The 57,671-nt window shown below is 70.4% G+C and carries 44 protein-coding genes and 1 pseudogene; 24 read left to right on the forward strand and 21 right to left on the reverse strand.

Annotated elements, in window-relative coordinates:
- Positions 1 to 274: 274 nt before the first annotated feature.
- Together ACLQ27_RS25495 and ACLQ27_RS25500 are read right to left on the reverse strand one after the other, a co-directional pair.
- Positions 275 to 619 carry a hypothetical protein gene (locus ACLQ27_RS25495; RefSeq protein ID WP_234581800.1) on the reverse strand — a complete coding sequence of 115 codons (345 nt, stop codon included), beginning with the start codon at positions 617 to 619 and terminating at the stop codon, positions 275 to 277.
- 98 nt (positions 620 to 717) lie between these two features.
- Positions 718 to 1,590: an alpha/beta hydrolase gene (locus ACLQ27_RS25500; RefSeq protein WP_425869013.1), complete on the reverse strand. Its 873-nt coding sequence runs from the start codon at positions 1,588 to 1,590 to the stop codon at positions 718 to 720.
- A 185-nt stretch (positions 1,591 to 1,775) separates the two neighbouring features.
- Between ACLQ27_RS25500 and ACLQ27_RS25505 the strand changes: the two genes are divergently transcribed.
- On the forward strand, positions 1,776 to 2,384 hold the full coding sequence (locus ACLQ27_RS25505) for a TetR/AcrR family transcriptional regulator (protein ID WP_234581802.1): 609 nt from the start codon (positions 1,776 to 1,778) through the stop codon (positions 2,382 to 2,384).
- A gap of 135 nt (positions 2,385 to 2,519) precedes the next feature.
- On the opposite strand, the gene ACLQ27_RS25510 is transcribed toward ACLQ27_RS25505, so the two are convergent.
- From ACLQ27_RS25510 to ACLQ27_RS25525, 4 genes are all read right to left on the reverse strand, one after another.
- The gene (locus ACLQ27_RS25510; protein ID WP_425869015.1) at positions 2,520 to 3,959 is read right to left on the reverse strand and encodes a dihydrolipoyl dehydrogenase family protein; all 1,440 of its coding nucleotides are present in this window, start codon (positions 3,957 to 3,959) and stop codon (positions 2,520 to 2,522) included.
- Position 3,960: 1 nt separating this feature from the next.
- Entirely contained in the window at positions 3,961 to 4,518 is a 558-nt protein-coding gene (locus ACLQ27_RS25515) for a hypothetical protein (protein ID WP_234581804.1), read from the reverse strand.
- 75 nt (positions 4,519 to 4,593) lie between these two features.
- On the reverse strand, positions 4,594 to 4,893 hold the full coding sequence (locus ACLQ27_RS25520) for a hypothetical protein (protein WP_425869017.1): 300 nt from the start codon (positions 4,891 to 4,893) through the stop codon (positions 4,594 to 4,596).
- 248 nt (positions 4,894 to 5,141) lie between these two features.
- On the reverse strand, positions 5,142 to 6,377 hold the full coding sequence (locus ACLQ27_RS25525) for a low temperature requirement protein A (RefSeq protein WP_425869019.1): 1,236 nt from the start codon (positions 6,375 to 6,377) through the stop codon (positions 5,142 to 5,144).
- Positions 6,378 to 6,607: 230 nt separating this feature from the next.
- Here ACLQ27_RS25525 and ACLQ27_RS25530 point away from each other — a divergent pair, with 230 nt between their 5' ends.
- Positions 6,608 to 8,779, forward strand: a complete 2,172-nt coding sequence (locus tag ACLQ27_RS25530; RefSeq protein ID WP_425869021.1) for a HelD family protein — start codon at positions 6,608 to 6,610, stop codon at positions 8,777 to 8,779.
- A gap of 52 nt (positions 8,780 to 8,831) precedes the next feature.
- Here ACLQ27_RS25530 and ACLQ27_RS25535 read toward each other — a convergent pair whose 3' ends face one another.
- Entirely contained in the window at positions 8,832 to 9,017 is a 186-nt protein-coding gene (locus ACLQ27_RS25535; protein WP_357490581.1) for a hypothetical protein, read from the reverse strand.
- A gap of 180 nt (positions 9,018 to 9,197) precedes the next feature.
- Here ACLQ27_RS25535 and ACLQ27_RS25540 point away from each other — a divergent pair, with 180 nt between their 5' ends.
- Genes ACLQ27_RS25540 through ACLQ27_RS25550 form a run of 3 tightly spaced genes read left to right on the forward strand, consistent with a single transcriptional unit; the run spans position 9,198 to position 10,626 of the window.
- Positions 9,198 to 9,572 (forward strand): ArsR/SmtB family transcription factor, encoded by a 375-nt coding sequence (locus ACLQ27_RS25540; protein ID WP_234581809.1) that lies wholly within the window; start codon positions 9,198 to 9,200, stop codon positions 9,570 to 9,572.
- Positions 9,569 to 10,075: an SRPBCC family protein gene (locus ACLQ27_RS25545; protein ID WP_425869023.1), complete on the forward strand. Its 507-nt coding sequence runs from the start codon at positions 9,569 to 9,571 to the stop codon at positions 10,073 to 10,075. Before ACLQ27_RS25540 ends, ACLQ27_RS25545 begins: the two co-directional genes overlap by 4 nt.
- The gene (locus ACLQ27_RS25550; RefSeq protein ID WP_357489492.1) at positions 10,063 to 10,626 is read left to right on the forward strand and encodes a dihydrofolate reductase family protein; all 564 of its coding nucleotides are present in this window, start codon (positions 10,063 to 10,065) and stop codon (positions 10,624 to 10,626) included. The genes ACLQ27_RS25545 and ACLQ27_RS25550 overlap by 13 nt, the downstream gene beginning before the upstream one ends.
- Before the next feature lie 51 nt (positions 10,627 to 10,677).
- Here ACLQ27_RS25550 and ACLQ27_RS25555 read toward each other — a convergent pair whose 3' ends face one another.
- Positions 10,678 to 12,633, reverse strand: a complete 1,956-nt coding sequence (locus tag ACLQ27_RS25555) for a GTP-binding protein (protein ID WP_425869026.1) — start codon at positions 12,631 to 12,633, stop codon at positions 10,678 to 10,680.
- 338 nt (positions 12,634 to 12,971) lie between these two features.
- On the opposite strand from ACLQ27_RS25555, the gene ACLQ27_RS25560 reads away from it, so the two are divergent.
- Together ACLQ27_RS25560 and ACLQ27_RS25565 are read left to right on the forward strand one after the other, a co-directional pair.
- Complete coding sequence (locus tag ACLQ27_RS25560) at positions 12,972 to 14,153, forward strand: histidine kinase (RefSeq protein WP_425869028.1); 1,182 nt, start codon at positions 12,972 to 12,974, stop codon at positions 14,151 to 14,153.
- Entirely contained in the window at positions 14,141 to 14,800 is a 660-nt protein-coding gene (locus tag ACLQ27_RS25565; protein ID WP_234581814.1) for a response regulator, read from the forward strand. Before ACLQ27_RS25560 ends, ACLQ27_RS25565 begins: the two co-directional genes overlap by 13 nt.
- 22 nt (positions 14,801 to 14,822) lie before the next feature.
- Here ACLQ27_RS25565 and ACLQ27_RS25570 read toward each other — a convergent pair whose 3' ends face one another.
- Together ACLQ27_RS25570 and ACLQ27_RS25575 are read right to left on the reverse strand one after the other, a co-directional pair.
- Complete coding sequence (locus ACLQ27_RS25570) at positions 14,823 to 17,426, reverse strand: ABC transporter permease (protein ID WP_425869029.1); 2,604 nt, start codon at positions 17,424 to 17,426, stop codon at positions 14,823 to 14,825.
- A complete protein-coding gene (locus ACLQ27_RS25575; protein ID WP_425869031.1) occupies positions 17,426 to 18,253 on the reverse strand; it encodes an ABC transporter ATP-binding protein in 828 nt (275 codons plus the stop codon). The genes ACLQ27_RS25570 and ACLQ27_RS25575 overlap by 1 nt, the downstream gene beginning before the upstream one ends.
- A gap of 283 nt (positions 18,254 to 18,536) precedes the next feature.
- On the opposite strand from ACLQ27_RS25575, the gene ACLQ27_RS25580 reads away from it, so the two are divergent.
- Positions 18,537 to 19,109: a hypothetical protein gene (locus tag ACLQ27_RS25580; protein WP_425869032.1), complete on the forward strand. Its 573-nt coding sequence runs from the start codon at positions 18,537 to 18,539 to the stop codon at positions 19,107 to 19,109.
- A gap of 59 nt (positions 19,110 to 19,168) precedes the next feature.
- Here the strand turns inward: ACLQ27_RS25580 and ACLQ27_RS25585 are convergent, their stop codons facing one another.
- Entirely contained in the window at positions 19,169 to 20,245 is a 1,077-nt protein-coding gene (locus tag ACLQ27_RS25585; protein WP_425869034.1) for a GNAT family N-acetyltransferase, read from the reverse strand.
- Between the two features lie 31 nt (positions 20,246 to 20,276).
- On the opposite strand from ACLQ27_RS25585, the gene ACLQ27_RS25590 reads away from it, so the two are divergent.
- Complete coding sequence (locus tag ACLQ27_RS25590) at positions 20,277 to 20,759, forward strand: MarR family winged helix-turn-helix transcriptional regulator (RefSeq protein WP_357489476.1); 483 nt, start codon at positions 20,277 to 20,279, stop codon at positions 20,757 to 20,759.
- 101 nt (positions 20,760 to 20,860) lie between these two features.
- On the opposite strand, the gene ACLQ27_RS25595 is transcribed toward ACLQ27_RS25590, so the two are convergent.
- A complete protein-coding gene (locus ACLQ27_RS25595; protein ID WP_425869036.1) occupies positions 20,861 to 22,219 on the reverse strand; it encodes a hypothetical protein in 1,359 nt (452 codons plus the stop codon).
- A gap of 364 nt (positions 22,220 to 22,583) precedes the next feature.
- Between ACLQ27_RS25595 and ACLQ27_RS25600 the strand changes: the two genes are divergently transcribed.
- The 9 genes from ACLQ27_RS25600 (at position 22,584) to ACLQ27_RS25640 (ending at position 32,738) form a co-directional block, all read left to right on the forward strand.
- Positions 22,584 to 23,630 carry a LacI family DNA-binding transcriptional regulator gene (locus ACLQ27_RS25600; protein WP_425869037.1) on the forward strand — a complete coding sequence of 349 codons (1,047 nt, stop codon included), beginning with the start codon at positions 22,584 to 22,586 and terminating at the stop codon, positions 23,628 to 23,630.
- A 40-nt stretch (positions 23,631 to 23,670) separates the two neighbouring features.
- Positions 23,671 to 25,266 carry an FAD-dependent oxidoreductase gene (locus ACLQ27_RS25605; protein WP_357574802.1) on the forward strand — a complete coding sequence of 532 codons (1,596 nt, stop codon included), beginning with the start codon at positions 23,671 to 23,673 and terminating at the stop codon, positions 25,264 to 25,266.
- Between the two features lie 25 nt (positions 25,267 to 25,291).
- Positions 25,292 to 26,575, forward strand: coding sequence for an ABC transporter substrate-binding protein (locus ACLQ27_RS25610; RefSeq protein ID WP_234581822.1), 1,284 nt, complete (start codon positions 25,292 to 25,294; stop codon positions 26,573 to 26,575).
- Between the two features lie 11 nt (positions 26,576 to 26,586).
- Positions 26,587 to 27,534: a carbohydrate ABC transporter permease gene (locus ACLQ27_RS25615; protein WP_357489468.1), complete on the forward strand. Its 948-nt coding sequence runs from the start codon at positions 26,587 to 26,589 to the stop codon at positions 27,532 to 27,534.
- Positions 27,524 to 28,366: a carbohydrate ABC transporter permease gene (locus ACLQ27_RS25620; protein ID WP_234581824.1), complete on the forward strand. Its 843-nt coding sequence runs from the start codon at positions 27,524 to 27,526 to the stop codon at positions 28,364 to 28,366. Before ACLQ27_RS25615 ends, ACLQ27_RS25620 begins: the two co-directional genes overlap by 11 nt.
- Positions 28,363 to 29,277, forward strand: a complete 915-nt coding sequence (locus tag ACLQ27_RS25625) for an ROK family protein (protein WP_425869040.1) — start codon at positions 28,363 to 28,365, stop codon at positions 29,275 to 29,277. Before ACLQ27_RS25620 ends, ACLQ27_RS25625 begins: the two co-directional genes overlap by 4 nt.
- A complete protein-coding gene (locus tag ACLQ27_RS25630; protein ID WP_357574800.1) occupies positions 29,274 to 29,987 on the forward strand; it encodes an N-acetylmannosamine-6-phosphate 2-epimerase in 714 nt (237 codons plus the stop codon). The genes ACLQ27_RS25625 and ACLQ27_RS25630 overlap by 4 nt, the downstream gene beginning before the upstream one ends.
- Positions 29,984 to 31,639, forward strand: a complete 1,656-nt coding sequence (locus ACLQ27_RS25635) for a DUF4127 family protein (protein WP_234581827.1) — start codon at positions 29,984 to 29,986, stop codon at positions 31,637 to 31,639. The genes ACLQ27_RS25630 and ACLQ27_RS25635 overlap by 4 nt, the downstream gene beginning before the upstream one ends.
- A gap of 82 nt (positions 31,640 to 31,721) precedes the next feature.
- Positions 31,722 to 32,738 carry a hypothetical protein gene (locus ACLQ27_RS25640; RefSeq protein ID WP_425869042.1) on the forward strand — a complete coding sequence of 339 codons (1,017 nt, stop codon included), beginning with the start codon at positions 31,722 to 31,724 and terminating at the stop codon, positions 32,736 to 32,738.
- Here the strand turns inward: ACLQ27_RS25640 and ACLQ27_RS25645 are convergent.
- Positions 32,728 to 33,699, reverse strand: a complete 972-nt coding sequence (locus ACLQ27_RS25645) for an NmrA family NAD(P)-binding protein (protein ID WP_425869044.1) — start codon at positions 33,697 to 33,699, stop codon at positions 32,728 to 32,730. The two genes, ACLQ27_RS25640 and ACLQ27_RS25645, sit on opposite strands and share 11 nt — an antisense overlap.
- Before the next feature lie 27 nt (positions 33,700 to 33,726).
- On the opposite strand from ACLQ27_RS25645, the gene ACLQ27_RS25650 reads away from it, so the two are divergent.
- Positions 33,727 to 34,335 (forward strand): TetR family transcriptional regulator, encoded by a 609-nt coding sequence (locus ACLQ27_RS25650; protein WP_357489455.1) that lies wholly within the window; start codon positions 33,727 to 33,729, stop codon positions 34,333 to 34,335.
- A 65-nt stretch (positions 34,336 to 34,400) separates the two neighbouring features.
- On the opposite strand, the gene ACLQ27_RS25655 is transcribed toward ACLQ27_RS25650, so the two are convergent.
- A complete protein-coding gene (locus ACLQ27_RS25655) occupies positions 34,401 to 35,186 on the reverse strand; it encodes a helix-turn-helix transcriptional regulator (protein ID WP_425869046.1) in 786 nt (261 codons plus the stop codon).
- An 84-nt stretch (positions 35,187 to 35,270) separates the two neighbouring features.
- On the opposite strand from ACLQ27_RS25655, the gene ACLQ27_RS25660 reads away from it, so the two are divergent.
- Entirely contained in the window at positions 35,271 to 36,323 is a 1,053-nt protein-coding gene (locus ACLQ27_RS25660; protein WP_425869048.1) for a zinc-binding dehydrogenase, read from the forward strand.
- 69 nt (positions 36,324 to 36,392) lie between these two features.
- Here ACLQ27_RS25660 and ACLQ27_RS25665 read toward each other — a convergent pair whose 3' ends face one another.
- The 3 genes from ACLQ27_RS25665 to ACLQ27_RS25675 all read right to left on the reverse strand — a co-directional run bounded on the left by ACLQ27_RS25665 (position 36,393) and on the right by ACLQ27_RS25675 (position 39,089).
- Entirely contained in the window at positions 36,393 to 37,529 is a 1,137-nt protein-coding gene (locus ACLQ27_RS25665; RefSeq protein WP_425869050.1) for a hypothetical protein, read from the reverse strand.
- Positions 37,530 to 37,716: 187 nt separating this feature from the next.
- Positions 37,717 to 38,637 (reverse strand): hypothetical protein, encoded by a 921-nt coding sequence (locus ACLQ27_RS25670; RefSeq protein ID WP_425869052.1) that lies wholly within the window; start codon positions 38,635 to 38,637, stop codon positions 37,717 to 37,719.
- 23 nt (positions 38,638 to 38,660) lie between these two features.
- Positions 38,661 to 39,089 (reverse strand): hypothetical protein, encoded by a 429-nt coding sequence (locus tag ACLQ27_RS25675; RefSeq protein ID WP_425869053.1) that lies wholly within the window; start codon positions 39,087 to 39,089, stop codon positions 38,661 to 38,663.
- A 229-nt stretch (positions 39,090 to 39,318) separates the two neighbouring features.
- On the opposite strand from ACLQ27_RS25675, the gene ACLQ27_RS25680 reads away from it, so the two are divergent.
- From ACLQ27_RS25680 to ACLQ27_RS25690, 3 genes and pseudogenes are all read left to right on the forward strand, one after another.
- Entirely contained in the window at positions 39,319 to 41,826 is a 2,508-nt protein-coding gene (locus ACLQ27_RS25680) for a CHAT domain-containing protein (protein WP_425869055.1), read from the forward strand.
- Complete coding sequence (locus ACLQ27_RS25685) at positions 41,823 to 51,077, forward strand: hypothetical protein (protein WP_425869057.1); 9,255 nt, start codon at positions 41,823 to 41,825, stop codon at positions 51,075 to 51,077. The genes ACLQ27_RS25680 and ACLQ27_RS25685 overlap by 4 nt, the downstream gene beginning before the upstream one ends.
- Before the next feature lie 181 nt (positions 51,078 to 51,258).
- Positions 51,259 to 51,873: pseudogene (locus ACLQ27_RS25690) on the forward strand (integrase core domain-containing protein); the annotation flags it as partial.
- Positions 51,874 to 52,283: 410 nt separating this feature from the next.
- On the opposite strand, the gene ACLQ27_RS25695 reads toward ACLQ27_RS25690, so the two are convergent.
- The 3 genes from ACLQ27_RS25695 to ACLQ27_RS25705 all read right to left on the reverse strand — a co-directional run bounded on the left by ACLQ27_RS25695 (position 52,284) and on the right by ACLQ27_RS25705 (position 55,234).
- On the reverse strand, positions 52,284 to 53,732 hold the full coding sequence (locus ACLQ27_RS25695; protein WP_357574792.1) for a hypothetical protein: 1,449 nt from the start codon (positions 53,730 to 53,732) through the stop codon (positions 52,284 to 52,286).
- Between the two features lie 834 nt (positions 53,733 to 54,566).
- Positions 54,567 to 55,103 carry a hypothetical protein gene (locus tag ACLQ27_RS25700; protein ID WP_425869059.1) on the reverse strand — a complete coding sequence of 179 codons (537 nt, stop codon included), beginning with the start codon at positions 55,101 to 55,103 and terminating at the stop codon, positions 54,567 to 54,569.
- Complete coding sequence (locus ACLQ27_RS25705) at positions 55,097 to 55,234, reverse strand: hypothetical protein (protein ID WP_357489439.1); 138 nt, start codon at positions 55,232 to 55,234, stop codon at positions 55,097 to 55,099. Before ACLQ27_RS25705 ends, ACLQ27_RS25700 begins: the two co-directional genes overlap by 7 nt.
- 663 nt (positions 55,235 to 55,897) lie before the next feature.
- Between ACLQ27_RS25705 and ACLQ27_RS25710 the strand changes: the two genes are divergently transcribed.
- Positions 55,898 to 56,491, forward strand: a complete 594-nt coding sequence (locus tag ACLQ27_RS25710; RefSeq protein ID WP_425869061.1) for a hypothetical protein — start codon at positions 55,898 to 55,900, stop codon at positions 56,489 to 56,491.
- Positions 56,492 to 56,580: 89 nt separating this feature from the next.
- Here the strand turns inward: ACLQ27_RS25710 and ACLQ27_RS25715 are convergent, their stop codons facing one another.
- Positions 56,581 to 57,297 (reverse strand): hypothetical protein, encoded by a 717-nt coding sequence (locus ACLQ27_RS25715; RefSeq protein WP_425869063.1) that lies wholly within the window; start codon positions 57,295 to 57,297, stop codon positions 56,581 to 56,583.
- Between the last annotated feature and the right edge of the window lie 374 nt (positions 57,298 to 57,671).

The following is a 57,671-nucleotide window of genomic DNA, read 5'->3' on the forward strand; positions in this document are numbered from 1 at the left end:
GCACGCCACGCATCCGGGCGCCGCTGAGATCCACCTCGCGGAAGGTTGCGCTGGCCATTGACAGGTCGATGAACTCCAACCCTCGTAGTCGGGCTGCTCCACGAATCGCGTCATCGGCGCATCGTAGGGACCCGGTACGACAAGACCAGCAAATCAAGATCCCAGCATTGGGCTGCCTGGAGGTTTCCGGACAGGGGTTCCATTCGGGACCATTGACCGGAAGCGGAGGAGATAGTAGTGGCACGAGTGAAGAGGAGAAATACCGGTCAACGATCTAGACCGCGCTGTCCTTCACCTCGCCGAGCATCACGTCGATGTCCCCAGATCGGATCATCTCTGCCAAGGCCGCCACCATCGCCTCGACACCGGGCCTTGGAATGATGACCAGATCGGAGCACCAGAAGTATCGGCCGCCACCAACCTCCCCGGTCCCAGCCCACCGTTGCAGGAGACGGCCGATCTCATCCGTCGTCATGAACGTGGCGTAACGACGGGTGCCATCAGCGAGGCACAGGTGCGCATCGATGTTGTCGGCAGTCTCCGGTTCGTCGTCCTGGCCGGCCATGAAACAAACACGAACGCCCTCGACCACGCGGTCCCATTCCGCTGTCTGACTCACCGGAGCATCATGGCAGCTTCGGACGCTCGACTTGGGCTCCGCTCTGCTCGGCGCTCTCGGTGGTGGAATGAACCGGACCGCCGCGTCGGCAAGCCTGGTCAACCCTGACGACTCTTGGACATCTGCATCGAGCGCGCGGTGGCGCGGGCGGCGGTGTCGATGAGGTCTGCGACCGGGCCGGGCTGCGAAACCGCCACCGCGTGGGACGCGGCGACCTCCACTGCCGTGGACCCCGCCCTGTCGGCCAGAAAGCGCTGCAGGTCCGGCGGGATGCCCAGGTCCTGAGTGGTGATCAGGGTCCAGGAGGGGATCGTCTTCCAGGCGGCCTTGGTCACGCCCTCCTCCTGGGCGCTCGCCGAAGCGGGCCGCTGCGTCGCCGCCATGATCTCGGCGGTGCCCGGGTCGACGTCGGCGGCGAAAACCTCGGGGAACTTGTCCTGCAGGATGTACTGATCCATGGTCATGCCGCCGTCGTCGGAGGGGATCGGCACCATGTTGATGCTGGTGGCGAGCTGACTTCCGGGGTACATGCCGAGCAGACCGATCACGCTCTCGCCCACGTCCGGGCTCACGCTGGCGACGTACACCAGTGCCTTGACGTTGGAGGCGCCGGCCGCGGCCTCGGTCATGACCAGCCCGCCGTAGGAATGGGCGGCCATCACGACAGGTCCGGACAAGCTGTCCAGAAGAGCCCGAACGTAAGCGGCGTCCTTCTGTACACCCCGCAGCGGGTTGGCGACGGCGATGACCGGATAACCCCGACCCCTGAGGTTGGCGATCACACCATTCCAACTGGACGAGCCGGCGAATGCCCCGTGCACCAGCACAACTGTCGGCATTCCTGCTTCCTGGGCCGACATGTCAGGAGTAGCGCTCATTCGGAGTCCTTTCGAGATGCCGCACCGCCCACTGCTCGCGGTGTGCAGAACGGACGACGAGGACGGCCCACCGAACATCTCTCCCAGCGGCACGCATCGGTCCGCTGTCCCCGGCTCAGGTGGGTTGCAGCATCCAGAGTTCAGCATTTTCGAGGCTACCGTCGGCCAGATGGAAAATTGCGTGGATCATCAAATTTTGTGCGGCACCCCGTCGCGGGTGCCGCACCCCATACCGTGGAAACAGACCAGACCGAACGTTCTGTCGCTAGGATGGGAGGATGACGCGCGACGAACCCGACGCCCGGCCTTCCGAGGCACGACTCAGGCTTCTCCGCACGGCGACCAGGATCTTCTACACGGAGGGCATCCACTCCGTCGGCGTCGACCGCATCATCGCCGAGGCGAAGGTGACCAGGGCCACCTTCTACCGGCACTTCCCCAGCAAGGACGACCTGATCCTGGCCTACCTGCGTGAGGTGCATCAGCTGGAGCGCGGCATGGTCGACGAGGCTCTGGCCACCAACCGATCGCCGGTCGACCCACTCCTGGCCATCGCCGGTTCCATCGCCCAGAACATCCAGTCCCCCGGTTTCCGCGGGTGCGCGTTCCTGAACGCCGCAGCGGAATACCCTGACACGAACCATCCCGTGCACCAGGAACTCCTGGCCCACCGGCAGTGGTTCCTGGACACCATCACCATGCTCATGGCACAGGTCCACGAGGAAACTGCCGATCCTGCCGCGCGTCACTTCGTCATGCTCCGGGACGGCGCCATGGCCGCCGGATGTCTCACCGACCCCACGTTGGTGTCCGAGACCTTCCTGCGCGGGGTCGAAGGACTCCTGCGGATCAACTCGGAACGTCAGTCGGCAGAGTCGGCCCGCTAGTTTCTCGCCCGACCGCCGCCCGCACAATCTCGAGCTGGGCCACCCCCAGGCGGGGATGACCCAGCTCCTTCGGTGTTTCCACTACGGCCGAGCCGCGCCGCAGCGGCGACAGCGCGCACGGCCGAGTGGCTCAGGTCAGCGGCCGTACGCCTCGAGCAGGCGCAGCCAGACCTCGCTGACGGTCGGGTACGCGGGCACGGCGTGCCACAGCCGCTCCAGGGGGACCTCACCGACGATGGCGATCGTCGCGGCCTGGAGCAGTTCCGCCACGTCCGGGCCGACGAGGGTGAAGCCGACGATGACCCGCCGGTCCTCGTCCACGACCATCCGGGCATGCCCCTGGTAGCCGTCGGCGTGCAGCGCTGCCCCAGCGACGGCCCCCAGGTCGTAGTCGACGACCCGGATGCGCAGCCCGGCGCCCTCGGCGGCGGCTGCGGTCAGCCCCACCGACGCGACCTCCGGGTCGGTGAAGACGACCTGCGGCACGGCGCGCGCGTCGGCGGTGGCGACGTGCCGACCCCACGGGCGGTCGTCTGCCGCTTCCCCCCTGGCCCGCGCGGCGATCACGTCGCCCGCCGCGCGAGCCTGGTACTTGCCCTGGTGGGTCAGGAGCACCCGCCGGTTGACGTCCCCGGCGGCGTACAGCCATCCATCGCCGATCAACGCGCCGGAACCGTCGACCACCCGCAGGGTCTCGTCGACAGTGAGCCAGGCACCGGGCTTCAGGCCGATCCGGTCGAGGCCGACGTCCTGTGTGTTCGGCGTACGGCCGATCGCGACGAGGATTTCGTCCGCGTCGACCTGTCCGCCGTCGGTGAGCGTGATGTGCAGCGTGCCGTCGCCGTCGCGGCGCACCGACGTGGCCTCGACACCGAGGTGGACGGACACGCCAGCATCCCGCAGGGACTGCGTGACCCGCTCGCCGACGAACGGCTCCGCCTTCGTGAGCACCCCGTCCCGAGCGAGTACCGTCACCGTCGATCCGAGACCGGCGTACGCCGTCGCCATCTCCGCGGCCACCACGCCACCGCCGATGATGGCGAGCCGGCCGGGAACCTCGCTCGCGGCGGCGGCCGCACGGCTGGTCCACGGTGCCGCCTCGCGCAGACCGGCGATGTCCGGCACCAGTGCGCTGCTTCCGGTCGCGATGACGACCGCGTGTCGGGCGGTGAGCGAGGTGGTGGCGCCGTCCGCGCCGGTCACCTCGACGACGCGGTCGGAGCTGATCCGCCCCTGGCCGCGATGCAGCGCGATCCCCGCCGAGTTCAGCCAGGACACCTGCCCGTCGTCCGTCCAGTTCGACACGAAGGAGTCCCGGCGGCGCAGCACTGCCGCCGCGTCCAACTCGCCGGTCACCGCCTCGCGCGCTCCAGGCAGTTGACGAGCCGCCCGGAGCGCTGACTGGCTGCGCAGCAACGCCTTGGTCGGCATGCAGGCCCAGTACGAGCACTCACCGCCAACCAGTTCCCGCTCGACGATTGCGGCGGTCAGGCCGCCCCGCACGACGCGGTCGGCGACGTTCTCCCCCACCGGCCCCGCGCCGATGACTACGACGTCGTACGTGGCGTTCTGCACGTCAGTTCCCCTTCGCGGCGCGGCCGAGGCGGATGGCCGCGATGAGGAAGAAGATAGCGCCGGGGATGGCGTAGCCGATCGCGTTGGTCAGCGCCGGGTTGTCCGCGGAGGCAGCCGCGATGAACGATCCACCGGCGAGTACGGAGATGCCACCGCTGATGATCATCGGCCACTGGCCGCCCATCCGGCGGCGGGTGACGCCCACGATCAGCTGCACCAGCCCGGCCACGACCGCCCAGGCGCCCCAGACGCGCAGGACCGCGGGGATGCCGGACGCGCCGGCGATGCCCAGGCCCACCGCGGCGAGGAGGCTGATCGCGACGTTCACGTACAGCAGGGTGGGCGATCCGGTGGCCCGCGACGCACGGACATCGACGATGGCGGCGGCCACGTCGAACAGCGGGTAGAGCACGAGCAGCGCGGCGGTGAGGGGGTTCAGGTGCTTGGCGAGTGGGAACGTCACGGCGGCCCAGACGATTGCGAAGGCGAAGCGACCGAAGTAGAGCCGCCGCAAGGCAGCGGCCGTCGTCGAGATGCCGGGAACGGCAAGGGTGGTCATGGTCATCCTCTCGGTGATGCCGGAGCGAAGGGGCGCCCGGCGGGGTGCGGCCACCGCCGGGACGGGACGACGGTGCTACTCGATGTCCGAGAACAGCCCCGTGATCTCCACCTGAGCGCCCTGGAGCCCACCGAAGACGGCGCCGGCAGCGGGCGTCGCGACTGCGGCGGAGGCGTCCTCGTAGCTGGCGAAGTACAGGTCGAGCGTCCGGTAGGCGGGAGTGGGCGTGCCGTCTTCCTTCGGCCACACCTTGGCCGACTCGACCCGCTGGAGCTTCGGGAACGTCTCCGCGGCCCGGCGCACGTCGGCGTAGACCTTCTCGAACTCGGCGGGGTCGGCGGGATTGCCGATGATGAGGGTGATCGTGGTAGGCATGGCGCTCTCCTCCAGAGACAGCCGCGCACCCGGCGGACACCAGATAGAACGAACGTTCTGTCTGTGAGGACCGTACCCGTCCGACGGCCCCGCCGTCAAGACCGACCGTTCTATCTGGCCTTGCTCCTGCGGATGTCGCTCGTCACCAGCTGCGACAGCAGTGCCGGTGCGACGTCAACGCGCGACGCGGGAGGCGCCGGGCGGGTACGCGGCGACACGGGTCACTGCGACGATCGACGACAGCCGCGTCACGCCTCGGAGTCGCGATCTCCGGACGCCTCCCGTCCGATCGGCGAGGCGGAGAACTCCAGCGACCGGCCCCGCCCTCGCAGCGCGCCGAGGAGCACGACCAAGGCCAGCACAACGGCCACCACGCTCAGGCCGGCCATCGGCGCCCAGCGGGTCAGCACCGGCGTGACCAGCAACAGGGCGACCACGCCGATGATCTGGGGTCGGGAGGCCTGGCCGAAAATCTCGTACTCCAGCCGCATCCGGGCAACGAGGAAGAGTGTCGGACCGCCCACCACGAACAGCAGCCAACCGGGCCGCGGCTGCCCGTACGGATGATCGATCACCAACTCGTAACCGACAGCCGTGACGAGGACGCTGAGCACGATCACCAGGTGCGTCCATCCCGACACCGCGCCCAGCTGACCCGGCATACCCGCCCGGCCGAACGTCTCCGTCAACAGCAGACCGGCGCGATAGAAGTAGATCCGCCAGAGCAGCGCGCTGGTGACGAACGCTATCGAGAAGGCGGCTGCCCGCCCGGCGGAATAGTCCGCGCCGCCGAAGACCGTGCCGACAACCAGAATCGACTCACCGAGAGCGATGAGCACCATCTGCTGATAACGGTCCGCGAGATGGGTCCCGTCGATCTGCCACCGGCCCACTCTCGAAACCCCGAGCCACGGCAGCGGCCAGCCCAATGCCCACGCAAGGTAGTCGACAGCGAGGGCGGCAACCCACAGCGGCAGGCGGAGGTGATCCGGTCCCAACGCGCCGGCCAACCACAACGGCGTGCTCACCAGAGCCCAGACGACAAGCCGGAACGGCACCAGCCGTCGCGGATGGCCACGCAGCGCGACGGCGACCACCAGCGGCCGCACCACCATCACCATCAGGTACGCGACCGTGAACGGCAGCGCTCGCTCCTCCAGGGCGCGGGGCAGCGTCACCGCCATGACCAGTCCGGCGAACATGGTGCCGACGACGACGGCTTGAATGATCGACCGCTCCGGTTCGTACCGACTGGTGATCCAGACGGTGTGCGACCAGATCAACCAGAGCGCCAGAAAGAGCAGCAGGGTACGCCCGAACCCCGTGCCGAGCGCCCAACCCGTGTCGTCGCGCAACTCGGCGAATCGCTGCGAGACCCGGGTGAGGGCCACAACGAAGGCCAGGTCGAAGAACAGCTCCAGGAACGTCGCTCGACCCGAACTCCGTGGAGGGCGCAGCAGTTCGGCACCCCGCCCCGCCGCCATCGTCCGCCTCCGTCCGCCGCCCTGGTCACCAACGAGCCGGCCGCCGAAGGAGTTGCGTAATGGAAATGGAGATTGAGCGGGGCCACAAGCGATCCGAAACTGCAAGGTATTGAGAGTCCCATCTCTGCCGGCGAACTTCCTGGGCGACGAGGGAAACGCAACCCTATGCTTGCCGCCGACCGCACTGCGGCTCATCCGGGCCCGACGGATACCCAGACAAGGACTTGCGAATGCGCCGGAAGTCTGCTCTGAACAACGGCACTGCTGGTGTCGAGGAATCACCGGCAACTCCCGCAGAGGACCTCGCGCGCCGATCCGCGATCGCCGAGGAACAGGCGTTTCTCGACGTGGCCACGGCCCGGCGCGACACGCTGGCCGACCAGCTACGGGTCGAGCTGTCGGCAGCGGCCGCCGACGCGTTGGCGCAGGCCCGCCAGCGCATGCTCCGCCAGCAGTACGACGAGCTCCAGCGAGCAGGGGAAGGGCTGGTCTTCGGCCGCCTCGACGGTCTCGATGGCACCGTTCGCCACGTCGGCCGTGTCGGTCTGCGCGACGAGGGTGCGGACAGTGAGCCACTGCTGGTGGACTGGCGCGCTCCCGCGGCCCGGCCGTTCTACACCGCGACGGCTGTCGACCCCCAGGGTCAGGCGCGGCGCCGGCACATACGCACCACGGGGTCGACTGTCGCCGGCGTGGACGACGAGCCTCTGGACGGCACCGCGACTGCCGAACTCGTCGGCGAAGGCGCGCTGCTGGCCGCCCTCGACCAGCGGCGCACCGGTCGCATGTCGACGGCGATCGCCACCCTGCAACGCGAACAGGACGACATCATCCGGGCGGAGGCGACCGGCCCGCTGATCGTTCAGGGCGGTCCCGGCACCGGCAAGACGGTTGTTGCGCTGCACCGCGTCGCGTACCTGCTGTTCACCCACCGGAAGATGGCCGACCAGGCGGTCCTGGTTCTGGGCCCTTCGCCGCGGTTCCTCCAGTACATCGCCCAGGTGCTGCCCGCCCTCGGTGAGACCGCCGTCGTCTCGGCGACCTGCGACACCCTGCTGGCCGACGTTCAGGTGGGCCGCGACGAGAGCCGGCTTCTCGCCGAGGTCAAGGGCCGCGCCCTCTGGCAGTCCGCGCTCGAAAACCACGTCACGTCGCTGCTCCCCCGGCCCCGCGAGCTGAAGCTGCGCTGGGAGGGCGAGTTCTTCGTCATCCCCGCCCCGACGGTGGCGCACGCGCTCGCCTCGGCGGTGCAGGGCCGCCCGTACCACCGCGCCCGCGCGGCGTTCGCCGAGCAGCTGCACCACCTTCTCGCCGATGTCGTCGCCGAGCAACGCGAGGCGCTGATGGACGAGATGGAGGAGGGCTTCGAGGACATCCTCGCCCGCGTCGACAAGGGAATGGGCCACGACCCCCGCTCCCCCCGGACGCCCACCGGCAGCGACATCGACGGGTTGCTCTCCGAGGAGGAGATCGAACAGTTGCGGTGCCGTATCGCCGAGAACGCCACCATCGCCCGGTTCGTCGAGGCGTGGTGGCCCACCCTCGACCCCGAAACCCTGCTGCGTGATCTCCTGACCGACCGCGCCCTGCTGGCGCGGTTCGCCCCGCAGCTGTCCCCCGAGGAGATCACCGCCGTCGCGGCCGAGCCCGCCGGGTGGGCACCAAGCGACATTCCCCTGCTCGACGCCCTTGCCGACCTGCTCGGTGAGGTCGACGCCCCGCAACCACCTGGCGAGTTCGTCGCCGACCGCGCTCGCCGGCAGCGCGGCTGGGTGTACGGCCACGTCGTCATCGACGAGGCGCAGGAGCTGTCCGAGATGCAGTGGCAGATGGTTCTCCGCCGCTGCCCCAGTCGCTCCATCACCGCCGTCGGCGACATCGACCAGGCCGAGGCGGCCCACCGGCACACCAGCTGGGCGCAAGCGGTGCGGGCCGCTTTCGGAGACCGGTGGACCGCCGCGGAACTCACCATCTGCTACCGGACCCCGCGCGAGGTCATGGCCCTCACCGAACCGGTCTTGAAGAAGGCGGGCAGCCACAACGTGCCACCCCGGGCGGTGCGCTCCTCCGGCATCGCCCCCTGGCAGCGCACTGTCGCACCCACCGAGCTTGCTGGTGCTGCCGCCGAAGCGGTGCGGGAGCTGCGGCACCGGTGGCACGGGGGCACGGTCGGCGTCATCGCCCCCGCCGACCGCGTCGCCGAACTCGTGGCCGTGCTGAGTGATGTGCCGGTGCTCACCGCCACCCAGTCCAAGGGGCTGGAATGGGACGCGACGCTCCTCATTGACCCCCAGGGCGTCGCCGCCGAGCCGCGCGGCTGGAACGGCCTCTACGTCGCGCTCACCCGATGCACCCAGGAACTCGGACAACTGATCCTCACGCAGCAGTCGCCGCACCCGTGAGACAGGTACCCGGACATCCGGCCAGGGCGCGGTCGGGGTTGCCGCTTCGGACTCAGACGTTGCTTTCCCGTTCGTCCAGTGACAGGCCCCAGCCACGTGCCAGGGCGGCGAACTCCTCGTGGAACTGCGGGAAGGTCTTGTCGACGCAGGACGGTTCGTCGAACTCGATCCCCGGCGTACGCAGGCCGGTCACGCTCATGCTCATCGCGATGCGGTGATCTGAACGGGTCTGCACCAGTGCTCCGGTCGGCTTGGCCGGCCGGGCGTCCCCAGACTAACCAGCCGTGCCGGTGCCTCGCGTCCCGCCCGAGGGCGCCGATCCGCAGTCGCCGCCCGTGTCAGCGAACGAATCCCGTTGACACCATCATCGACACCTCAATACGCTTAACATGTTCGTTAAGTGAAGGGAGGGGTTCGGATGGCTGGCACCGATCAGCTCAGCGCGGTGTTCTCGGCGCTCGCCGACCCGACTCGACGGGCGATCCTCGCCGAGCTGGCCGAACGCGACGCCACGGTCACCGACCTCACCGCTTCCTTCTCCATCTCGATGCCAGCGGTGTCACGGCACCTGAAGGTGCTCGAACGCGCCGCGCTCATCTCGCGGTCGCGATCGGGCAAGTGGCGCGAGAGCCGCCTCGAGGCCGCCCCGCTCCGCGAGGCAGCCGACTGGATCGAGCACTACCGGCGGTTCTGGGACTCGTCCCTCACCCGCCTCGATGCCCACCTTGCCGCGGTGCAGGCCGCCGGACAGGCAACCGATCAGATGGCCGACGACACCCGGGAGCCCGAATGAACGCCGACACTCCGCAACTCGTCATCTCCCGGCTGTTCGACGCGCCACGGGAGCTCGTCTACCGAGCCTTCACCGACCCCGACCACCTGGCGGCGTGGTGGGGCCCGACCGGCAACTCACTGCCGCGCGACGAGATCGAGTTCGACGTACGCCCCGGCGGCTTCCAGCGGTGGACGGAGGTCAACGAAGCCAGCCCCGACCTTCGCGTGCACGTCCACGTCGCCCTCACCGACGTCACCGACGGCGAACTGCTCGAAGGCCTCATGCACGTCGGCGGCCGGCTGCAGGAGGGCATCGAGCCGTTCCGGACGAGGTTGCGGGTCGAGTTCCACGACGCGGCCGAGGGGCGGACGCGCCTGGAGATCCGCCAGTGGCTGCCGGAGCACCTCACACATCCCAGCGAGGAGGGTTGGCGCCAGGCGTTCACCAAGCTGGACGCCGCGTTGGCGAACCCCCGGATCCTCGCCGCTGATCACCGAAAGGCAGACGCATGGCAAAGCTGATCTACGTGACCAACATGTCGCTCGACGGATACATCGAGGACGACCGCGGCGTCTTCGCGTGGTTGCCGATGGACGATGAGGTGTTCGTGCTCTGCACCGACCTCCTGCGGTCCGCGGACACGTTCCTCTACGGCCGGCGCCTGTACGAATCGATGGCCCACTGGGAGACCAATCCGGCCCTGGCCGCGCAGTCTGACCTCACGGCCGAATTCGCGCGCACCTGGAAGGCGGCGAAAAAGGTCGTCTACTCCACGACCCTCACCTCGGTGTCAACCGCCGACACCCGGCTCGAACGCCGTTTCGACCCCGCCGCGGTACGCGAACTGAAGGCGACGGCCAGCAGCGATATCACCGTGGGAGGTGCCAACCTCGCGGCACAGGCCTTCGAGGCCGGACTGGTCGACGAATGCCATCTGTTCATCTGGCCCGTTGTCGTCGGCGGGGGCAAACCCGGGATGCCGACCGGTACGCGCACCGACCTCGAACTCCTCGACGAGCGCCGATTCCGAAACGGCGTCCTGCACCTCCACTACCGCTCTCTCGGGCAGTGAGCGACGACCCGGTGTGCGCGGGAGGGGTCAACCGCCGAATCGGGCCGGCGACTACCGCGGCACGGCCCGGAACCACGCCTCCCGGTCGTCCGGGTCCGGTCCGCGCCGGGGCAGGGTCGGCGGGTCCTCCCTGGTGACCGGGGCGTAGTGGTCGAAGGTGGTGGTCAGGACAGCCTCCCCGCCGGTGAGGTCGGGAAGGGCGGCGACGACCTGCGGCACCCGGGAGGACGGCAGGGTGCCGCTCACCTCGAGGTAGCCGCCGGCGACGGCGGTCTCGTGGACCACCCCTGCACGCCTACCGAGCAGCGCCAGCACCGTCTCCACCGTGCGCTGGGGAAGGTTGACGTCGAACCGTTCGATCGGCTGGCACACCCGGGTACCGGCTCGACGCAGCGCCGCGGCGACCACGACCGGGGCGAGGTGGCGGAAGTCCGCCGCCACTGTCGAGATGGACTTGTCGAACTTCTGATGCGGCCTGCTCTGTCGCGGGAGATACCGGGAAGCCGTCATGGTCACCACACAGTCGGTGACCGGCCAACCGTGCCGGCCCTGCCGCAGCGCGGCCCGTACGCCCTCCTCGGTGGCGGCGACGAATGCCGGTGGCAGCCGGCCGGGTTCGACGCCGGGACGGAACTCGATGCCGTGCCCGACCGGGGCGGCCTCGATCCGTAACCCGAGCCCGGCCAGGTACGGGTTGCCGCGCTCGTTCACCCGATCCTCGGCGGCTCCCGTGCCGACGACCCGCTCGATGCAGGCCGTCAGCGTGCCGGAGAAGCGCACCCGGACGCCGTACCGGTCCTCGAGGAGAGCGGCGAGCACCTCCTTCTGGACCTCCCCGTGCAGACGGATCACCGCCTCCGCCTGCTGCTCGTCGAGCCGCAGGTCCACCAGCGGGTCCTCGTCGGCCAGTTCGGCCAGACCGGCGAACATCGCCAGCCGCTGCTCCGGCTGCACCGGTTCGACGACCGCCTGCCGGGTGGGCGGCGGAAAGCGGTAGCCGTGCCGCCGGGGCGGGTCCCCGATGTGCTGGCCGATCCGGGCCGAGACGCCACGCACCGCGGCGATCTGACCGGCGGACACCGACTGGCGCACCAGCACGCCGTCGGGCTCGATGACGGCGATCTGGGTCACCGTCTGCGCGCGGGTTCCGGCCAGCTGCACCCGATCGCGCACCCGCAGACGCCCGGACCACAATCGCACCCAGGCCCGCCGGCCGTGGCCGTCCCGATCGACGGCGAACACCGTGCCCGCCAGCGGACCGTCCCGCTGCTCGCCACGCGGCAGCAGGTCGGCGAGGAGGTGGCACAGCTGCCGTACGCCTGCTCCGGTGATCGCCGAGCCGCACGCCACCGGGGTGAGCTCGGCGCGGCGCACCGCGTTCCGGATCGCACGCCGGACGTCGCGGACGCGTACCGGCTCGTCTGTCAGCCACCGCGCCGCCACCGCGTCGTCGACCTCCGCGACCGCCTCCAGCACCGGTTCGGCGTCGAGGCCGACGGCCCGCACCCGGACGTCGCGCCCGCCCTGGCCGGTGACCGTGGTGAGCGGGACCGGACGCGCCCCGAGCCGCTGGCGTACCTGGGTCAGCACCCGCTCGACGTCGGCGCCGCGGCGGTCCACCTTGTTCAGGAAGAAGACCGTCGGTACGCCGATGCGACGCAGCGCCCGCCAGATGGCGACGGTCTGCGGCTGGACCCCCTCGACGCTCGACACCACGAGTACGGCGGCGTCGAGAACGGCCAGCGACCGCTCGACCTCGGCGATGAAATCCGGATGGCCGGGGGTGTCCAGCAGGTTGATGGTCAGATCACCGATGGCGATCGACGTGACGGCCGCTCGGATGGTGATGCCGCGTCGGCGCTCCAGCTCCATCGAGTCGGTCCGTGTCGTGCCGGCGTCGACGCTGCCCAACTGGGATACGGCGCCTGCCTCGTAGAGCAGGCGCTCGGTCAGGCTGGTCTTTCCAGCGTCAACATGGGCGACGATTCCAAGGTTCAACAAGGCCACAGCAGAACTCCACGGTAGGACGGTAAAGGGTCCGGAGCGTGGAAGCTGCTCGCATTGTCACTCCTCGTCATGGTCACTGTGGTCGATGCCCTCCACCAGGTGCGGCGGTGGGGCGCCCTGAGGCTCGCACGCCCGCTGCGACCGCCGCCACCGAATTCGCTCGCAGAGGGGCACGGCCTCGCGCCGCCCTGCTGCGGCCTGCGCGTCCGGCACTCGGGTGGACGGCCACCCCGTACCATCGGCTGTCAGGAATGACGCGGGCGGCGACAATCAGGGCAGGGTACGACGCCGTGCCGGCGGTGCGAGCTTCCCGGGGCACCGAGGAAGGACGTCGTGTCATGCCGGGGGAACGGTGGGTGCAGGTGCGGCGGGGCGGTGTCTACCTGCTCGGTTCGTTGCTGCTGGGGGTCGCCACAGTGCTCGCACTGCCACTGCTGTGCGTCCCACGGCTCGCGCGGCTCTGGGCGGACTGGCACCGTGACCGCGCCGCCCGGCTGCTCGGTAGGCCGTTGGCATCGCGTCCGGCCCAGGGCGCGTCGAGACGCCGAGCGGCCGCGAGCGGCACCTCCCACGCCCTGCTCTGGCTGCCGGTGAACGCCGTCACCGGAGTGGCGTTCGGGCTGCCCGCCCTGCTGTGCGTGGGCAACATCCTGGTCGCCGCGATCGCGACACCCCTGTGGTGGGCTTTCGCACCGGAGGCCAGGCCACGGTTGTTCGTCGACGTCCCGGTGACCGGCTGGACGACCGCCCTCACTCTTGGCCCACTCCAGATCCTCCTGCTCACCGCGCTGGCCTACCTGGGCTTCCCGCCGTTCGCTCGCGCGCACGCCCGGATCTGCCTGGTGGTGCTGTCGCACTCGACGAACGAGCAGCTCGCCGAGCGGGTTGCCGTGTTGACCCGCACCCGCGCGGACGTGCTCGACGCACACGGCGCGGAGCTGCGCCGCATCGAACGCGACCTGCACGACGGCACCCAGGCCCGGCTGGTGGCCATCGCGATGCGGCTGGCCGTGGCCCGCCAGGCTCTCTCCGACAATCCGCGCGACGAGCGGTTCCTGGAGGACCTTCTTCGGGACGCACACGAAGGAACCGAGGAGGCGATGACCGAGCTGCGCGACGTGATCCGAAGCGTCTATCCGCCGATCCTCGCGGACCGCGGGCTCGACGGTGCCCTGACGGCCCTGACCACCCGCTGCGCTGTGCCGACCCGGTTGGACATCGGCGACCTCGAACGGGTGCCGCCCGCGGTGGAGGCCGTCGTCTACTTCGCCGTCGCCGAGGCGCTGACCAACGTCACCAGACACAGCCACGCGACCACGGCCGGCGTACGGGTCAGCCGCGCGGCGGACAATCTGTCGGTGGTGATCACCGACAACGGCACCGGCGGCGCCGACGATCGGCGGGGCACCGGCATTGCCGGGATCCGGCGCCGGGTGCTCGCGCTCGACGGCACTGTCGACATCGACAGCCCGGCCGGCGGGCCGACGACCATGACCGTGGAGCTGCCGTGCGGGTGGTGATCGCCGAAGACAACGTGCTGCTGTCCACCGGACTGGAACTGCTGCTGGGTCGCGCGGGCTTCCAGATCGCCGCCGTCGCCGAGGATGCGGCCGGCTTCCTGACGGCCGTGCGGGAGCACCGGCCCGACGTCACGGTCGTCGACGTCCGGCTGCCGCCGTCCTTCCGCGACGAGGGAATCCGTGCCGCACTGCAGGCCCGGCGGGAGTATCCCGGCCTTCCGGTCCTGGTGCTGTCGCAGTACGTCGAGCAGCAGTACGCCGCCGAACTGCTGGCCACCGCCGGCGGCGGCGTCGGCTACCTTCTCAAGGACCGCGTCAGTCGGGTGGACGAGTTCGTCGACGCGCTGCGCCGCGTCGCCGCCGGTGGCACCGCGATGGACCCCGAGGTGATCGCGCAACTCGTCCAACGCGCCGGTGACCCGGTCGCCGCCCTCACCCCCCGCGAGCGCGAGGTACTCGCGTTGATGGCGCAGGGGCACGACAACAACGCCATCGCTGAACGGCTCGTCGTCACCGACAACGCCGTGCACAAGCACATCGGCAACATCTTCGCCAAGCTCGGTCTCGCCGTGGCCGACAGCGGCCACCGCCGCGTCCTCGCCGTTCTCGCCTACCTCAACGCCGGGGGCCAGGTGGGCGATCGCTGATCCGGCCCGGCTGAACCCCTCGTCACTCCCGCCCGCCGATCGCGTCGATCAACGCCTGTCGCATCGCGTACCGGGTGGCCATCCTGATCGCTCCCCAGGAGAGCGCGATGGTGAGCGCCACGATCGCGATGAGCCCGGTGAGCGAGATGCGGGGAACGGGCGACCTCGTCAGGCCCAGGCTGATGCCGATCAGCGGTGGGACCGTCGCCAGCAGACCGAACAGCAGCGCCGCGAAAACCACGATCCTGGCCTCGCCGTTCATCATCGCGCGGATCTGGTCCCGGCTGGCGCCGATGAGTCGCAGGCTCGCGAACTCGCGAACCCGCGCCGCCGTCGCCATCACCAGGGTGTTCACCACGGCGATCGCGATGTAGCCCAGCAGCACCGTCTGGAACAGCAGGTTCAGCGCCCAGTCACCGGAGCCACCGGACCCCGACGTGGCCAGGAACGCCTCTCGGTCGCCGACCTGGACCGTCGGGTAGCGCTCGACGGCGCCCCGCAGCGCACCGGTGAGCGCCGTCGGGTCGGTCCCGTCCACCGACCTGATCAGCACGGCCGAGGCCACCCGCGAGGTGGTGTGGGCGACGACCAGGTCGTGGGGCAGGGTAACGTCCCCGAAGCCCAGGCCGTTCTCGTAGATCGCGACCACCCGCGGCGTGACCACCGTGCCGTCGCCGAGCCGCAGCTCGACCGTTCCGCCGACCTTCGCCCGGACGGTCTCCGCGACGATTCGGCTCAGCGCCACCGCATCGCCCCGCAGTTCCGCGATGTCCCCCTCGTTCACCCCGAGATCCATGGTTTCGGAGAGCCGTTCGGGCGTCACACCCTGGGCGGCGAAGACCTTGGTCGCGGTGCTGTCCTCGGACGGGAAGGTCACCAGCACCCGCATCCGGGCCACCGGCGTGGCCACGGCGACACCGGCCACGCCCCGCACCGCGTCCACGACCTCCGGGGACACCCCGGCACCGGACGGCGCGGTCACCACGTGGTCGGCCCGCAGGCCCTCCTCGATCTGGTGCTGCGCCCCCGCCATCGTCGTGGAGGCGCCGAACACCTGCACGGCCGCCAGGGTCACGCCCATGGCCAGCGGTGTGGTGGCCGTACTGAGCCGCCGCCAGTTGGCCCGCGCGTTCGTTTGCGCGAGGAAGCCGCTGGCCGTGGACTGCCGGTTCAGGCCCGAGCCGAACAACGCGAGGGCGCCCCGGAGCAGCAGGGGTCCCAGACAGCCGAGCGCCACGACGAACAACAGGACCGCGCTCCCGGCGGTGTCGGCGGCCGAGTCGCCCGGCGCCGCGACATTGCCCCAGGTCAGCAGCAGCCCGAGCGGGATGAGCAGGACGCCGACGGCCACCCGCACCCGACCGAACTTCTTCGGCTCGATCGCGGCGTCCCCGAGCGCCTCGACCGGGCTGACCCTGGCCAACCGGCGGGCCACCAGCCAACCAGCGAGCCGGGCACTGAGCACGCAGAGGACCAGCGACGCCAGGACGGGCAACAACCCCACCCGCATCTGGAAGTCCGGGGGCATCACTCCCGCGAGGACGAACACACCGCGCATCACGAACGCGAGCAGCACGCCGGGAATCGCGCCGACCACGGCGCCCACCGACGACACCACTGTCATCTCGGCGCCGATCATCCGGTGGATCTGCTGCGGCGTCGCGCCGATGGCCCGCAGCAGAGCCAGTTCCCGCCTGCGCTGCCGCACCGACAGCGCGAGGGTGCTCGCCACCACGAACACCACGATCAGGACCATGGTGCCGCCGAACGACGCCGCCGTCTCGACCACCAGGCTGCGGGCGTCACCGACGTCCAGGAACTCCACATCGCCGCGTCCCGCGCCGGTGTGCGCCACCACGCCCGGCACGGCCGCCGTGATGCGCTCGGCCAACTGCTCCGGGACGACACCGGGCGCGGCGAGCACGCCGATGGCGTCCACCCGGTCCGGACGCCCGGACAACGTGCTCGCCTGGCCGTCGGTGACGAACACGGCGGACTGCCGGTCCAACCCGTCCCCCGGCGCGACGGCGAGGCCCACCACACGGTACGAGGACGGGAGCGAGCCGACCACGAGCTGCACCGTCGCGCCGAGCGACACGTCGCCGCGCGCGGCGAGGTCGACGTCGAGCACCACCTCGTCGGACGCGGAGGGCGCGTGGCCGTCGCGCAGCCGGAACGGGCCCAGCGCCGCAGCGGACCAGCCGTGCCCGAGCACCGGGAAACCGTTCGGGCCGGCCACCGTGTGGCCGTCCGGGGCCAGCAGGCTCACCTCGACGTTGACGTCTCCGATGGCCGCCCGCACACCGGGCACCGCGGCGACGGCGGCCACCTTGTCGGCGGGCAGCGTGACCCGCTCGCTGTAGCGGACCTCGGCGGACTCGTCGAGCCAGAACGACTGCGCACCGCCGAGGAGCACCGCCGCGCCCGAGTACCGCTCGGGGGTCACGCCGGTGCCGAGCCCGGACACCAGCAGCATCCCGCAGGCGGTGATCACCGCCGAGCCCGCGACGATCGCGATGAAGGAGCCGACGAAACCGCCCCTGCGCCCCTTGATCGTGCTCCACGCCAGCGACAGGTCCCTGGGAAACGGCACCACGGCACGGACCAGCCGCCGCAAGCGGCGCATCACCACTCGCCCAGGTGCGTCATGCGCGACGCGATCTGCTCCGGAGTCGGTCGGTTCAGCTCGCCCGCGAGCCTGCCGTCGGCCAGAAACAGCACCGAGTCGGCGTAGGACGCGGCGACCGGGTCATGGGTGACCATCAGCACCGTCTGCCCCATCGCGTCCACGACGTCCCGCAGCAGCTCCAGAACCCGTTTGCTGGAACGGGTGTCCAGCGCGCCGGTCGGCTCGTCCGCGACCACCACGTCCGGACGGGTGATCAGCGCGCGGGCGACAGCGACCCGCTGCTGCTGACCGCCGGACAGTTCGCTGGGGCGCCGCCTGTCGTACCCGCTGAGGCCCACCGCGGCCAGCACCTGGCCCAGCCACGTCTTGTCGGTCTTCCGGTCCGCCAGCCGCAACGGCAGCGTGACGTTCTCCTCCACGGTCAGCGCGCCCAGCAGGTTGTACGCCTGGAACACGAAGCCGATCCGATCGCGCCGCAGCTCGGTCAGCTCGGTCTCCGACTGCTCGGACACGTCCGTGTCACCCAGCAGGACCCGGCCCGACGTCGGCCGGTCCAGACCGGCCGCACAGTTCAGAAACGTGCTCTTGCCGGACCCGGAGGGGCCCATGACTGCGGTGAACGTGCCGCGCGCGAAGGCGGCGGTCACCGCGTCGAGTGCGCGTACCGCGGTCTTCCCCGACCCGTACTCCTTCGTCACCGCATCCAGGCGCACCGCGTACGGCCATGTCCTGGAGGTCGGTGTCGCCGCAGTGGCCGGCGAGCCGCTCCCACCGGTCTCGGCCGGCGCGACGTGCCGTCTCGACAGGCCCCTCGTTGATCTCATGCCGTCCGACGTTAGGTTTCCCGGCGGCCTGGATCGATACCCCGTACTCCCGGACGTGAGGTACAGCTGGCTGTAGTGCCGTGCAGGGTAAGGCTCCGAACCACCCGACACGTTCGCATCTGCAGGATGTCACCGCTGCGCCCCGGCGTCCAGGGACCACGGTGGAGGTGAGCAGGGACAGACGACTGCTGATCAGGCAGGGGCCGGCGGAGTACGAGTACCTAGGGAAAGCTGGGTATTCCCGCCCATCCATCGGTCGCGGGCGACGCAAAGGATGGTTCGCATGCGAAGGACACTGATTGTGGTGACTACCGTGATTCTGGGGCTGGTGTCGGCAGGCGTGCCGGCGGCGGCGCAGCAGCGGCCACGAGGGATTCCGGACAGGGTCATGTTGCAGCCTGACGATCTCGGCGGGGCCGCGCCCGGGCCGGTGGAGGACGGTCTGGTGTGGTCGCTGCTACCCCAACCATGCTCGGACTCGCCGGTGCCGCAGCCGTTCATGAGTCGCTCTCAGGCGGCCGATCTCGGTACCCGTTTCCGAATCTACGAGAACGTCGCCCGGTACCGCGGCGATGGGGCACACAGGTACATCACGGAACTGAAGGCTCAGCTCGCCCGGTGCGGGGTGGGCGGCGACGAGGAGGGCTTCGACCCGGTCGCCGAGGACCACCTTGGGCCGGACACGCTGCTGTTCCTCGGCACCTACGACGAGGGCGACCGCTACGTCGGCTATGTCGCCGCCGCGGTCGGCCACTACGTCGTGGTGGTCATGATGTCGGATCCGTACCTGGGCGCGGCCGACCTGACCACGCTGAACGGGCTGGCCAGTGCCGCGATAAGCCGAGCAGCGGGGTGAGGCGGGGAGGCGCGGGCCTCTGGCCGCAACCACGGAACGTCCCCTGGCAACCGTCAGCGTCACCGCTGACTGGCGGATATCCCCTTGATGAGGCAGGTGGTTCCGTCCGGGCGGGTGAGTGGTGCCGACTGGTATCCCTCGCTCTGGTAGAGCGCGATGTTCCGCAGGCTCTTCGCGCCGGTGAACAGCACGATGCGACGGCAGTCCGGTCGGGCGCCGGTCTCGGCGATGCGGAGCAGCCACCGACCCAGCCCACGCCCCCGCAGGTCGGGCACGACAGCGAGCCGGCCCACCTGCAAGTCTGTGCCCTCGCGACGGGCCCGCACCATGCCCAGCAGTCGGCCGTCCAGCCAGATGCCCGTGGTGTGCCAGGTATCCAGCCAGCCGCGCACCTCCTCCAGCGACTCGTGCAGAGCCGGTACGGCCATCGTGTCATTGGCGACGGCTTCGTCGACCCAGCAGCACCGCTGCAGCACAGTGACCTCGGGCGCGTCGTCGGGGGTCAACCGCCTCGCGTACGACCCCGGCAATGGTCCGGACAGTGTCCCGGCCCGTCCGCGTTCACGCAGTGGCCGCAGGGCGTGGGCGACCCGGACCAGTTCGTCCACCAGCCCGACACCCGCCGTGTCGCGGACCGGGTCGGGAAGCAGCCGTCCACTTTCCACCGCGTCACCGATGCGAATCGCGACGGTGGCGCCCAGGGGAACCAGGCGGAGCGTGGTCACCACCTGCTTGGCATGCTGAACCGACCGGGTGCCCGCCGACGTGTTGCCGTAACTGACGAAGCCGATCGGCTTCCATGCCCATTCGCGGCCGAGGTAGTCCAGCGCGTTCTTCAGCGTCGCCGGCATCCCGTAGTTGTACTCCGGGGTGACTGCGATGAACCCGTCCGCTGCGTCGACGATCGCGCTCCACCGACGTGTGTGCTCATGCTGGTAGACACCCGACGACGGATGCTCCTCCTCATCGAGGAACGGCAGGTTCAGTTCGCCGAGGGCCACCGGCACAAGCTCGACGCCGAGTGCGGCGGCACGGGGTGTGGCCGCTTCGATCAACCACTGCGCCACCAGGGGGCCGAGGGCACCCGGGCGGGTGCTGCAGATCAGTACGAGGACACGCGCCGGTTTCGTTGACATGGAAACGAAGGGTAGATGCTAGGTTGATTACATGTCAACGAGTGTGCCGGCCGGGGCCGTAGGTTGGTTGAACGCCGACGAGGAACGGGCGTGGCGGGCGTTCCTGCGGGTAGTGGTCGCCGTCCAGAGCGGCACGACCCGCGACCTGGCCGCGGTCGGGCTCTCCGAACCGGACTACGAGGTGCTGAGCACCCTCTCGGAGCGGCCGGGCCACACCAGCACCCTGGGGGAACAGGCCGACAAGATGGGCTGGTCGCGCAGCCGGCTGTCCCGGCACGCCACCAGAATGGAGGGACGCGGCCTCTTGCGGCGCACACCTGACCCGGCCGACGGCAGAGGCTGTTTCCTTGTCCTCACCGAGCAGGGTCTGGACGCACTCGAAAACGCCGCACCGGCCCACGTTCAGTCGGTACGACGTCACTTCATCGACCGGCTCACCCCAGACGACCTCGCCGCCATCGAACAGATTGCCCGGAGGCTGGAAGAACCCCCAACTGGCGGTCAGGGGCGCTGACCGGTCATCGGCGGGACAGGTATCCCCTGTCCCGCCTCCGCCACCAGCACGGCAGCGGACCCGCCGCACGTCGTGGCGACCTGTCCATTCGGGACGATCCGCTAGCTGCCGGCCCGGTCGTGTGGGACGGTGACGGTGACGGTGCAGCCGACCGGCCGCCCGATCTCGTCGTGGCCGGCATACGTGAGGTGGTACACCCGGTCCCCGCCGTTTCCGGCACGTTCGGCCCGTAGCGCGCCGCTCATGTCCGGCCCGCCGACGGCGAAGCCACTGACGTCCGTGGCGTCGCCCCCGGTCACGCCGGTCAGGGTGAACGCGTTCGGGCCGAGCACACCGTCGCGCAGGTCCACGGTGACGTTGACGTCGACCATCTTGTGGTTCGGCGGCCACAGGACCGGTCGGTCCGCCGCACAGTCGAGCTGCCGTACCGGCAAGGGCTCCGCCAGGGTGGCGGTGGCGTGCCCGATGGTCGCGGTGAGCCGACCCCCGGCCTCGTAGTACATGTGCGCGGTGCGCCCGTCGAAATAGAACGTCGGCGCGGCCGAGCGGCCGAGGTCGGGCGCGGCGGTCATCGAGTCGTGCACGACGCCGAGGTGCGTCTCCTGGTCGAAGTCCTGCCCGACGTCCACCGCGTGCATGTTGCCGTCGGCGGCGTGGTAGATCACCAGGTTGCGATCCTTCCAGCGTAGGAAGAACGGCCCCGAGGCGTTCGGGCCCTCGATGCCCTGCGGGGTCACGAGCGGTTCGGGCTGGATGGTCCAGGTCCGCGCGTCGGTGGAGACCGCCCAGCGGATCCGTCGCGACACCGGTCCGGTAGGTCCGGGCAGCGCGGCGGTCGGGTTGTCCATGAAGACCATCAGGTAGCGGGTGCCCAGACGGGGCACGGACTGCTCGAACACCCGGGCGTAGGAGGTCTCGCCACCGGTGGAGTCGTTGCGGCTGACCGCCGTTCCGCCGTAGTCGAAGTGGATGCCGTCGTCGGAGGTCGCGTACCGGGTGATCGAGTTCTCGCCGTGGAAATAGAGGAAGAGCTTGCCCTCGCCCTCGATCCACACCGCGTGGGGTGAGGAGATGTGGCTGACCGTCGGGTAGTACGGCAGCCAGGTGTTGCCGATCAGGGGGTTGGCGTCGTACTCCGTCCACGGGCCGTTGATCGAGTCGGAGTAGGCGAGGGCGATCCCGCCGGGACGCTCGTGCGGCGCGTAGTACAGGTAGTAGGTCCCGAGCGGGTTGGGAAAGTAGTCGGCGGCCCGGATGACGCTCGGGAAGATGAACTCGTTGGTCGGGTTGTAGGCGAGGGCGCCCTTGTCGAACGCGGTGCCCTGGTAGGTGAACTGGGGGAAGTCGAGCGGGGGTTCGGCGGCTGCCGGCCGGACGCCGGTCACGGCGGCGACGATCAGGCCAGCACTGGCGGCCGCCAGGACAGCGCGTCGGGACGACGGGGTGGATGGTCTCGTCATGCGGCTTCCTCTTCGGTCGGTGGGATCGTCGGCGGCACGAACGATGTGTGTGACGCTCAGTGAGGGCAGGGGGTATCGATCGACGGACACCCACTGAAGCCGTCGAGCTAATACGTATTAGCATCTATGTTTTTTCGATGTTGCGCGCTCGGCGGCGCCTCTGTCAAGAGGTGGCTCGGGGTTCGCCGACCCACCCCGGCCGGACGGTGACCCGGCGGCAGCCTCGGCAGCTAATGCGCATTACTCCAGCCAGTTCATGACGACGAAACCTTTCGTTCACCTCTTGACAGCTGCCGGACCACCGGCCAAGCTCCTTCCCAACGCCGATCGCTAATACGCATTAGCACCGCCGAAGGGACCTGACGTGACTCCTCCCCCCAGACGTGTCACTCAACGTGACATTGCGCGGATGGCTGGCGTCAGTCAGGCGACGGTGTCGCTGGTGCTCAACAATCGGACCGACGCCGACGTCCGCATCGCCCAGGAGACCCGGGACCGGGTGCTGCGGGTGATCGCCGAGACCGGGTACGCGGCTGACCCCGTGGCCCGCCGCCTCGCCGCACGGTTCAACCGGATCATCGGCGTCTTCACGTACGAGCCCGCCTTCCCCAGCGGCAGCCGAGACTTCTTCCACCCGTTCCTGCTGGGCATCGAGGAGTACGCCGAGCGGGTCGGCTGCGACCTGCTGCTGTTCACCAGCGCACCGGTCGTGGACGGCCGGCGACGCATCTTCCACCAGGACAACCGGCTCCGTCTGGCCGACGGGTGCATCCTGCTCGGGCGCGAGATCGCCGGCGCGGAGCTGGACCGACTCAACCGCGACGGATATCCGTACGTCGCCGTCGGGCGCCGGGACGACGCCGGCGGCCCGGTCCCCTACGTCGGCGCCGCCTACGCCTCGGCGGTGTCCCAGCTCGTCGAGATCGCGCTGCGGCACGGTCACCGCCGGCTGACGTACGTGAGCACGGGCACCACCGCGGAATCCTCCGAAGACCGACGCCGCGGGTTTCATGCCGCCGCGGCGACCGCCCGGAGCGCCGGGCAGATGTCGGCGCTGGCCACCGAGGCCGACACCACCATCGACGCCCTGCTGGCCGACGGGACCACAGTCGTCTTCGTGGAGGACTTCGCCACGGCGGTCGCGCTGGAGTCGGCTACCCGCCGGCGCGGCCTGACCGTGCCCGGCGACCTGTCGATCGTGACCCTCGGCGACCCGACGGTCCCTGTCCCCACCGACATCACGTTCACCGGGTTCCGCATCCCCCGCGAGGAGATGGGCCGACAGTCGGTCGAGGTGCTGACGGGCGTCATCGATGGCAGCGCGGACGGTGTCCAGCAGCGACTTCTCCCCTGCGAAATCGTCGAGGGCAGCACCCTCGGCACCCCTGATCCGGCGGTTGACCGGCGCTGAGCGGTCGGCCGCGCAACTTGGAAGGAAACACGTGGTACTCATGCGTACGGACGTCCTCGTCGTCGGGGGCGGGTTGGGCGGCGTCGCCGCGGCGCTCGCCGCAGCCCGGGCCGGCCGGTCCGTCATCCTGACCGAGGAGTTCGACTGGCTCGGCGGGCAACTCACCAGCCAGGCCGTCCCCCCGGACGAACACTCCTGGATCGAGCAGTTCGGCGCCACCGCCAGCTATCGGGAGCTGCGCAACGGCATTCGCGCCTACTACCGTCGGCACTACCCGTTGACCGAACGGTCCCGGTCCTGGACCGACCTCAACCCCGGTGCGGGTTGGGTGAGCCGGCTCTGCCACGAGCCGCGGGTGGCCGTCGCTGTCCTCGAACAGATGCTCGCGCCGTACCTCGGTTCGGGCCGTATCCGGGTGCTCCAGCCGTACCGGCCGGTGGCCGCGGAGACCGACGGGGACCGGGTGACCGGCGTGACCCTCGCGCACCGCGACCGCGACGAGCGGATCGACGTGGTCGCGCCGTACGTCCTGGACGCCACCGAGACCGGCGAGTTGCTGCCGCTGACGGGCACCGAGTACGTCACCGGGTTCGAATCGCAGGCGGACACCGGTGAGCCGAGCGCCCCGGCCGAGGCCCAGCCGATGAACATGCAGGCGGTGTCCGTCTGCTTCGCCCTCGACCACGTCGACGGCGACCACACCATCGACCGTCCCGCGGGGTACGACTTCTGGCGCGACTACAAGCCCGACTTCTGGGGTGACCGGCTGCTGTCCTGGAAGTCACCGCACCCGCGCACGCTGGAGATCGTCGAACGCAGCTTCACCCCCAACCCGGACGACGACCCGTTGAGCGTCAACGCCGACCAACGCCTCAACCCCGGCGACGGCAACCTGTGGACGTTCCGCCGGATCGCCGCGCGGCGCAACTTCACCGACGGCGCGTACGACAGCGACATCACGCTGGTCAACTGGCCGATGATCGACTACTTCGAGGGTCCGGTCATCGACGTCCCGAACGCGTCGTGGCACCTGTCCAAGGCCCGCGAGCTGTCGTACTCGGTGCTGTACTGGATGCAGACGGAGGCGCCGCGCCCAGACGGCGGCACCGGCTTCCCGGGCCTGCGGCTGCGTGGCGACGTGACCGGCAGCGCGGACGGCCTGGCCCAGGCCCCGTACATCCGCGAGTCCCGCCGGATCCGTGCCGAATACACGGTGGCCGAGCAGGATCTGTCCCTGGCGGTCCGGGGCGACCACGGCGCGGTCAGCTACCCGGACGCGGTGGGCGTGGGCATGTACCGGATCGACCTGCACCCGTCGACCGGCGGCGACAACTACATCGACGTCGGCTCCTGCCCGTTCGAGATCCCGCTCGGCGCGCTGATCCCGCAGCGGATGGAGAACCTGCTGCCGGCCGGCAAGAACATCGGCACCACCCACATCACCAACGGCAGCTACCGGCTGCACCCCGTCGAGTGGAACGTCGGCGAGGTCGCCGGTCTGCTCGCCGACTTCTGTCTGGCGCAGGGCGAGTCCCCGCGCGCGGTCCGCAACACCCCCCGTCTGCTGGCTGACTTCCAGGACCGTCTCACCGCGGCCGGGGTGGAGCAGCGCTGGCCACAGATCGCGGGCTACTGAACACACCCCCGGTAAGGAGAATATTGTGAAAGCAGGAAAGGCCCTGCGCGGCGTTGCCGTGGCACTGGCCGGCACGCTCGCCCTGACCGCCTGCGGTGGCGGTGACGACGCCGACGACAGCGGCCCGGCGGCACTGCGGATGACCGTCTGGTCGGCCAACGAGGCGCACCTCAAGTTGTTCAACGAGATCGCCGACGAGTACCGCAAGAGCCACCCGGACGTGACCGAGATCAAGTTCGATCCGCTGCCGTTCGACACGTACACCACGACCCTGACGACGCAGATCGCGGGCGGGAACGCGCCGGACCTCGCGTGGGTGTTCGAGAACTCCGCCCCCGACTTCGTGGCCTCGGGCGCGCTGCTGCCGCTGGACGACACCCTCAAGAAGGCCGAGGGCTACGGGTACGAGGACATCTCCCCCGCCACGCTCAAGCTCTGGCAGAACGACGGCAAGCTGTACGCGTACCCCTTCTCCACCTCGCCGTTCGGGGTCTTCGTCAACAACGACATGGTCAAGAAGGCCGGGCAGAAGACCCCGGCCGAGCTGATCGCGGCTGGCCAGTGGAACTGGGACAACGCCCTGGCAACCGCCGCGGCGACGGCGGCGGACTCCGGCAAGGCCGGGATGGTCATCCGGGACTTCGACTACAAGGGCTGGGACAACCTGTCCACCTTCTGGACCGGGTGGGGTGCCCAGGCGTGGAGCGAGGACGGCAAGTCCTGTGGCTTCAACAGCCCGGAGATGGTCGACGCGATGACCACCCTGCACAAGGCCACCTTCACCCAGAAGGCGCTGCCGGGCCCCGGCACGACCGCCGACTTCTTCGCCGGTGACTCGGCCATGACGGTCACCCAGATCTCCCGCGCCTCGCTGCTGAAGGACGACGGCTTCGGGTGGGACCTGGTGCCACTGCCGGCCGGTCCGAAGGGGAACTACGCGGTGGTCGGCCAGGCCGGCATCGGTGTGATGAAGAAGAGCCCGCACGCCAAGCAGGCGGCCGACTTCCTGGCCTTCTTCACCAACCCCACGAACTCGGCGAAGCTCGCCCAGTTCTTCCCGGCGCCCCGGCAGTCGCAGCTGACCGCCGAGACCCTCGCCAAGACGAACCCGAAGCTCAAGCCGGAGCAGCTGCAGAAGGTCGTCATCGACGGCATCACCAACGGCGTGGTCAAGCCCAGCCACTCCGGCCAGGCCGAGCTGAGCCAGCAGGTCCGCGCCGGGCTCGACCCGCTGTGGCAGCCGAACGCGGACGTCAAGGCCGTACTCGACGGCGTCTGCACCAAGATCCAGCCGCTGCTGGCGAAGTAAGGCCAACGATAATGACCCAGACGGACACCAGGGTGGGCTCGGCTGCTGCCGGGCCCACCCCGGGCCCGGCCCGGCCGTTCTGGACCAGCCGCCGCCGGGACCAGCTCGCCGGATACGTGTTCATCGCACCGCAACTGCTCGGCAGCGTCGTCTTCGTGATCCTGCCGCTGATCCTCGTGCTCTGGTACAGCCTGCACGAGTGGAACGTGCTCGCCGGAACCTTCGACTTCGTCGGCACCGACAACTACAAGGCTCTCGCCGATGATCCCAACCTCGGTGCGGTGCTGCGCGCCACCGGACTGTTCTCCGTCGGTTTGGTGGTGCTCAACCTCGGCCTGGCGCTGCTTCTGGCCGTCCTGCTGAACCAGAGGCTGCGGGGCACGATCGTGTTCCGCACGCTGTTCTTCTCGCCCGTGGTGGTCTCGCTGGTGGCCTGGACCATCGTCTGGGGCTTCCTGCTTCAGGACAACGGCGGGATCAACGGGCTGCTCGACACCATCGGGGTGGACGGGCCGAACTGGCTGCGCGGCGAGGGCACCGCAATGGTCTCCGTGATCGTCGTGCAGGTGTTCAAGAACGTCGGCCTGAACATGGTGCTGTTCCTGGCCGCCCTCCAGGGTGTGCCGGGCGAGCTGTACGAGGCCGCCGAGGTGGACGGGGCGAGCCGCATGCGTCAGTTCTGGCGGATCACCGTACCGCTGATCAGCCCCACGATCCTGCTGACGTCGATCATCACAGTGGTCGGGTCGTTGCAGGTCTTCGCGCAGATCTCGGTGCTCACCCAGGGCGGCCCGGGCGCATCGACGACGGTCCTCGTCTACTACCTGTACCAGCAGGCCTTCCAATTCCATCACTTCGGCTACGGCGCCACGCTGTCGATCGTCCTGTTCGCCATCGTGCTCGCCCTCACCGTGCTGCAGTGGCAGATGCGCAAGAGGTGGGTCTTCCATGAGTCGTGACCTGTCCCGCCGGACCAAGCTGGTGCTCTACGGGGTGCTGCTGGTCCTGGCGATCCCGTTCGTCTTTCCGACCTGGTGGATGGTCACCTCGTCGCTGAAGCCGGTGGCGGACATCTTCGCCTTCCCGCCGAAGCTCCTGCCGACCAATCCCCGGTTCGACGCCTACCAGCGGGTGTTCGAGTTGCAGCCGTTCGGGCAGCAGTACCTGAACAGCCTCTACATCGCGCTGGTCGTCACGGTCGGCACCATGGCCGTGTCGGCGCTGGCCGGGTACGCCTTCGCGCGCATCCGGTTCCGGGGCCAGAACGTGCTGTTCCTGGTCGTCCTCGCGGGCCTGCTCATTCCGAGCGAGGTGACGATCGTGCCGCTGTTCCAGATGTTCTTCAAACTCGGCCTGGTCAACACCCACTGGCCGCTGATCCTGGTGCCGATCTTCGGCGCCCCCAGCGTTCTGGCGACGTTCATCATGCGGCAGTTCTTCATCAGCCTGCCCGGTGAGCTGGAGGAGGCGGCCCGGGTCGACGGGCTGGGCCGATTCGCCACCTTCTGGCGGATCGCCCTGCCGCTGTCGCGGCCGGCGCTGGGCGCGGTGGCGATCTTCACCTTCCTGCACAGCTGGAACCTCTATCTGGAGCCGATCGTCTTCCTCTCCTCGCCGGAGAAGTTCACCCTGCCCCAGGCGCTCACCCAGTTCGTCGACGCGTACGGCGGCCCCATGTGGGACGTCCAGATGGCCGCGGCGTCGATGACCGCCCTGCCCGTCCTGGTGGTCTTCGTCATCGCGCAGAAGCAGTTCGTCGAGGGCCTGGCGCACACCGGCCTCAAGGGATGACGACACCGGTTGTCGGAATCGACATCGGCGGCACCAAGACGGCGGCCGCGCTCGTCGACCGGACCGGGCGGGTGCTGGAGCGCCGCGAGGCGCCCACCCCGGCCCGGTCCGGGCCCGAGGCCGTGCTAGACGTCGCCGCCCGGCTGGCCACCGATCTGCTCGGCGCGACCGCCGGACCGTTGGGCGTGGGCACCGCCGGCACGGTCGATCCCGCGACCGGCAGCATCCGGTACGCCACCGACAGCCTGCCCGGCTGGACGGGCATCCCGGTCGCCGACGAGCTGGCCACCCGGCTGGGTCGCAACGTGCGCGTCACCAACGACGTGAACGCCGCCGCGCTCGGCGAAAGCTGGGCCGGCGCCGGACGGGACCGCGCCCACATCCTGCTGGTGGCCGTCGGCACCGGGTTGGGTGGGGCGATCATCCGCAACGACCGGGTCGAGGCCGGCGCCCGCGGGGTAGCCGGCGAGGTGGGGCATCTGCCCGCCCCGGGCGCCGAACGACTGCGGTGCGGATGCGGCCGCCACGGGCACCTGGAGGCGATCGCCTCCGGCAGCGGGCTGGCCGCCGCGTACGCCATCGAGACCGGCATCCACGTCACCGGGCGGACCGTTGCCGAGCGCGCCGCGACCGGAGACGGCGCCGCCCAGCGGGTCGTGGAACGGGCCGGAGCCGTCCTCGGCGCGACCCTGGCGGGATTGGTGGCGCTGCTCGATCCGGACGCTGTCCTGGTCGCCGGCGGAGCGGCCGGTTCCCTGCTGCCCGCCGCTTCGGCCGCCTACTCGGCCGAGGTGCCCGCCGGCTGGGCCGACGTTCCGCTCCTGCCCGCCGCGCTGGGCACCGACGCCGTCCTCGTCGGGGCCGCCCGACTGGCCATCGACCGACCCCACATCGAAGGGACCAACAGGTGAACGTGCTCGACGACCTGGCCGGCGGGCTGGTGGTGTCCTGCCAGCCGCTGCCCGACGACCCGGGCGATCCGATGCGGGATCCGTACGTCCAGGCACGGGTGGCGGCCGCTGTGGTACGCGGCGGCGCGGTGGCGGTCCGGGTCAACGGACCGGACGACGTCCGAACCGTTCGCGCTGCCGTCGACGTTCCGATGATCGGGCTGTACAAGCACGGCGCCGAGGACGTCTTCATCACCCCGACCGCGGCCCACGCGCTCGAGGTGGCCCTGGCCGGGGCGGAGATCGTCGCGATCGACGCCACCGACCGCCCCCGGCCGGACGGCCGCGCCTTCGCCGACACGGTCCGCGTGCTCCGCGAACGGACCGACGCACTGATCCTGGCAGACGTCGCCACCGCCGCCGAGGGCGTCGCAGCCGTCGAGGCCGGCGCGGACGCCGTCGCCACCACGCTGTCCGGTTACACACCGGCCAGCCCACCGACGGACGGGCCCGACCTCGGGCTCGTGGAGCGACTCGTCGCACTGCTGCCCGTTCCGGTCATCGCCGAAGGGCGGTACCGCAACACGGAACAGATCGGCCAGGCATTCGAGGCAGGTGCCCATGCGGTGGTGATGGGCAACGCCGTCACCTCACCGCTCTGGATCACCCGCCGGCTCGTGCCGGCCACCCCCCGCGCGGCGAGCGCACCGAAACAGAGGAGTGAGCTATGAGAAGACGCACCCTTCTGGCCACCGGCATGGCCGGGCTGAGCACCGTGGCCGTGGGCCGGCCCGCATTCGCCGGGCCCGCGGTCACCGGCCCCGGCAAGCGGCAGTTGACCGTGGCGCTGGTCCCGTTGGACGACCGGCCCGTCAACACGTACGCGGCGCAGATGACCGCGGCCAGCGCCGGCGCCCGGGTGCAGCTGCCGCCACGGGAGACGCTGGGCCGCTTCTTCACCCCCGGCGACGGCGCCGCCATCGCCCGCTGGCTCGGCACCACCACCAGCGTCGACGGGTACGTGATCTCGGTCAGCATGCTCGCGTACGGCGGCCTGATCGCCTCCCGCACCGCCGCCCCGACGCTGGCCGCCGCCCTGGCGAACCTGGCCGCGATCCGCACCCTGCGCTCCACCCGGCCGGAGGCGGTGATCGAGGTGCACGACACCATCCAGCGCCTCGCCATCACCAGCACGGGCACGGAGCTGGATCGGTACCGCGACCTGCTCGTCTCCTGGGCGAAACTTTACGACCAGGTGACGAACCTCGGGCAGGAGGAGCTGCGCGCCCAGCTCGACACCGTTCGGGCCCAGATCCCCGACCAGGTCGTCGAGGACTATCTGGCCGCCCGGGCCCGTAACCACCAGGTCAACCGGCTTATGGTCGAGTGGGTCGCCGACGGCACCATCAATCACCTCGTGCTCTCCGAGGACGACACCGCGCCGGTGGGCCTGGCCCGGGCCGAGCGGGTGGAGCTGGAGGCGCTCGTCGACGAACTCGGCGTCAGCGACCGGGTGGAGATCTTCCCCGGTGCCGACGAGGTCAACGCGCTGCTGGTCGCGCGGGTGGTCGCGGCCGGCACCGGCCCCACCTACCGGGTGGAGTACGCCGGCGTCTCCGGTGAGGACTGGACCGCACAACTGGAGGGCATCCCGTTCGCGGAGAACATCCGGCGGCACGTCACCTCGGTCGGAGGACGGGTCGTCAGCCGCGACGCGGACATCGTGCTCGCCGTGAACACCCCCTCGACGGCGCCCGGGCAACGGGCCGCCGACCTGGACGCCTTCGTCGGACGGATCGGCAAGCTGCTGGCCGCCGGCACCCCGCTCATCGTGGTGGACCCGCTCATCGTGAACAAGGCCGACCACGACCTGGTAGCGCGGATGGAGAGCCACCTGGATCTCGCGGCGCTGCTGTCGTACTCAGGGTGGAACACCGGTGGTAACGCGCTCGGCCTGGCGCTCAGCCACGGCACCGCCCGGTGGGCGTACCTGCGCGCCTCCGGCAGCGGGTTCGGCGTGCCCGACCTGCGCGCGCCGGGCCAGGCCCACGCCGAGTACCTGCTCTACCGGTTCGTCAAGGACGACCCGTGGAAGAACATCGTGCAGGTCGAGGCGTACGCGCACGCACGGGCGCGGGGCTGGGACCCGCTCGCGCTCACGCCCGAGCAGAAGACCTACTTCGACGGCTGGGTCAGGGAACGGCTGGTACCCGTGACCGAGCGGTACTTCGCCGACCACTTCGCCGGGCATCGCATCGTGCTGGGTCGCCGTGGCGCGAAGACGTTCACGGCCACCCTCACCCGCTTCGAGTCGGCGCGTGTCGAGCTGCCGTGGGACCGGCTCTTCGAGGTGATCCTCGAACCTCGGCTGCAACTGGCCTGACCGGTAGCCGACCCCGCACATCGGACCGGCACGATGCCGGAATGATGCTGCTGGTCCCCGCCGGCGACATCGTCGGCGTCCGATGACCACGACCGAAAGATCCACCGCCATGGCCCGCACCACACCTCCGCGTCCCCTGGACATCAGCGCGCTCTTCCCCGAACTGCGGGACCATTCCACGACCGCTACCCGCCTGCATCCCCGGCCCGGCGCTCCGACCGTCAGGGACAGCTCGGTCGGCGGACCGATGCTGTGGCCGGCCGACGAGGAATGGCCGGTCTGCGACGACGCGGGCGCGCACGAGCCGTACAACCTGACCACCCCGGCCGCCCTGCGCCGCCGGCGGGAGATCTTTGCGACCGCAGAGGCCCGGGAGCCACTGGCGAGTGGGGACTTCCTGACTGCGAAGGAGCGGGCCGAGCTCGATGCGGCCGACGCTCTGGACCTGGACGACCTGATCGAGGATCCGATCCCGTTGGTCCCGGTCGCGCAGCTGTACCAGCGAGATATCCCGGACTACGCCGGTCCGGACGCCACCGACCTGCTCCAGGTGCTGTGGTGCCCGGTGGACCATTCGGATCGGCACTACAGCCCTCGCCTCTTCCTCTACTGGCGCGACAGCTCCGCCGTCGGCCCGGTGCTCGAAGCGCCCCCCGAGCCGCCGGTGATCAGCGACATGTACCTGCCGGTTCCGTGCGTGGTGCACCCCGAGCAGGTCCGTGAGTACCAGTACGCCGATCTGCTCCCCGATGACCTACGCGAGCGGATCGACGAGTGGGACGACGACGAGGACGACAGCCGTCCCCACTATCAGAGCGACCTGTCGTTGGCGCCGGGATGGAAGGTCGGCGGATACGCGAACTGGTCGCTGACCGATCCGTACCCGATGGACTGTGCTGCCTGCGGCACCGCGATGACAATGGTCTTCGCCGCGGACTCGGGCGACTGGAACGGCATGCACTGCAGCTGGCGCCCGCTCGAGGAGAACCCGACCGCGTCCCCGGACATCGTCGGTGTGCAGATCGGGCGCGGCTACTCGCTGTACACCTTCCACTGCCCCGAATCATTCGATCACCCCCCGGCCACCGCTATGCAGTGACGCTGCCTCCCACCTCGGTGAACGCGGCGGCGTGGTCGGTGGCCCACTGCCGGAATGTTCCCGGTGGTCTCCCGAGTTGGTCGGACACCGTCGAGGTGACGTATGCGGGCTGTCCCATCGTCGCGTTCCATGCGGCCAGCAGCATGTCCGCCGCCGAGCGCGAGGACTCCGGGGTCTGACGCCGGAATTCGTCGGGTGGTAGTTCCTCGAACGTGATCGGGCGGCCCAGCACGTCGCCGATGATGCTCACCTGTTCGGCCTGACTGAGCGACTCGGGGCCGGTCAGGACATAGTCACCGCCGGCGTGCCCGTCTTCGTAGAGGGTTCGTGCGACGACCGCGGTGACGTCCCGGTCGTCCACGGGGGCTGTCTCTGCCGCGCCGTACGGCCAGCGGACCACGCCGTCCGAGCGGATGGAGGTGGCCCACCAGAACAGGGCGTTCGATGCGAACATTCCTGGTCGAATGATCGTCGATTCGAGTCCGCTGGCCGCGATGAGTTGCTCGATCTCGGCGTGCAGCGCCGCCATCGGGTTCGGTTGCTGGAAGAACGGGTGCGGGGTCCGGTGTGGTGCGGACAGGTAGACGACGCGCTGCGCGTGGGCGGCCAGCCGATCGATCACGGCGGCTGCGGTCTGCGGCGGCGCGGTCCAGACGAGGAAGACCGTGCTGACGGCACGTAGTGCGGCGTCGAGCGATTCGGGCACGGTGAGATCGCCGGTGATGACGTCGACGCCGGTGGGCAGTGTCGCCGCCGACTCGGAGCGACGCACGAGGGCGCGGACCGGCACCCCCGCGTCCGTCAGCTGGTCGACCACGGCGCGGCCGATCCGGCCGGTCGCCCCCGTGACGAGCACCGGGGATCCGGGTGCGGGTGGCACGGCATCGTGCCGTCGTGCGGCGGCTGTCGGGTTCGTCTGCTTCATGGCGCCCAGTAAAACGTTACCGAGTAAATAAGGCAACTCGGTAACAAATGATACCCTGTGGCAGTGATCGAGTCGGCCGGGCTGCGGGCGCGCAAGAAGCTACGAACGCGGGACGCCATCGCGGACGCGGCGATCTCCCTGTTTCTGGCGCGCGGGTTCGACCACGTGTCGGTGTCCGACATCGCCGCTGCGGCCGAAGTGTCGAAGCCGACGCTGTTCCGCTACTTCCCGACCAAGGAAGACCTGGTCCTGCACCGTTTTGCCGACCACAAGGGCGAGGCCGCCCGTGTCGTCGACAGCCGAGGGCCCGATGTTTCCCCGATGACAGCCCTGCACCGGCACTTCCGGGCGGGCCTCGATCGTTTCGAGCCGGTCACCGGCCTCAACGACCATCCCGAGGTGATCGCCTTTCACCGGCTGGTATTCGCCACCGCGAGCCTGACGGGGCGACTCACGCAGTACCAGCTCGACGACGAGGCCGCACTGGCCGCCGCCCTCGGCTCGGGCATCGCAGGGCGACTGCAGGCCGCCCAGGTGGTCGCCGTTCAACGCGTACTCGCCCGGACCAACTGGCAGAAGATCGCCGACGGGCGGACCGCACACGATGTGCAGCCCGAGGCGATCGCCGACGCCGACCACGCCTTCGCCCAACTGAGCCACGGCAGTTCCTAGTCCGTCACGCCGGCAGCGATCCCGCACGCTCCGCGAGTCGCCGGCACACCGGAACGTCAGGCTGTTCAGTGGGTGCCGGACGCCAGGCCCGCGCTGTCCGGCAGGCGGTAGACGACAAGCGTCTGCTCGGGCCGCTCGGCGACGTGGAACGCGCTGTGCGACACGGTGATCACGCCCAGCCGGGGATGCCGTAGGCGCTTGCGGCCCGCGTGGCTGAACTGGATGTCGTACTGCGGCCACCACTCGCGCACCTCGGGGCTCGCCTCGCTCAGCTCGGCCACCAGCCGGGCCACGCGGGGGTGGCCGGGATGCCGTCCCGCGATCATCCGCAGCCGCGCCAGGACGGCGCGCGCCTCCCACTCCCAGTCGACCAGCACATCGCGAGCGGCGCGGTCGGTGAACATCCAACGCACGACGTTTCCGTCCGGCCCGATGCCACCGAACAGCTCCGCCGCGGCTTCGTTGATCGCGAGCACGTCGTAACAGATGCCGGTGACGTACGCCGGATTGTCGCCCAGCAACGCCGGAACGCCCGCGACCTCGGGTGCGACCTGCTCGGGGGCGTCCTCCCCGGGCGTCGTGACCCCACCGGCGAGGCGGTGCAGGTGCTCCTGCTCGGCGGCGGTGAGCCGCAACGCCCGGCCGAGAGCGTCGAGAACCTGGCCGGAGGGGCGTACGTCGCGCCCCTGTTCGAGATAGGTGAGCCAGGTGGCGCTGATGCCGGCCAGCAGGGCCAGTTCCTCGCGGCGCAAACCGGGCGTCCGGCGGCGCCCGGTGACCGGCAGGCCCGTCTCGGCCGGAGTCACCCGCTCCCGGCGGCTGCGCAGAAACGCGCCAAGCTCGGCACTCACCCTAGAACCCACCCACCCTGGGACCTCCAGTACCAGAATAAAACGATTCTGGATACCACTTTACCGCCGCGCGAAGGTTGACTCATGCGAGCTTGGACTGTTGCTTCACATGACGATGACGTGCGCCTGCGCGACGTACCGGCGCCCACCCTCCAGGGCGGCGGCGTGCTCGTGGAAGTGCTCGCCGCGCACCTTCCGGCGTACACGAAAATGGTGGTCGGTGGTAACCGCGGCGGCCTGCCGGTCCCGCTGATCCTGGGTCCCTCCTGCGTCGCTCGCGTGACCGACGTCGCGCCCGACGTGTTCCATGTCGCCCCGGGCGACATCGTGCTGGACACGGCGCTGCTGGACGCGGGCGACGACGACGAGATCCTGGTGGGCTGGATCGGTCTGGGCGGTTCCGGCGCCGGCAGCGAGCGCACGGACCGGATGCGTACGGTGTGGCACGACGGCGTCTTCGCGGAGCGCGCGCTGTGCGCCAAGGAGACGATGGTCAAGCTGCCCGGTGCGGAGAACTACCCGGACCCGGCCCGCCTGGCGTTCCTGCCGTGGCTCTGCATCGCCGCTTCGGGCCTGCACGCGGCGGGCCCGCTGGCCGGCCGGGACGTCGCGGTGATGGGCGCGACGGGTCAGCTGGGCGGCGCGGCGGTGCTGGTGGCGCTGGCGCAAGGCGCGGCGACGGTCACGGCGGTGGGCCGCAACAAGGAGTCGCTCGACCGGTTGGCCGAGCTCAGCCCCCGGGTACGCACCCACCGACTGACCGGCGACCGCGCGACGGACGCGGCGGGCATCGGCCCGGTGGACGTGGCCCTGGACACCCTCGGTGCCACGCCGACGGCGGACCCGACGATGGCCGCCTACGACAGCCTGCGAGGGCGCGGCAGCCTCGTGCTCATCGGTGGCGTACGCCAGGACCTCACCATTGCCTACGGTGACCTGATGCGCCGCAGGCTCACCCTGCGCGGTTCCTGGATGAGCGACGACGAGACGGTGACCACGGTGTGGAACCTGGTCCGTTCCGGGCTTCTGGACCTCTCCGCGATCGAGTTGCTGACTGTCGGCCTGGACGACCCGGCGACCGCACTCGACCTGGCGGAGCGTACGACGGGCCTGGCCTTCGTAGCCCTCGTCCCCTGACCGTCGGGTGCGGGTGCTGCCAGGCCGCCGTGGCCGCCTGGCAGCACCCGGATGCGCACTCCCCTTACATCACCTGGTTCGCTCGATGACGCCGGCGGTGCCGTAGCCGTTGGGCGAGGCGGCCCCGCTACCCCAGAAGGACGAGGTGCCCGGGACGTTGGCCACAGCGTCGAGGCTCGGGTCGTTGCCGCCGACCTTCGGTCCGTACGCCACACTCCACCGGCCGCCGGTGTAGCGCAGCAACAGCGTGCCTGGGTACTCGATGTACGGCGGGATCGGATTCGTGCCGCTGATCCACACATTGCCGTTCGCGTCACCGGCGACGGCGTACGCCCAGCCGGCGGGTGCAGGTCCGGCCACCCGCTGCCACGTCCCGCCGTCCCAGTGCAGGATGACCGGCTTGGGAGCGGAGTCGTAGTCCTGGGTGCCGACCGCCCAGGCGTCGGTCGACGAACGAGCCCACACACCGGTCAGCTGGGTGCTGGGAACCGATGGCAACGCCGCCACCCGCCACACGCCACCGACCCGCTGCACGATCGTCGGCTCCGGGTAGGGGGCGTCGGCGACGTACCTGTCACCGGCGGCGAAGATGCTGCCGTCCCGGGTGCTCGAGACCACTCGCAGGACACCGTTGTACTGCTCCGTCCCCGGTACCGCCACCCGGTTGAACTGACCGGTGTCGCCTTCGACGACGAGAGGCCGGGAGCCGTCGTGGCCGACCAGCACCGCCCGTCCCCCGCCGGTGGCCGCCACGTCCAGCAACGCCGAGGGCCCTGTCGAGGTCCCCAACGGCGCGTGTGCCGTCCAGGTCTGGCCGTTGAAGTGCCCGGCGTACGACTGGCCGAGATCCCCGATGCCCACCGTCCAGACGTCCCCGGCGCTCGCCGCATCCACCTTGTACAGCACGAACGCCTCGTGCGGCAGTCGCCGCTCCGTCCACGCCTGCCCGTTCCACTGCAACAGCACGTAGGGCTCGTCGATCGAGTATCCGGTGTAGGTCGACGCCTGGTAGCCGACCGACCAGGCATTGTCCGGGCCGGTGGCGACCACGTCGGTCAACCGGCTGTCGGGGATCAGCGGAGGCACCGTCGCCCTCCACGTCGACCCGGTGGCGGCCACGACCGCCGTCGCCGGCAGGAACGATGCGCCTGCTGCCACCGTGGCGAGCGTCGCCGCCGACAGCCAGCTCCGTGCCAGTGATCCCATAACGGCCCTCCTCCTCGATTGGTAGCTGGCCTTCAGCGTCGCGCTCGTCAATGGCTCACGCGCGCCCTATTCGCCTTCCGTAACGAAGGCGTAAGAACGTCGATGCGCGCACCGCTGCGTCCTGACCAGCCAATCCCGTCGTCACGGTGGCGTGGTGCTGGTGACCGGTGCGCCCCTGGACTGCGGTTCACCAGGTCAGCGGTTCCGGCTTCCCGCCCTCCAGGTTGAGATACGCCGAAAGCTCGGCGCCACGCTGAGGCTCGGTGGCCGAGTCGGCGGGCGGCTGCAGCCCGAGACCGGTGTAGAGCAGGCGCCGGTGTGCGGTCACCGTGGCTTCGACACCGTCGAGGTATTCGAACGTGGCGGACCTCAGCCGGCCGGACGTGGTGCGCACAGCGATCACCCAGGCCGCGACGAGGAGCACTGTGCACACGATGCGGGGCGTCGCCTGGAGGCGACCGGTCCAGATCAGGGGCAGCCAGACGATTGCGGCACAACTCAGTACCCACTGCTGGACCAGAGCCAGCACCGTCGCGCTGCTGGCGGCCAGCCGCTTGTACGTCTCGTCCGGAAGCACCTCGAGCAGCACCGGCCAGCAGACGGCCAGATCCAGGCCGTACGCGTCGAGAACGCGCCGCAGCGCCGCGGCCCGGGCGTTGCCGATCCGGGTCGGCGCCAGGGCGTCGTGGTCGTCCGGACCGGCCACCGGCGGAAACCGCTGCCGCTCCGGATCGTCGCGCTCGGCGGTGGCCCGACCCACGGCGCGCAGGCGACGAGCCATCTGCGCCCGGCGTCGCCTCGCGAGCCAGGCGCGGCCGGCGGCGTGATCCGGCCACTCGCCGCCGGTCAGCGCGAGCACCCGCCCGGCGGCCGCGCTCAGCAGCGAGGCGGTTCCGATGACCAGCACCGCGGCCAGCACGATCAGCACCACGTCACCGGCCGATCCGTTGGCGTGCGCCCAGCACGCGAGATCGTGCCGGCGGGCGCACGTGTCGGTGCGCAGCAGATCGGACCGGCCGAGCAGCAACAGACCAGCCCCGAGCAGCCAGAACAGCAGCGCCGAGCCGAGCAGGTAGGACTTCCACCGCGCGGCGAGCGTGTTCGTCATCGAACCGACGAGTGGGCTCACGGTCAGTCGGCCAGCATGAGCTGCGTGCGGGAGTGCCACGGGTTCGGGCAGTGGTCCTGCTGGGCCGGGTGGAACCGGTCACCCCAGGTCTCGTAGCCGCAGGCCGGCACCGGGCAGGTCCAGCGGCGGGACGGGCGCCGGCGATCGGCCGTGGGGGCGATGATCTCACCCCGTGCGCCGGTCGGCGCGGCGTGCCGCCGCCGGTACAGCGTCCGCAGTTCAGGGTTCTGCCCGAGCAGGCTCTGGGCGCGCAGGACGAACGCCTCCGGATCGGCGCCCTGATCGGCGAGCAGTGCGGTCAGTTGATCGCGCGCCGAGGACGGCAGGGTGTCGAACTCAGGGTCTTCGGCGAGCTCGGCCAGCCGATGACGCCACAGCTCCACATCGGAATGTGCGGCGTGGATCGGGTCGGACGCCCGCTCATGCGTCATGCCGACACTCTCGCATTGTTCCGCCACACCGGACTGTCAGATGACCGACGACCAAATGGATACCGGCCATTCGTCCGTTGACCATTTTTCGGCCACCCCGAAACCATGGTGGCATGGATCAGACCTCCTCCCCGCCGCCCTCGTCCGTCGGACACCGGCGCCGCCCGTGACCGCCGGTTGCGTCGACGTTCACCTGACGCTCCAGCCGGGTCCTCCGGGCACCATCGCGGTGACCATCGCGGTGCCCGACAACGGTCTGATTCCGCCGTGGAAAGACGACTATCTCCTGGCGGACACGCCGGCGGTCCTCGAGGAGTACGTGTCCGATGTGGTCACGTTCGCCGAGAGCGACCAACCGCAGGACCTCACCAGACCCGGGGATCTGTACGAGAATCTCTTATTCGCCGGCGCAGTCCGCACGAAGTTCGCCGAGATGCGCCGAACTCTCGCCGGTCGTGCCCGGATCCGTGTTCTGCTCACCGGCGCTGCGGAGATCGTCGACCGCAAGTGGGAGGCAGCGCCGATCCCGCGCGTCCTCGGTGGCTTCACCGTCCTGGGGCAGGAGCCGGACGTGTCCCTGGTGCGGGTCGTGGACGGCCCGGCCTCGCGATCGCGTGCGGTGCCGAGCAGGCGGGTCGTGGTGGCCACCGCCACCGACCTGTCCGGCCCCCACCTGCTGCCCGACGGTGAGTCGGTGACCCTCCGCACGGCATCCGGTCGGGCGCCCCGAGACGCCGCGTTGATCCGGGAGGCGCTGCAACCGGCTCGCTTCGAGGTGGTGACCCTCGACGGCGTGACCAAACAGCGGCTCCGCAGCGCTCTGATCGACCGGAGCTATGCGGTCGTCTTCTGCGGCCACCACGTCGCGGCGCCGGCGCCCGGGCTGCTGGTGCACGCCGACGACGAGGACGCTCCCGCGACTGCCGAACTGCTGGAGCACAACTGGGTGGCGGCCAACGTCACCGACGCGAAGCCGGCCCTGGCCGTGCTGGTCGCCTGCGGCAGCGGTGAGCCGGTCGGCCCGTACGGCTCACTCGCCCGACGGCTGGCCGAGGGTGGGGTCCCGCTCGTGGTGGGCATCTACGGCACGGTCAGCCACTACGACGCCGAGCAGTTCATCGCCACGTTCTTCGAACAGCTGGTGCTGGGAACCCCGGCCGACCTGGCCGTGGCCGGAGCCCGTTCGGGGTTCAGCCGGCACGACGCGCTTCCCGTCCTGTACACGCACGGCCTTGCCTTCCTGGACCAACGGGCGCCCGCGCCGGAACTGCCGACGCCGGACACCTACCAGACCTGGGCGCTGACCCGGTCCTGGTCACCGGGCACCTCCGCCCTGCCCGTCGACGACGCTCGGCGGGTCGGCCTCGACCTGATCTGCACCCTGGACCGCGGGCCGGCGACAGTCGTGCTGGCGGACGCGAAACGTCGCAGCCGCGCTCTCGGTGACGCGCTCACCGCGGCCGAGGAGACATTCCAGCACGAGGCCACCCGTCAGCGGCGGACGTTCGCGCGCCGTCGCTGGTACGAGTACGAGGCGGCCAACAACATCCCGGACACCGTGGAAACCTGGCTCCAGCTTGCCGGAAACCCGCCGGCGCTCCGCGCTGTCCTGGAGAGCCGCCCCGACGGTGCGACTCTCGGCCTCGTCGTGACCGCCGAGACGCCCGCGACCCAGTGGGAATACGGCGGTGAGTGGGCGAAGCGGATCGCGATGTTCGCCGCGTTCCGCGACGCCGAGCTGCCCGGGGCGGCGCTGGTGCTGCGGATCGTCTCCCCGGAGCCGCTCGACGCGGTGCTGGCCGCCCAGGATGTCGCCGCCCGCCTCGACGGGCAGCGCGTCGAGTTGCTGTGCCAGGTCCTTCCGTGGACCACCAGCCGGGTGCAGCGTGCCAGATCCGTGCTGCTGCCCGGTGACGGCCCGGCCGGCTTCGGCGCCGCGGTCGCCGAGGTCCGGCAGCGGTACGGCCTCGACGCCCCGACGCCGCCGGTCGCCGGGGGCAGCCGGCCCACACCGATCGCCGCCGCCGTTCAGGCCCTGGTCGCCGCGGTGAACGCGGACTCGCCGGGACTCGCCGCCGAGGTCGGTCTGCTGCTGGACGTGCGCGACTGGTTGCGCGACTGCTACGAGCCGCTGCTCGCCGCGTACGCCCGGGACCGCGCCGGGTCCGGCCGGTACGCCGCGCTGATCGCCGCCGCCGCGACGGACGACCACCTGGATCACTGGCTCGACGAAGCCATCAAGGCCGGTCGTCCGCCCCTGCCCGACGAGGCGCCCGCCCACGCCATGCGCACCGAGGTGGTCGACGCCCTGCTCTGGGCGCTGCACCGACGCCGGCCCAGCGACGCGGCGACCCGGGACCTGCTCGAGAGCTGGCTTGAGCTGCGGGACGGCGAATCGGTCCAGCGGCTGCTCGGCACCCCGCGGGCGGAATTCGGGAACGGCCGCTGGGCCGAGGAGGATCCCGCGGTCGTCCGCCGCTGGGCCCGTGCGGTGCGGCTGGGCCCGGAGCACCTGGCCGGCGCATTCCCGGACCGGCCCGGCTACTGGGCGGCGCTGTCGCAGATGCCACTCAAACCCGAACTGGTCGAGCCGGTGCTCGCGCTCGACCCGCCCTTCCCGCTGGTCGTCGGTCTCTCGAACACCACGGGCTCCACCGGGGCCGACGTCACGGACGCCGACCTCGTCGCCGTGCTCCGGCACGCCTACCTGCCGCCGAACCGACCCGAGAGAGCGTGACCATGCTGCTCGCCGACTGGCACTTCTGCTGTTCCATCCGCCTCCAGCCGAGCGACACCCGGGCGTACCTGTCGCTGTTGGAGGTGCTGCGATCACCGCACGCACGGTCGACAATGGTGCAGTTGGCGGCCGGCCGGATCGCCACGATCGAGCGGCTGCAGCAGGTCTACGCGATTCCGGCGCTGGTGGACGCGGCGCGGCGCTGCACGGACGCCGCGACGGCCGAGCATCTCGCCGCCGCCCTGACGGCCACGATCGGCCCGGAGGCGCCGCCGGCGCTGGTGCACCTGCTCCGCCGGCTCGGCGCGGCCACCGAGCAGGAGATCGTCGAGGCGCTGTCCGCCGTACCTGTCGCGCCACCGGCCACCGGGCCGGCCCAGGGCACCCGCCTCCACCTCGACCTGCCGGGCCGAGCGACCGACGTCGCGGTACTCGCGCTCCTGCGCAGTGCCGCCGAGGCCGCGCCCCGGGCGGTCGCGGCCCACCTCGAGCAGCAGCCGGACTACGTCGAGGCGGTACTCGACGGCGAGCTGGGCCGGCTGCCGCAGCTGATCGCGATGGAGGCCGCGGGCGCTTCCGGGACGGACGGCGCCAAGCTGGTCGCCCGGCTGCTCGGCACGTCCGGCAACAGCGGCCTGGCGCAGCCCGACGTGCTCGAGACCATGGCCCGGCTGCTGTTCGCCGCGCGGCCGGCGGACGGTCGCGACACCGCCACGGTCGTGGCGGACATCGAGCGGGAGGCGGTCGGCTTCCGGCGCCTCGACGTCCTGCACAGGCGCGTCGGCGGGCCGCCACGGGCCGACGCGTTCGCCTGGCTGCGTGGCGAGCCGGAACCCCTGCTCGGCAGGCTGCTCTGGCAGACGGTTCTGTGGCAGGTCGCGGCGGAAGTGGATCCGGCGTCGCTGGCGACCCGGCTGAGCCGATGGTGGAACGCCCCGCCGTTCGCCGGCCCCAAACGCGGCAAGGGCCCGGCCCGGGTGTGGCTGCCGTGTGACTCGTCGGAGCTGAAGAGGTTCCAGGCGGCGATCGGGGATCTGCTCCGACTCCGGATGCCGCCCGGCGCCGAGGCCGGTGAGATCGAGGTCAGGTCGGGCGACCACGACCGGATGCCGGTGCCGACGGCGAGCCTGCTGTTCTCACCCTGGCTGCACCGCCGCGACGCCGTCTTCAACCCGATGGCCGTCCGCGACCAGGCCGAGGACGGCAACAGGCGCAAGCACACGGTCGCCGATGGCACGTTCCCGCATCTCGGCGACAAGTCCGCCCTGGTGCGCCTGTTCGGCGCGATCTCGGTGGCCGGCACCCTGCTGGCCGCCACCGGACCGCAGCCGCCGGCGTACCTGGTCGACCTGATGGTGCACGCGGCGGACGTGCTGGGCGGGTACCGCCTGCGGACCCACCTCGGCAACCGGGAGTCGCTGGACGCGGCAGGCGACGACGACGCCTTCCTCAACGGCCCGATGACCGGCCTCGCCCTGTACACGCAGGACTTCCTGCGCCGCATCGGCAGCGGCGAGGCGACCGCCGGAGCCGACGGCGACGCGCGACCGTCGCTGCCGCCCGCCCTGGTCGCCGAACGGTTGCGGCAGACCGTCCGGTACGAGCCCGGCGACCGGGGCAAACGGCTGGTCGGAACCCATCCGCAGCAGGCACTCAACCTGTTCCAGGAGGCGGCGACGATGGTCGTCACGCACTGGGCCTACGAGGCGTACTCCGGGCAGGTCGACGTCCCCGTCCGGGCGGCGTCGGCGGCCTGGTACGCCGGCACGGACGGGCCCACGCCCGCCGAACAGATGATCGCGCTCGCCATGACCGAGATGTGGCAGTACAACCCGGCAACCGCGTCACGGCGGCTCCTCGAACCGGCGACCCTCGCGCTGGAGGCGTTCCCATCGCTCTTCGACGCGGTCAACCGCGCGGAGTGGGACTGGCTGGACTCGTTCGTCGAGGGCCGCAAGGTCGGCACCCGGCAGGTGCTGCTCGCGCCCAACCTGAAGGTCGACGAATGGCAGCGGGTCACCATCCCCGAGCCCGGTCCGCTGGTCACGGTCGACCTCGCCATGATGACGCTGCGGCTGGAGGCGTTGCTCGCCGACGGCCGGGCCGTGGGCGAGCACGCGGACTGGATCGCCGAGTGGAGCCGGCGCGTGTCCCGGTTGAACGAGCCCAAGAACCTGCCCCGTGACATCCGCCGTCGGATGCTCGACCTGCTGGACGTGCCGGTCGCCGAGCAGAACGACGCCACGGTACGCCAGGTCCAGGAGCTGGTGATCGACGCGGTGGCCGAGTTCTCGGTCAACGCGCCGCGCTATCTCGACCTGCTCGTCGCCAAGCTGACCGGGGTGCTGCCGATCGGCGAGTCGACCACGGCGAAGCTGCGTCAGCGGCTGTTCCGTGCGCTGCTGAACAGCACCGGCGAGCGTGCGGCGACGGCCAGCCCGTGGAGTGGGTACGCACAGTCGATCGGCGCCGCGCAGCGCACCCAACTCCTGGAGCGTTTCGTCGCGCGGGTGGGGATGACCGCGGGGCACGCGCTGACGACCTCGCCCGCACAGTGGCAGTTCCACCGCGGCGGGTCGTTGGTGCCGGCGCCCGCCACCCAGGCGTACGACCCGCGGTTGGTCGCCGCGGTGTTGCGGCACGGCTACGAGTTGACGCAGGTGCCGATGAACGTCTCCCTCACCACCTTCGGGTCGTACCGAATCCCGCGGGGTGACGCCGTCGACCTGTTCGCCGCCGACGCGCGCCGTGAGGAGCGGCTGCCGGCCGGGCGGGCCTGGGTCAGCGGCATCGTGGCGGCGGCCGAGCGGCGGCAGAACGAGCGGCGCGTCCTGGTCAACTGCGGGTTGGGTGGCAGCCCGCCCGGCTTCGCGACGAACCTGTCGCTGGAGATCGGCGACCTGGTCGCCGTGCAGCTCGACAGCGGGACGATCCGGGCGGTGGAACGCCTGCACACACGGCCGCCGGCACCGGACGAGGTCCGCAAGGCCGACTTCACCATCCGGGCCGACGTGGTGAGCCTGGCGGTCGCGGGCCAACACTCCCTGCGAACGGTGTACCAGCACCGCCGCGGCATCTCGCTGCCCGCGTTGGTACACGACTACTGGGACCCCGACATCTCCGCGTCGTACCACCGCAGCACCGAGGTCACCGGATCGACGATGGTGCGGTGGGACGAGGAGCACCAGGTATGGCTGCCCACGGACCGATCTTTCGCCCACTTCCTGAGCGCCGAGCTGACCGCCGCCGCGCCGGCGACCACTGTGGTGCTCATCGAGCGGGTGATGACGCACGGCGGCGAGGCGTGGCGGGTCTGCACCAGCCCAGGCGCGGTGTATCTGCTGGCCGCCGCCGTCTGGACACCGGCCGCCCGCGCTCGCCTGGCCGACTGGCGGCTGGCCCGGCAGCAGCGCGAGGAACTCGACGGCAGCGGCGGCGAGACCGACGACAACGGTCTGCTGATCCATGTCCGCCTCGGCGGCGCCGCCGACGGTCACCCGCAGCTCGACCTGGCCGACGAGCCGCCGGCCGGGTCGCGGGAGCGGTGGCGCGACCTCGCGCCGGGGCCGTTCGACGACCGCAACCTGCGCTGGCGGCAGATGTTCGCCACGACTGACGTGCACGTGGCGACCTGGAACGGCACCGAGTGGACCATGTCGACCGGCATACCGGAGATCGCCGAGAGCGTGGTGATCCGCAGCCCGCTCGACGGCGGCGCAAGCCGGTCGATGGCGTTCGAGCTGTATCCGCACAGCTGGAACAGCGCCAGTCAGCGCACCGGAGTGGTGCGCGGCCGCACCACTCTGGAGTCGCGCTTGGACGATTTCGCCGATCCGGGTGACCGGTTCGCGTCGTTGCGTTACGTCCAGGAAGGCGACGTCTTCGACATCAAACCGGTCAACGGGCGCGACGTCCAGGCGTCGCTCAAGGGACACACCCTGGACGGGTTGCCCGTCGAGATCGACTTCGACTCGCTCACCATGGACGCCACCCTGGCCGACGGTCTGGCCTCCGGCCGTACGGTGGTCGTACGGTCGATCCGCACCAGGCCGGCGGACCACCGCCAGGACCCGGTCCCGGTCAGCACCGAGGTCCTCGAGAGCACGATGCGCGAGACGGACCGGGGACGGCTCACCCAGCTCGAGGGCCCTCGTCGCAACGTGGCGGGGCTCGCCGCACGGGTCCTGTACGGAGCCACGAGGGACGTGTGCGGCGTCTGGCTCGAGGACCACGCCGGCGACGCCTTCTACTGCGAGGCGCCGATGACCGCCTTCTCGGCGCTGCCCCGGCGGCCCGGCGATCCGGTGTGGGCCGTTCACCATGCGGGTGGGTGGTCGTTCGAGGCGACCCCGCGCCTGGTGAACGTCCGGGCGCTGTGGTCGACGCGGTTCATCGGATCGGATCAGGTGACCGGCACGGCGCTGTATCTCGGAACAACGCAGCTGCCGCCGGTGGCGATCGGCGATCTGATCCAGCGCACCGAGACCGCCGAGGTCCTCATCGCGACGCCGGGCCGGACGACCCGCCGACATCTGGCGGCACTGTCCGGCCGCCGGCGCCTGGACGTGCCGCCCGGTGCCGGCCGAGTGGAGTCCACCTGGGAGTTCCCCGACGGCGGCACCCGCCGGAGCCGGGTCCGTCTCCGGCTCGCGGGCAACCGGTACCTGTACGGGCAGGCGGACGTCGGAGCCTTCGGCCGCACCGGGGACAGCTGGGCCGACCTGCGGATCACCGCCGAGCCGCACGATCTGGCGGACGGTACCAGCATGGTCGACATCCGCCGGACGTTCCTGCCGGGCCGCTGGACGGTGCGGACCGCGCCGGACCGCTCGAACGACGACCACCGCCTCCGCGACCGGTTCGAGGCCTGGGAGCAGGGAAGCAACCGGCACGTCACCGGCAGGCTGCGCGGTGTACGCGCCGAACTCGACGGGCTGCACGTCCCCCTGCACACCGCCGACTCCGCGGTGTCGTGGACCGCCGAGGTGCCGCTGCCGGCGACGGATACGCCGTGGGTGCCCGGGCGGGACGACTACCTCGCCTCGGATGCCCGGTTCCTGCTGAGCCGGGACCCCTCGACGCAGCAGTGGCAGGCGTCGTACCGCGACGCCGCGCCGCTGACCGTGGAACAGCTGGCCCGCCGGCTCGGCCACGGAGGCGGCAGCGCGGGCACCGCTCGTTTCCCGCGCCGGATGTACTTCGCCGGGCTCGACGAGTCGGGCGCCTACCGGTTCGAGTGGGGGTACGGCTGGACCGTGCTGGCGCCCGCCAACTGCGTCCGGGCCGGATCGCAGTACGCCCCGTCGCTGTTCTACGGCGACCGCGTCGAGGCGGTCTCCTTCGAGCGGGTGACCGGTGACGACGGCGCCGAGCGACTGGTCCTCGCGATCGACCCGGCCGATCTGTGGTGGGAGATCGAGCACCAGATCTGGAGCGACGACGCCAAGGCCGTGCAACTGGTGACAGCGGTGGTCGACCCGGTGGCCCGCACCGTCGACGTCCGGAGCGCGATGGTGCGCAACGACAGGATGACCAGCGGATCCCAGCTGTCACCGGCCGCCCGGGAACGCCGGCTGCGCAACGCCCGCTTCGACCGGGCCTCGGTCGAACGGATCATCGCCGCGTTGCCCGCCGCCGCGCGCGACAGCACCCAGCCGTACGAGACCACCCTGCTCGCCGAGGTGGACCGTGGCGCGCAACCCAGCGCCGACCAGCCGTACCTCTCGTTCTCGTTCCTCACCCCCAACGGTGGGCGCGAGCGAGGGCTGCGGCCCGGGCACCGGGTGCTGATGGAGTCGGGCCGGATCCAGCGCGGCGGCTTCGGCGACTTCCGCAACGACATCTACGTGTCGTTCCGCTTCTCCGACGACGTCCTCGGCGCCGCCGACGAGCCGATCGAGGTACGGGTCTACCGGCGCTACTTCTCCTATCGGGAGGCGACGCTGCGCAACGCGCTGGAGCGTCAGGAGGCGAACGAGCCGACCGAGGTGCCGAGCCGGATGTGGGTGTCGCTCGACCGCTCCCCGAACGGCACGTCCGGGCGGGTGTGGCGAGGCGACACGATCCTGGTGCCGCCACGGCGGTCGGAGACCCTGAACACGTGGCTGGCGGCCCACTCGACGGCGGTCTTCGCCACGGTCGGCAAGACGTGGCCCGACGGCCGCGTCGTCGTCGAGCTCAGCCCCGGCGTGCTCGCCCAGTTGGTCGCCGACTCCCGTACGACCCGAGGGTTGCAGAAGGGCGACATCGTCACGCTGCGCTGGGCGGGCGACCGCGTCGTGGTGACTCCGGCCGTGTCGGCGGACGCGTCGTTCGTCGACGGTGCCGGCCGGCCGGCGACGCTGCTGCCGATGGACAATCTGCTCCGCCGACCGGCGGAGTACGCCCAGAACGGCGGCACGTTCACAGTGGTGTCGCTGCCGAACCAGCCGGTGCAGGGCGGACGGCACACGGCGTCGCTGATGAGCAGGGACCACCCGAAGCTCGCCGTGATCAAGGCCCACGCCGGCGGGAAGGCAGTCATCGACGCCACCGACGGGATCCGCGCGGCCACGGTCGGGGTCGACGGCGACGATCAGCCCGTGCTCACCGCCGTGTCCGCAGACGCGCCCGAGCCACCGCCGGTGGTCGGCTGGCACCGGTTGTCCTTCGCCGACCGGCCGACCAGCCGGATCGCCCGGCACTGTCGCGCCGGCCGGTGGCAGTACCACGACCTCAGCACCGGAAGCTGGACCGAACTGCCCGACGGCGGCCTGACCACGAGAGCGCAGGAACTGCCGGCCCGCGCGACGCCGGCGAACGACCCGCTGTTCTTCGACGACCGGTGGTCGCTGCGGTACCACCCCGAGGACCTGCGCAGGTACGCGTACCCGGCGATCCAGCTGATCGAGGACGGCGCCGCCGGCCAGGTGCGTACCTTCCCGGTCGCCGGGGTGCTCGACGGCGGACACGGCATCTGGGTGGAGCTCGCGCCGGGCCGGATCGTCGAGGTGCCCGGCAGCATCCTGCGCGCCCCCGGCACCCCGACGAGTCTGGAGAAGTTCTGCTGGCGGGACGTGTCGCCGGGCGACGAGGTGACGCTGCGTACCGTGATGTCCTCCCCGCTCGCCCTCAAGCCGCTGGACCTCGTCGCGTGGTCGCCCGGCCCGCGCGGTTACCTGGGCCGCAACCGCGCGCTGCTCGTGGTCACCGGGCACGATGTCGAGGCCGGCAGCATCACCCTGGCCGGCGGGAACTGGCAGCTCACCTACCCGGCGGACGGGGACCTCCAGCTCCGGCTGCCGGTCGGCAGCTACTGCTGGCTGGACCGGGACAACGAGCTCACCCCCGCCACCGCGGCCGACCTGCCCGAGCGCGGCGACGTCCTGCTGGTGACCTGGCGGTCCGGTGAGGTGAGCGCGGCCGGCCTGCCGCACCTGCGGTGCGAACCCGCCGAGCTCACCACCGACAACCGGACGACCTGGCTGTCGGAGGCGCTCAGCCGGCCCGCGGACCGGGCGCGCATCCTGGACGCCGTCGGCGGTTACCTCCCGGTTCGCGTGCTGGATCGCGACGGGACGACAGCACGGGTGACGCCGGTGACGGCCCGCACGGCCTCCACGTCGGGGCAGATCGTGCAGTTGCGGGTGCTCGGTGGCCTCGGCAACGGCCAGGTGCTGGCTCAGCACGGCCGGGCGCTGCTGAACGTCGAGCTGAAGGCGATGCTGCCGGGCCTGCCCGGCCGGCTGGCACCGGACGCGATCGCCTGGCTGCGCGACAGCCGCACACCGGTATGGATGCACGTCGACACCCGCCAGCGGCTGGTGTCGGGCGTTCCGGCGACGGCGTACGGCACCGACGCCCGGGTCGAACCGATGACCGTCGTCGGCGACGAGACGGCCCCGGAGGGCATCGTCTGCCGCGACACGTCGTCGCTGGCCCTGCGCTGGCTGCCCGCCCAGCAGTGTTCCTGGGCGACCGGCCTGACCGCCTCCGCGTTGCGGACCGCCATCGTGGAGCACCACGCCCCGGAGGAGCCGCTGCACGTGGTGGTCCGGGACAACGCCACCGTCTCGGTGACGATGACGCCAGACGCGGTGCACCGGCGGGCGCAGCTGACCCCCGGCAGCGCCGTGCGGGCCGTGCTGATCGCGCCACTACAGCCGCTGGACGACCTGCACCGGCGCTACCTGGCCCGCCTCTACCCGGAGGGTCAGCTCGCCGAGCTGGTCTCCGAGGGCGACCTGCGAGTCGGGGCCGACGCGGCACCGGTGCCGATGCTCGTCACGCAGCGGTCCGTGCCGCAGCGGACCCTGAGTCTGGTCCAGGCGGGCAAGCAGCGCACCAGGCTCGACATCTGCGGGTGGATGGCCGAGTCGCTGGGCGGCACCGCTGTGCCGGCGCGGTTCGCGGCGTACGTGGACGCCGGTTCCGCGCCGGCGAGCCGCCCCGTGGTCGAGCCGGAGTACGAGGCCGACCTGGCGGTCCTGCGGGAGTTCGGCGCGCAGGAGCGGTCACCCGGTGCCGCGCCGGCACCGCTGCCCGCCCTGGTGTCCTGGCTGGAGAAGTACGGCCCCGCGCTGTTCGACGGTGCCGCCCGCCCGGCCGAGATCGATCTGGCACCGGCGCTGGCCGCGGTGCTGCTGCTGCGCCGGCTCGGTCAGGACGGCAACGGACTTGCCAGCCGCCAGGCGGTGCACCTGACCCGCCGGCTCGGCGCGTGCGCCGCACGGTCGCTGCACCTGGGCCCGCTCGCGAAGTACCTGCACGATCCGTCGGCGCGAGCCACGGCGGGCGGTCAGCTGGAACGCCTGACCGCCGTCGACCTGCGCGGCCTCGACGTCACCGGGAAACCGGATCTGCGTTTCGCCGGCTCGCTGCGCGAAAACCAGGTCAGCGAGCTCAAAGCGTTCTGCCGCGGTGTCATTGGCCGCTCCGCGGGCCGGGTGGCGGAGCAGGACGTCGTCAAGCTCGCCGCAGCGCTGCTGGCCGCCGTCGGCGACGCCGAATACGCCGACCTGCTCATCGGCGTCAAGGACTGGCAGCTGACCCGGCTCGCCGCACTGGGGCGTGCGCTGACGCCGAACACCGTCGACTTCGTCGCCCAACCGCACCTGGAGGAAGCGCAGGCGCGGCTGCTGCGGAGAATCCTGCAGCGCACCCTCGGGGACGGATTGCCCACGACGATGCTCGTCGCGCCGTACCAGCCGACCGACGACCGGGAGCGCGACTATGCCCGGCGCCTGCTGGACTGGATGAAGGAAGCGACCTGATGATCAGGACTCGCCGGTCCATGCCGTATGCATTCGGCCCGAGCCCGTGCGGTGCGGGGTCGGCGCCGATCTAGGTGTTCTGTCCATGGACGTTGGCGACAGGGCGTAGATCTTGAAATGGGTGAGGACCTCCGGGTGAGGTGGAGCTTGTCGAAGGTTCCGCACCACCCGGGAGGTCCTCGTGACCCACGCTAATGCACCCCTGACCGAACGCGGCAGACTGCGTCTGGCCCGCTGCGTCGTTGACGACGAGTGGCCGCTGCGCCGGGCCGCGGAACGGTTCCAAGTCAGCCCGACTACCGCGAAACGCTGGGCCGAGCGTTACCGCGTCGAGGGCGTCGCGGGCATGAAAGACCGTTCCAGCCGGCCACACCACAGCCCGAACCGCACCCGCTTGCAGGTAGAACGCCAGGTGCTGCACCTACGGACGAGCCGGCGGTGGGGACCCGCCCGGATCGGCGGACGCCTGGATCTGCCCTGGCAACGCGCCCACGCCTGGTTCAGCACAGCCGGAATCACCGTCCGCCGCGTTCTGACCGACAACGGCTCCTGCTACAAGTCCCGGCTCTGGCACGACACCTGCACCCAGCTCGACGTCACCGTCAAGAAGACCCGCCCCTACCGGCCACAAACAAACGGCAAGGTCGAGCGTTTCCACCGGACCATGACCGACGAATGGGCCTACGCCAAGCCCTACCGATCCGAGACCGCCCGACGAGCGGCCCTACCCGCCTGGCTCCACACCTACAATCACCACCGCCACCACACCGCACTCGGCGGCCCACCCGCCAGACGCGCTGGGCCAGAACGACCGACCGTCGCGCCGCACGGCAGCCGGGACGCAGGGCTTCCTCGATCGCTTCGAACGACAGGTCGACCCCGAGGGCCTGCTCGATCCAGATGTACGCGCGGAAATGGCACGACACGCCAGGACGGCGTACATGTTGCAGCTGGCGGAACTGTCCCGGAAGTCCCGCCGTCGGCGTACAGATCCGAGTGCATAGGCAGGTACGCCGTGACGTACAAGAATCGGCGTGACAAGGGCTCCCCAGACGGCTGTCCACGGGCCCCGTCGCCGCGCGAGCGGCGGTGTCGTCCGGTCCGTGGGTCGCCCCTGGCTCAACCGAGCCTCCTCCAACCGACCGCGTCTGCGCGAAGGGTCGCGTCGTTCGGGTGCCGGCTTGCGACTCCGCGTGCCGAACCAGGTCAGCGCAAGGCGATGTGGGCGTCGGTGAGGAAGCGGTGACCGCCGTCACCGTGGGCGATTGCCGCGTTGTAGACGGCGTCGATCGCAGCGGCCAGCGGATCGTCATTCGCCAGGGCGATCAGGGCGGGAAACGCGGCGGCCTGCTGGAGCATCTCGGTGACGTCGAGTGTGCGGAAAACTCCTGCGTCCAAGCGGAGCGCGACTGTGGTGTGGGGCACCTCGGGATCGGACAGGAGCCGGTGAAACGCGGCGCTGCCGCTCTGCTCGGTGAAGGATCGCGGCAGCGGACGGCCGGCCTCGGCGTCGGCGAGCGCAGCGGCGATCCACCCGATCTGCTCCAGTCCTGCCACCCGCATCGCCCGGCGGGCCGCCCAGCAGGCTGCCTCCCGCTGGCGGGCGGCGGGCAGCGCGTCGATGCGGTCGAGCAGCCGGCGGTCAATGCGGGCCAGGGACTGCGCCTGGCCGAAGAGTCCGCGGACACGATCCGACGGTGGAGCACCTCCCCACCGCTCGGCGTCGCGCTCGGCCTGCAGGCGGCGGGACTTCTCGGCCAACGCGGTCGCCTCGGCCGCCTGCCCTCGCAACGTCGTCATCCACGGATGCGACCCGGTGGTGTCGAGCAGGTGGTCCCAGATCAGACCGAGGGCGAAGGCGTGCCGGCCCAACACTCCCTCGTGCCGCAGCGTGGAGCCGTCGGGGCCGGACGTCAGCCGTACCGTACTCGGCTCGTCGTCCGGCAGCGTTGCCAGCGGGCGGGGGAAGATCGGTTCGTCGGCGGTGGACCACGACCACAGCAAAGTCTCGTCGTCGACCCGCTTGAGCCGGACCTCAAGGTCGCCGGCGGGCAGCACTCCCTCCAGGACCTCGACCGGCGCGGGCCGGTGGCGGACCACCGCCACCCGGGACAGGCCCGCATCGTCCTCGTACGGGTCAAGTGGCAGCGGCGGCAGGATCGCCGGACGACCAGACGGGCGCGGAACCAGTGACAGCATCCCCCACTCGGCGGCCTTCGTCGGCTTCTGCTCCCAGTCGCGGTCCCCCGGGTCGGCCAGCACGGTCCGCCATGGCGTCTCCTCGGTGACCGCCCAGATGTGCACCTCGTGCCGCTCGGGCGGGTCGTCGTCGGTGCGTACGGTCTCGTGCAGGCGTTCGCGCGCGTGCACCCGCACCCGGATCAACCCGCGCGGTACAGCGACGTCGGTGAGGGCCTCCGCAGTGCCGCCCATCAGGCCGACGACCGACAGCCGGCCGCTGGGACTGAAGAGGGTTGCCTCACTGATCGCATCCCAGCCGACGTCGACTCCCGTGGGAGGCCCGGGCAGGACACGGACACGCGCCTCGATCCAACCGGTGTGTATGCCGCAGAAGCCGGTGAGCTGATACGGCCCGACGACGTGCAGCAGGCCGTCGCCGAGGGTGTAGATCCCCATCCCGGACGCACCCGGCACGGCGGACACCTCGTACTGACAGTGGCTGACCGACAACCTCGCCCAACTGGTCACGGATGCCGAACTTCGATCATGTGCGTCATTCAAGTCGGCCACTCCCAAATCCTACGGACGACCTCACCGGGCCCTCGCAGCTCGGGATCGCGTTCGTGTTCTGGACCGAGGTGAGGTTCTACTGCCCCTCCACGCAAGTCTGCCCACGGTAGCGGCCCAGGAAGGCCGACACCGCGGCGCGTACAAGGAAGTGATCGGCCGGTACAACGCTGGCAGCGGAGGCAGGCCAGATAGCGATGCATCACCGTGCGTCACCAACAGCCACTACGCCAGTTCAAGACCGCCGAAGAGATCCTCGAATCACTCGCCCTGTTTTGTAGGCGAATTTCCGGCGCGGCACACTAGCCCGCCGGGGACATAGGCCTGGACTTCGACACAGTGTTGATCATCGCTCACGGCGAGGATCGTCCAAGGTCGGGCAACGATATCGAGCGCTCTCCCTAGATCCCCCTATCGCATTCTGCCCATCCTCGACAAGCGGCGCTGGCCCCTTTCGCTCGGGACAAGCTGCACACGCTTATCGGTCGGCGCGAGGCGGGCAGCAGTCGTGGTCGGTGCTACCGATGCGTGCCGCGTTCACTGGGCGATCCGCGCCGTTCAGCAAGAACCCCGGAATCAGAAGGCACCACGTCTCGGTCGCCGCGAACGTTGTCGCGCCTGCGATGACCGACTTGGCGGCGTGCTCGCGCCCAACCAGGCAAGACCGCCGCCGAGCCGGCTCCCTGCGCGGGCTGACCGTGGGTGGTGCCGTGATCCGCTGCAGCGCCGACCGTCCGGGGATCAGCGACAGGTGATCTCCCGTTCGAAGTGGGCGCGCAGCGTGTCGTAGCTGACCCGCCCGTCGTCGGTGTCGAAGGAGAGCGCCGCCAGCGGAGTGTCGGCCGGGAACTGGGCCACCTGCTCGGGCAGGGCGACCGCGTCGGAGTACGACCGCCCGTCCGCCGTGTCCACCGCAACCGATAGCGTGCGGTCGAACTGTGCGGGCGGCGCCTGCCGAACGGTGCCGAAGCCGGCCCCGAGGACGATCAACCCATCGCGGGTGTCCGCACCGGCCGGACCCGTTTCGACCGGGTCCGCCGCCTCCCAGAGCAGCACCGAGTTGCCGCTCTTCTCCGCCGGCGGAACTGCGTGCACCTGTATCGTCCGCACGGTGTCGCCGGGACAGATCGGGGTGTAGACGGCCAGCCGGTCACCGAGGCGCACGAACCCAATCTGGTAGTCCGGGCGCCGCGGGTGCTGGCAGGCGGCGCCCAGCTGGCTGAGGCAGAGCAGCAGCCCTGCCAGCAGCCAGAGCCGACGCCGTCCGCGTTTCAGCATTGGCTGTACGACTTCCCCTTGGCGTCGGCCGCGACCTCGTACCGGTTCTGGCACGGGTCGTTGGCCACCCAAACGTTTTCCAGGGTGTACATGTAGCCGAAGACGTTACCGTCCTTCTTCCACTGGGCCACGTGTTCCTTCTCGTGGGCGACCGTTTTGGCCGAGACCGGTCCCGGATCGTCGGTGAGGAAGGTGGTGCCGTAGGTGGTGCCACCCCGCTGGGACAGCGGACCTCCGCCGCCCGGCAGACCCGCAGCCGGTCCTGCATCGTGCAGTTACCGCCGCTGATCTCCGCGACCCCTGCGACAAACAGGCCAGTTGTAACGTAGCAACAGTCAGCAACATCTGCAGCGCTTGACGCGCAATCAGGAGCAGACCTGCCGCTCCATCCAGGACGCAGATGGAGCGGCAGGTCAGAGCGTTGTGCAAGGGGCACGCCAACGGCAAACCACCCACGCGGTTACCGCCCACAAAGATCATCCGTTACCGGATGTTACCGCCGTTACCTGAGAAGATCTTCATCTCCCCAGGTCAATCGGTCGGGACGGCCGGATTCGAACCGACGACCCCTTGACCCCCAGGCAACTGATGCGGCGCGCTGAGCTGCGCCCTCATGAGAACCTCGCTACCAAAGCTCTCCACCTGTGTCCGTGGGCGTCCACCGCCGCTCATGCCCGTCGTCACCCAGTTGGTCACTCACCCGCTGCTGCCCAGGGCGGTTCAAGCATCGCCAAGACCAACCGGTGTCGGAACCAAGCCGCTAGAGGTTGACGTCGTCTGACAGCCTCGGAGAGATGAGCACGCTCCTCGCACAACTACCGGCGCTCCTTGGCGTTTTGGTCGGAGCACTCGGCACTGTGGCAGCCACTTTTGTAGCCGACAGGGGTAGATGGAAGCGAAGCCTGAGCGTCCGGTGGGATGAGCGCCGGCTTGACGCATACGCTGAGTTCGCTAACGTCCTCAAGGAAATTCGGGCGATCTCGGTGAGGATCCTCGCCAAAGACACGGGCGTTGCACAGTGGTCAGGGATAGACCCTGCGGTAGGACTCACACGGCTAACCGACGCTGACATCCGACACACCTTGGCCTGGGAAAACATCCTGCTACTCGGTGACGCCTCGACCGTCCGCGCCGCCCAAGCTTGGCGGGACGCAATCTGGGGAATCGAACACCTCGCCCGTGGCGTCGCGAATGAAAACGAGCCGTTGCTAAATCTTCTACACCGTGCCAACGAGGCACGCGACGCCTTCTATCGCGCCGCCCGTGCAGGGCTGGGTGTCAGCGGCGGGTCGGTCGCTCAATCCGAGCTTCTGCAGCAACGCCTCAATACCACCGGAAGACTGCCTGACTCCAGCAGCCAACCAGCCACAGTCCCAGACCAGATTTGACAGCCTTTATAACGCCCCAGAATTGTCCGAACCACGACTGCCGTTCCCAAGCCCTGACCCCCAAGCGAATTGTTCGACGCCTGCGGCCGTCACTCCGTCGCAGCCGGAGTCACCTCCGAAGCGGCACCCCGAGATTTGACCATCGCTCCTGGGTCTTCGCTCGCCCAATGCTCAAGGTCCGCCCAGGTTGGCGCGAGCCGCTCTACAAAGTCGTCTGTTAGCCCAAGTGCATCGATGGCCCGTCCGGCAGCAAAGAATGTTGTTCGGGCATGTAACAGGCCGTCACACAAGGCCAAGTCCTTTAGGCTGATGAACATATCCTTACCCGTGACGGCTGAGGTGACGGGTAGGGGCCGAGCCCATGCTTCGCCCTTCGGCAGGACAACACGGCCAGCTGGACGAGGATGGCCGGCAAGAGCGCAGTGCTGACTGTATTGCGTACCGTCGAATCCACCCGCCGTGCGTAGTGCCGCCGGCCTGAATTCGTTCGACGGTTTAGCGAAGTCCCTATCGGGGGTGACAATCCATCGAGCAGCCCGTTCCGGATCGTTCGCAAAGAAGTCGAGTAGGTGAAACACCTCAAGAAGTTGCCGGTGAAGGGCAAGGCTCGAATAGTGGTTACCCTTGCATGCAAGATCGACCGCCCCGAGGATGAGTTCCCCAGCCATCTGCGTCACGATGCCGATCGCTCTCGATTGCTGAGGCTCTGATTCCTTGCTACGCAACATCGTGCCCACCGTCAGCAGGGCATCACCTGCTGCGCGCGCCAGTTCCACTCGGTCCTCAGTGGAGTATTCCGTGGCCATGGCCCCTAGGCTAAGCCACTGCCTGGGGGCCATGCCCACAGAACCCGCGCTGGTGCCATCCCGTCTGCGTCGACCAGCCCTCCCGGGGAGCGGGCCGCCGCCCGGCTCGCCGCGTAAAGCGGGTCTCGACGCAGTTTCGGACGCTGCCGGAGCGGGCTGACTCGGCTCTCGTGTCACGGACCGGTCCCCGGCGGACACCGCCACAGTGGCGCAGTTGACCCGACCTCGACTGGTACGGACCCGGCTCCCGGGGTCGGAGCTGGCCACCGGCGGCCACCCCTCCCCCTCCCAGGTGAGCAGTTGACCTGACCGTAAGTGGGCTGCGGAGCCGGCTCCTGGACGACCGGCATGCCCTCGGCGGACACCGCCCCCAT

Origin of the sequence: Micromonospora sp. DT63 (assembly GCF_049841615.1) — a bacterium.
In the GTDB taxonomy this organism is placed as follows: domain Bacteria; phylum Actinomycetota; class Actinomycetes; order Mycobacteriales; family Micromonosporaceae; genus Micromonospora.

What these genes read in the sequence shown, in the direction of transcription:
- ACLQ27_RS25520 (WP_425869017.1), bottom strand. Translation starts at nt 4,893, where the DNA reads ATGCCTACCACGATCACCCTCATCATCGGCAATCCCGCCGACCCCGCC.
- ACLQ27_RS25540 (WP_234581809.1), top strand. Translation starts at nt 9,198, where the DNA reads ATGGCTGGCACCGATCAGCTCAGCGCGGTGTTCTCGGCGCTCGCCGAC.
- ACLQ27_RS25640 (WP_425869042.1), top strand. Translation starts at nt 31,722, where the DNA reads ATGACCACGACCGAAAGATCCACCGCCATGGCCCGCACCACACCTCCG.
- ACLQ27_RS25570 (WP_425869029.1), bottom strand. Translation starts at nt 17,426, where the DNA reads ATGCGCCGCTTGCGGCGGCTGGTCCGTGCCGTGGTGCCGTTTCCCAGG.
- ACLQ27_RS25660 (WP_425869048.1), top strand. Translation starts at nt 35,271, where the DNA reads ATGCGAGCTTGGACTGTTGCTTCACATGACGATGACGTGCGCCTGCGC.
- ACLQ27_RS25595 (WP_425869036.1), bottom strand. Translation starts at nt 22,219, where the DNA reads ATGACGAGACCATCCACCCCGTCGTCCCGACGCGCTGTCCTGGCGGCC.
- ACLQ27_RS25675 (WP_425869053.1), bottom strand. Translation starts at nt 39,089, where the DNA reads ATGACGCATGAGCGGGCGTCCGACCCGATCCACGCCGCACATTCCGAT.
- ACLQ27_RS25710 (WP_425869061.1), top strand. Translation starts at nt 55,898, where the DNA reads ATGAGCACGCTCCTCGCACAACTACCGGCGCTCCTTGGCGTTTTGGTC.
- ACLQ27_RS25560 (WP_425869028.1), top strand. Translation starts at nt 12,972, where the DNA reads ATGCCGGGGGAACGGTGGGTGCAGGTGCGGCGGGGCGGTGTCTACCTG.
- ACLQ27_RS25575 (WP_425869031.1), bottom strand. Translation starts at nt 18,253, where the DNA reads ATGAGATCAACGAGGGGCCTGTCGAGACGGCACGTCGCGCCGGCCGAG.
- ACLQ27_RS25625 (WP_425869040.1), top strand. Translation starts at nt 28,363, where the DNA reads ATGACGACACCGGTTGTCGGAATCGACATCGGCGGCACCAAGACGGCG.
- ACLQ27_RS25620 (WP_234581824.1), top strand. Translation starts at nt 27,524, where the DNA reads ATGAGTCGTGACCTGTCCCGCCGGACCAAGCTGGTGCTCTACGGGGTG.
- ACLQ27_RS25615 (WP_357489468.1), top strand. Translation starts at nt 26,587, where the DNA reads ATGACCCAGACGGACACCAGGGTGGGCTCGGCTGCTGCCGGGCCCACC.
- ACLQ27_RS25545 (WP_425869023.1), top strand. Translation starts at nt 9,569, where the DNA reads ATGAACGCCGACACTCCGCAACTCGTCATCTCCCGGCTGTTCGACGCG.
- ACLQ27_RS25635 (WP_234581827.1), top strand. Translation starts at nt 29,984, where the DNA reads ATGAGAAGACGCACCCTTCTGGCCACCGGCATGGCCGGGCTGAGCACC.
- ACLQ27_RS25590 (WP_357489476.1), top strand. Translation starts at nt 20,277, where the DNA reads ATGTCAACGAGTGTGCCGGCCGGGGCCGTAGGTTGGTTGAACGCCGAC.
- ACLQ27_RS25670 (WP_425869052.1), bottom strand. Translation starts at nt 38,637, where the DNA reads ATGACGAACACGCTCGCCGCGCGGTGGAAGTCCTACCTGCTCGGCTCG.
- ACLQ27_RS25585 (WP_425869034.1), bottom strand. Translation starts at nt 20,245, where the DNA reads ATGTCAACGAAACCGGCGCGTGTCCTCGTACTGATCTGCAGCACCCGC.
- ACLQ27_RS25505 (WP_234581802.1), top strand. Translation starts at nt 1,776, where the DNA reads ATGACGCGCGACGAACCCGACGCCCGGCCTTCCGAGGCACGACTCAGG.
- ACLQ27_RS25580 (WP_425869032.1), top strand. Translation starts at nt 18,537, where the DNA reads ATGCGAAGGACACTGATTGTGGTGACTACCGTGATTCTGGGGCTGGTG.
- ACLQ27_RS25715 (WP_425869063.1), bottom strand. Translation starts at nt 57,297, where the DNA reads ATGGCCACGGAATACTCCACTGAGGACCGAGTGGAACTGGCGCGCGCA.
- ACLQ27_RS25530 (WP_425869021.1), top strand. Translation starts at nt 6,608, where the DNA reads ATGCGCCGGAAGTCTGCTCTGAACAACGGCACTGCTGGTGTCGAGGAA.
- ACLQ27_RS25700 (WP_425869059.1), bottom strand. Translation starts at nt 55,103, where the DNA reads ATGCTGAAACGCGGACGGCGTCGGCTCTGGCTGCTGGCAGGGCTGCTG.
- ACLQ27_RS25665 (WP_425869050.1), bottom strand. Translation starts at nt 37,529, where the DNA reads ATGGGATCACTGGCACGGAGCTGGCTGTCGGCGGCGACGCTCGCCACG.
- ACLQ27_RS25550 (WP_357489492.1), top strand. Translation starts at nt 10,063, where the DNA reads ATGGCAAAGCTGATCTACGTGACCAACATGTCGCTCGACGGATACATC.
- ACLQ27_RS25525 (WP_425869019.1), bottom strand. Translation starts at nt 6,377, where the DNA reads ATGGCGGCGGGGCGGGGTGCCGAACTGCTGCGCCCTCCACGGAGTTCG.
- ACLQ27_RS25605 (WP_357574802.1), top strand. Translation starts at nt 23,671, where the DNA reads ATGCGTACGGACGTCCTCGTCGTCGGGGGCGGGTTGGGCGGCGTCGCC.
- ACLQ27_RS25515 (WP_234581804.1), bottom strand. Translation starts at nt 4,518, where the DNA reads ATGACCACCCTTGCCGTTCCCGGCATCTCGACGACGGCCGCTGCCTTG.